The following is a 55799-nucleotide window of genomic DNA, read 5'->3' as shown; positions in this document are numbered from 1 at the left end:
ATTTGCGCTGCGATGGCGAGCCACGCTATCAGCGCGATGGCGGCGGCTGTCGCCAGCGATGCGGTACTGGGCGTATGAAGCGGCAAGGGGTGCTCGTGCCGCGGCGAGTTCATGGGTGGCTTGCGCATTCGCCCATTCTATCGGCGCATGAGGCACCGTGCCGGGCACGCCTTTCTAGATGCGCGGACGTTGCGCCGCTTCTTCGACGACGCCGAGAAAGCGCGAGCCGGCATCTGCAAGCAAGCCCGAATTGTCGATTCGAACGATGCGCGCTCCAGCGGGCACTTCCAGCGACGGCTTGCGCGCCAGCCGCGCTTCGATCTGCCGCGCGTCTTCACGTCCGCGCCGTGCAAGCCGTGCGGCCAGCACGGCAGGCGCGGCATCGATATGAACGAAGCGCGCATCGGGATAACGTGCGAGGGCCACGTGGGCATGTTGTCGTGAGCCGTTGACGACGACCGGCACGCCGCGCGCAAGCCACGCATCCAGCTCGATGCCGACGCCATAGCGCAAGCCGAGGCTTTCCCAATGCATCGCGAAGAGGCCATGTTCGACGCGCGATGCGAATTCGTCGTGCGTAAGCGCGATGTGGTTCTCGCCATCGCCGGATGCACGCGTGATATAGCGATGCGCGAACATCACGCTCGCACCGACGCGCTCGCGTGCGAATGCCAGCAACGCGTCCTTGCCCGCGCCGGACGGGCCCATTACGTAGATCAGTCTTGCGCTGTCGAGCTGGCTCATGCCTCGTCCTGTGCGATGTGGAAGGGAAGACGCTGCCATAGTGTGAACGGTGCGCCCGGTTCCGGCTCGATGAACAGCGCCGCGCCATGAACGGGGAGCGGCCCGAGTCGCGCGATGCGCGGCGCCCAGTGCGAGGCGATCGACGTGCGCGCGTTCGCGTCATCGAGTGAATCGGACAGCGTCATGTGGAAGCGGTACTCGTCGAACACGTAGGGATAGCCCCATTCACGCAGCAGCGCGATCTGGCGTGCACTCATGCCGGCGTGAATGCGCCGCTCGATGCTTTCGATCGAAGGCTTCCCCTGCAACGGTGCGATGGCCCGCAGCGCGCTCGCCGCAATGGTTCGCATGCGGGCGTCGTCATCGTCGTGCGCGGCGCGCAGTGCAACGAAGCCATTCATCTGCGCGATGCGCACCGGTATATCGACGCGGACGATTCCGTTCGCCCACGCGCGAGCCGCCGCCTGCACGTCCGCCAGGGTTACGCCCGGTGCGCATCGAAACGGCGCAACGATGGTCGCGTGCCAGCCATAGCGACGCGGCGACCCGGTCCACGCGGGCATGGCCGCATGTGTTTCGCGGCCGCTTTCCGCATCGCGGCCCAGCCATTCGCAGCCTTCCTGCCACCACGCGGACGACGCGGGCGGCGCATAGTACAGCGCCACACGCGGACTGCTATCCGCAGCGATCGCCTTTGCCGCTTTATCATTCGATTCAGATGGGGCTGTCATTCGCATCGCCTGAATATCACGGTTCGATTGTAATGCGCAGGCGACCGCCATCCACTCAGCCCGGACAACAATGCAAGCGCAACGGAACACTACGGACATGCTCATCAGGAACGCGCAAATCGTCACGCGCGATGAAACCTTCACCGGCGTCATGCGTATCGAAGACGGACGTATCGCCGACATCGCGGCGGGCAACACGGCGGCGCGCGACGCCATCGACTGGAACGGCGACTATCTGCTGCCGGGGCTGGTCGAACTGCATACGGACAACATTGAAAAGCATCTCGCGCCGCGCCCCGGCGTGCTATGGAATCACGAAGCGGCGATCATCGTGCATGACGCGCAAGTGGCGTCGGCGGGCATCACGACCGTATTCGACGCGCTCGGCGTGGGCTCGCGTCCCGATGACCCCCTGCGGGGCCGCGCGGTGCAGGTCGAATGCGCCCATGCCATCGGCAAGCTCGCCGAAAGCGGGCTGTTGCGCGCGGATCACCTTCTGCACTTTCGCTGCGAAGTCGGCACATCCGATGTCGTCGAGGTCTTCGATTCGCTCAGCGCGCATCCGCTGTTCAGGCTCGCCTCGGTGATGGATCACACGCCGGGCCAGCGTCAATGGCAAGACCACGGGAAGTGGCGCGCGTTTCAGGAACGTCATGGCAAGTGGAGCGACGCGCACGCGCAAGCCACGCTCGCGCAATGGTCCGAGCAACAGGCGCGTTATGCGGCGGAGCATCGCAAGGCAATCGTCGAGCGTTGCAAAGGCCAGAACATACCGCTCGCAAGCCACGACGACACGCTCGTCGAACACGTCGAAGAAGCCGCGCGTGACGGCATCGCGCTCGCCGAATTCCCGACGACACTGGACGCAGCGCGCGCCGCCCACGCGCACGGCATCGCGACGATCATGGGCGCGCCGAACATCGTGCGCGGAGGATCGCACTCGGGCAACGTATCGGCGATGGAACTCGCACGCGAAGGGCTGCTGGATATCCTTTCTTCCGACTACGTGCCGTCGAGCCTGCTCATCGCGGTCTTCGATCTCGTCGATGGCGCAGGCTGGAGCTTGCCGCGTGCGGTGTCGGCTGTTTCGTGGGCGCCGGCGCATGCAGCGGGGCTTCACGATCGTGGCGCGCTTGCCGTGGGCTTGCGGGCGGACTTCGTGCGGGTCGCGCGGGCGCAGGGGCTCGTCGTGCCGAGGGAAACCTATCGCGCGGGCCTGCGCGTCTGCTGACGATTAGCGCGATTTCCGGGTATCCCCGCGTTGCGAAGGCATCCGTTGTTGCGTACTCTCACGCGCATCGCATAGTTCGCTATGTGAATCGCTGTTCGCGTAACGAACATTTGGCGAACATCTGTTGCCTCTTACGTAAAGGGATTGAAGTGAGCAGAAGTCCTAGCGTGAACGTCCAGACGTTCATCAACGAGCATCCGTTCTCGCCGTTTCAGTGGCTCATCTTCGGGATGTGCTTTGTCATCGTCCTGCTGGATGGCTTCGATACCGCCGCGATCGGCTTCATCGCACCGTCGCTCGTGACGGAATGGCAAATCAGCCGGCCCGCGCTGGCACCCGTGCTGAGCGCGGCGCTGTTCGGCCTCGCGGCGGGCGCGCTGCTGTCCGGGCCGCTGTCGGACCGGCTCGGCCGCCGGTCGATGCTGCTTTCATCGGTGATTCTCTTCGGCGTCGCGTGCTTTGCATCGGCCTATTCGGCCGACATTACACAACTGACGACGCTGCGCTTCGTCACGGGCCTGGGCCTCGGTGCGGCGATGCCCAACGCCGTGACGATGATGAGCGAGTTCTGCCCCGACAGCCGCCGCGCGACGCTCATCAATCTGATGTTCTGCGGCTTTCCGCTGGGCGCGGCGTTCGGCGGCTTTCTCGCGGCCTGGATGATCCCGCATTTCGGCTGGCGCAGCGTGCTGTTCCTCGGCGGCGTTGCACCGCTCCTGTTGTCGGTGCTGCTGCTCATCGCGCTGCCTGAATCGGTGCGATACATGGTGGCGAAGGCGAAGCCCGTCGACAAGATCCGCGCGACGCTTGCGCGCATCTCGCAGGACGCCCGCAACGCCGGCTCGTTCTTCATGACTGAAACCGCGCCCACGGTGCAGGGGCAGAGCGGCATGAGCGTGGTGCTGTCGCGTTCCTACATCGTCGGTTCGATCATGCTGTGGCTCGCCTATTTCATGGGCCTCGTGATCTTCTATGCGTCCATCAACTGGATGCCGATCCTGCTCAAGGAATCCGGCCTCAGCCCGCAACGCGCGACGCTGATCTCCGCATTGTTCCCGCTGGGCGGCGTGGGCGCCGTGCTGCTCGGCGTGCTGATGGACAAGTTCAATGCGAACCGCATCATCGCGGCGTGCTACGCATTGACGGCGGTGAGCGTGTATTGCATCGGACAGGCGGCGGGCAACGTCGGACTGCTGGTGCTGGTCGTGTTCCTCGCGGGCGTGCTGATGAACACGGCGCAATCGTCGATGCCCGCGTTGGCCGCGGCGTTCTACCCGACGCAAGGCCGCGGCACGGGCGTCGCGTGGATGCTGGGCATCGGCCGCTTCGGCGGCATCGCTGGATCGTTCCTCGTCGCCGAACTGACGCGTCTGCACTTCACGTTCGGCGGGATTTTCGCGGTGATCGCGGTGGCGGGCGTCATTTCGGCTGTCGCGTTGCTGATCAAGCAGGCGGCGCATCCGCAGTCCAAAACGTCGGGCGATCTCAAGGCCACGGGGCCGGTCGGACACTGAGCGTTCGTTGTCGCAGATAATGTGACGTAGCCTCGCGTGGCTCTGCTGCGCGAGGCTTTTTGTTTTTTCGTCACCGATTCGTCAGACTGTGGCACGTCGCGTGCTCCTGACCGAATGCGACGCGCCGCCGTGCGTCACGCCGCGGCGCTCAGCATGTAGAACAATGCACGGATCGCATTCGCAACTGCTAACAGGAGTCTTTGGACATGAAACGTATCGCTCTCTTGTGCGCTGCTGGCGCATTCGCTCTCGTCTGTGCATCGGCATTTGCACAGGACAATCCGCCGAGTTCCGCTACGGGCCTGCAAGCCGGCGACAATGCGCAAACCACGACGCAAGGTTCAGGCACCTCGCACAAGTCGACGCACACGAAGAAGTCGCACGGCAGCCATTCGTCGTCGATGAAGACGGGTCCGTCGACCGCGCCCGGCGGCACCGCAACGCCGAGCGGCCCCGGCGCACCGGTCAGCGCAAGCGGCTCGGGTCAGTAAGCTTTAACTCGGCCGATGTAAAAACGGGACGCTCGCGAGCGTCCCGTTTCTGTATGCGCGCGTTCATGCAACGCGGCAAGCCTTCATTTCGCGAAGAGCGACGCCATGTCCGCAAACGCCTTGACCTCAACGGCATTGCCCGACGGATCGAGAAAGAACATCGTGGCTTGCTCGCCGACTTCGCCCTTGAAGCGAACATGCGGCTCGATGATGAAGCGCGTCCCCGCAGCCTTCAGCTTTTCGGCAAGCGCTTCCCACTGAGGAATCGACAGCACGACGCCGAAGTGGCGCACCGGAACGGCGTCGCCATCGACGGCGCTCGTCGTGCGATGTCCCGCTTCGTCGGGCGCAAGGTGCGCGACGATCTGATGACCAAAGAAATTGAAATCGACCCATTCGGTCGAACTGCGCCCTTCGGGGCAGCCGAGCAGATCGCCATAAAACTCGCGGGCGGCAGCGAGGCTATGGACGGGAAACGCGAGATGAAACGGCGGCATGGCGTCGTGCGGGGTGCTCATGTGACGGTCCTTTCCTGAAAGTGAGAGCAGCAGGGCTCCGATTGTATTGACAAAAATTCCTGCTGAATAACGATATATTCCGGGAGTCAGCTCAACGGAAATCGATCAATCGAACATGCTGCGCGAACTCATGACTTTCATCGCGGTGGCGCGCCACGGGACGTTTGCGGCGGCGGGCGCGCATATCGGACTCACGCAATCGGCGGTCAGCGCGCAAATGCAGCGGCTCGAAGCGCATCTTGGCTTTGCGCTTTTCGACCGCACCGGCCGGTCCGCCACGCTCAATGACGCGGGCCGCCGCACGCTTGAACTCGCCGATGAACTCATCGCACTCTATGCAAGGCTTGCGGAACCCGAAGGAAGCGATGAGCGCGGCGGGACGCTCAACGTTGGCGCAATTGCATCGGCACACGCGGTGCTTTTGCCCGATGCCATCGCCATGTTCCGGCGCACGTTGCCCGCGTGGCGCATTCGCATCGTGCCGGGGGTATCGCTCAATCTGCTCGCTCAAGTCGATGCCGGCGAAACGGACATGGCCGTCATCATTCGTCCGCCTTTCTCGATGCCGTCCGAGTTGCATTGGCGCACGCTCGTCGTGGAGCCGTTCGTCTTGCTCGCGCCTGCATCGTTGAAGCGAGGCGAATGGCGCGAGTTGATCGAAACGCAGCCGTTCATTCGCTACGATCGCCGTTCGTTCGGCGGGCGGCAAGTGGACGTTTTCCTGCGCAGGAAACGCATCGCCGTCCACGATGCAATCGAAGTCGATGAATTGCAGGGCATCGCGCAACTCGTGGCGCGCGGGACGGGCGTCGCGTTAGTGCCGAAGTCGGCGGGCATCGGTGCATGGCCACGCGGCGCGGTCGCGCTGGATCTCGGCGACGATACCTTCTATCGTGAGATCGGTCTCGTCGAGCGTGCGCGACGCGTTCCTCGCGACGCGGCGACGCTCCTTGCCGACTGCATCGTGAAAGCCGCGGCGCATGAGGACGGCGCTTCGCAGTCGACCGCAGGCAAGCGCACGACGCGAAGAAAGACCGCCTAGAATCCGTTGCAGGCCAGCTCGCATTCGAGGTGAATCGCGATGGACGACGGACAACCGGCACGCGCGCGCCGCATCACCGCGATGGTTGCATGGCTCGATCGTATCGACCCCGGTACGCATCGCCGCATCAAAGGCTTGCGGCTCGTGACGGCCTACGCTCTCGCGGCGGCGATCGGCGCTTTGCACGACGTGACGCGCGAGGCCCCGGCGAGTGTGTCCGTCGGCACGCTCGCAGCGACTTTCGCACTGTGGGCGAGCGTGTCCGAAGCGCGCACGACGCGTGCGGAATCGAGCCGCGATCTGGCGATACTCTGTGCCGCCGCCGCATTCGGCGCATTGACGCTCGCGCTGTTTGGACCGATGTTTCGCGAGTTCGGGCGCGGCGGTGCGGAGTTGATTCTCGTGGCCGGCGCGTTCTGCGTGGGCTATCTGAAGCGCTTCGGCGTGACGCGCGCGGGCGTCGGCTCGCAAGTCTATATCGGTCAGCTCGCGGCCTATGCAATAAACCTCACGCTCACGGATGCATGGGCGATCACGCTCGCATCGCTCATCGCGATGATCGCCGCTATCGTGCCGCGTGTTCTCAGCGGCCCGGCGGAGCGGCCGGTTGTATTGCCGGCGCTCGCTTCCGAAACGGCCTACGGCAATCGCAGCATATCGCCTGCATTCGCGATGGGATTGCAAGCTGCATGCGGCGCGCTCGTCGTGGTTCTGCTCAACGCGGCGGTCGGGCTCATCGAGTCCGCATGGGCGATTACCGCGTGCGTGTATGTCGTTGCGACATCGGCAGTGGGCACGGCGGAGCGCGTGCGGCGGCGCATCTATGGCACGCTGGTCGGCGTGCCCGTTGGCCTCGTTTGCCTGCCGCTTGCCGAGCACGCGCCGCTCGTCGTCTGGACGATGGCCGCGCTTGCGATGATCGTCTACGCGATGGCCTTGCCGGATCGCTATGACATCGCGTGCGGAGCGTTTGCATTCGCGCTCATCGTGACGCTTGTCGCAAGCGGTGTGCACTCGGTGCCGCTGCTCGCGGCGCGCGCCTGGGAAACGCTGCTTGGCGGCGCTCTGGGCATTGCTTCCGCGAGGCTCGTGTTTCCATTGAGGGCGGTGCAACCGCGCTAGCCAGATAAGCAAACGCATGTGCTGTTTCGTGCGCAACGACGCTCACGTTCCTTGACAGCGACAGGTCCGGTTTATAGCCTCAGAACAGATGCCGCATTCCAATGGAGGCTTTATGGACCGCCGCCGTTTCTTGTCTTTATCCGCGTTCTATACGGTTGCGGCGGCGTCGGGGACGCTCGTCGCCTGTCATCATTCGAGCGACGATGAAGGAAGCGGAAATGGCGGCACGCCACCGCCGCCGCCCACGGGCGCCTATGCCTTTCCGCAAGGCGTCGCGAGCGGCGATCCGCGCGATACGTCCGTCGTGTTCTGGACGCGATGCGTCGCTAAGGCAGGCGGCGCAGGGCAGCCCGTGCCCTTGACTTTGCAAGTGTCACCGCTTGCCGATTTCTCGCAACTCGCCGCGAGCGTGGCGTTGAGCGCAGTGGCCGATTACGACTATACCGTTCGCGCGAAAGTAACCGGACTGACGGAAAGGATGACTTACTATTATCGTTTCGTCGCGGGCGGCGATATCAGCGCGATGGGCGCTACACGCACCGCGCCTGCCGCTAACCAATCCATCGAACGGTTGCGCTTCGCGTGGTTCACCTGTCAGAACTGGAGCGCAAATCACTGGCAAGCGATGACGTTGATGGCGGCGGAAACCGATCTCGACTTCGTCGTGCATCTGGGCGACTACATCTACGAAACTGTGGGTTCGCCGAGAGACGCCGCCGAGCCCGCGCATCCGCTGATTACCTTGCCTGACGGCGTGCCGCATGCGGACGGCGGTTTCTACGCGAATTCACTCGCCGATTACCGGACGCTTTATCGCACGTATCGCGGCGATGCGCGCTTGCAGACAGTGCACGCGCGCTTTCCGATGATCGCGATCTGGGACGACCACGAGTTCTCCGACGACTGCTGGCAGGATCATCAAACCTATACGAACGCGAACGAGCGGCAGACCGCGCGCCGCCGCAATGCAAATCAGGCGTGGGCCGAATATCTGCCGGTGGATTGGGGCGACGTATCGTTCGACCTGAATAACGCGAGCTACGACAACATCCGCATCTATCGCGACTTCCGCTTCGGCGCTTTGCTCCATCTCATGATGACCGACGAGCGGCTCTATCGCGACGATCACGTCGTCAGCGAGGCGGCGATTGCACAAGGCCTCGGCCATGATGCGGTGAACGGCAATGACATCGTCGGCTCGCGTTACTTCGTGCCGCAACAAGTGCTCGCGCAATTCGAGGCGCTCGATACACAGCGCCTCGGCCGCGCGCCGTCGATACTCGGCCCCACGCAGACGCAGTGGTGGAAGGACACGCTGAAGGCGTCGACCGCGACGTGGAAGGTTTGGGGCAACGAGGTGATGATGAACCGCATGTGGCTCGACTTGCGGTCGATTGCGCCCGCGCCCGCGAACACGGTTTTCGTGCTCGACTGCGATGCATGGGATGGTTACCCGTCGCACAAGGCGGAACTGATGTCGTTCGTGAAGACACAGGGCATCGCGAACCTCGTCGCGATCACGGGCGACCTGCATGCGTTTCAGGCCGGCATCGTGCGAGACAATCCCGATCCCGCGACAGGCACGCCGGTCATGGTCGATCTGATGGCCGCCGGCATCAGCAGCCGGCCCTTCTTCAGAGACGTGGCGACATACTCGGCGGGCATGCCGCTCGCGTCGCTGATCAGTTCTTCCGGCGTGCTCGATACCTTCATCCAGCAGAACAACCCCGACATGCTCTATGCGGATCACGACGGCCTGGGCTATGCATCGGCAACGGTGACGGCGGGTCAGTTCATCGCGATCTTCAACAAGGTGAAGAGCTTGAATGCGGATGGCACTGCACCGCAAGATGCGCTCGCGAAGCGCACGCGTTTGACGATCAACGCGGGCGCGGTATCGATAGGCGTCGAGGACAACGTCTGAAGACGAAGGACTTCATACAGTAACGATCACCCGCCCATTCTTATCCGCGCTTCTGGGGGGATTTCAACGTAACGGCACGCACGTAGACTGCGTGCACATTTCGGAAGGTCGCTTGCTGAACCCGTGCAATGAGGCCGATGAAGTGGATACATGAAACCCTCAGGAGCACGATCATGATGAGCAAACTCAGTGGCGTCATCTTTGTTGCAGCTTCGCTTGCCGCGTCTTATGCGCTTGCAAGCGGCTATGGCCCCGCACCGCATTACACGCCTTCGACCGGCGCGCCCGCGTCGCAGCAAGGCATGAACACGCAAACCATTGCCGCCGATGAAGCCGCGACGCAACGCAGCAACGATGCGGCGGTGACGAAAGACAAGCAGGATAGTCCTCTGATTCAGGCGCAGGACTGAGCGCCTGCGCGCCGGAGGCATCGGCGCGAAAGCAATGAAGATAGTCAGGCCCATCGGCGCTATGCGTCGAACGTCATGGCATTCGATGGGCCGAACGCTGCGTTAGTGTATTGATCGATGCAAGTGCCGCCGTTCGGTCGCGCGGCTTGCCCGACTTTATTGACGCTGCGGAATGACATGATCAAATCGCTGAGGAACCAGTTGGTCGTCGCGCTCGGCTTGCTGGTGAGCGCAGTCGGCATCGTGCAGGGGGTGAGTTCGTATCACCTGAGCAAGGCCGGCATCAATGCGCTGCTCGATTTACGTCTCGAACAGGTGGCGGCGCGCATGCGAGACGGTTTCGCTGAAGGCATTCCGAAGAATCCGGCGCGCGGCTCGCAGGACGATCGCGATGTCGTCGTCGTGCTGTGGAAGCCTGGCTACCAAGCGCCGTTTCGCACGACCGATCCATCGCTGCGCTTCTCGCCCGATGCGCCGCCGGGCTTCTCGAACGCCACGTTCAACGGTGAAGAGTGGCGCGTCTTCACGCGGGACGAACCGACGATGACAATTCAGGTGGCGCAACGTTCTTCCGTGCGCCGGGCGCTGGCGGAAGAGAACGCCACCCGAACGCTATGGCCCATCGCCGTGCTGTTGCCGCTCATGTGGATCGCCGTGGTGCTCGTCGTGCAGCGCTCGCTGCGCACGCTCAACCGGCTGGGCAGCGAAGTGCAGGCCATCGACGCGGGCCATCTCAGGCCGCTGCCGAGCGTCGGCGTGCCTGCGGAACTCGCGCCATTCATTCGTTCCATCAATACGATGATCGAACGGCTCGCCAAATCCATAGAGAGCGAGCGCAAATTCATTGCCGACGCAGCGCGCGAATTGCGCACGCCGCTCACTGCGCTTCAGCTTCAGGCCGATAACCTCGCGCCGCATATCGCGCCCGGCAATCAGGAGCGATTTCACGAACTCAGGCGCGGTATCGCACGCAGCGGCAGTCTCATCACACAGTTGTTGAGACTGGCGCGCGCGGACGCGCCGTTAAGCGGCAGCGTGCTGGCGCGCGTGGATATGTCCGTCGTCATCAAGGACGCCATCGCCGATGTGCTGCCGATCGCATTCCAGCGCGGCCTCGATGTCGGCGCGGAAGAAGTGATGAGCGCGCACGTGCGCGCGGTGGAAGCGGACATCTGCATCGCGGTGATGAATCTTCTGTCCAATGCGGTGCGTTATACGCCCGATGGCGGGATCATCGATGTCCGCATGCGTCGCGACAAGGACAGGGTGTGGGTCGAGATCATCGACACGGGACCGGGCATCGACGAGGCATTGCTGCCGCGCGTATTCGAGCGCTTCTTCCGCGCAAACGCAGAGGTGGAAGGCAGCGGGCTTGGCTTATCGATAGTCAAGGCCATCGCGGTGCGTTACGGCGGCGAAGTGAGGTTGCGCAATCGCGGCGACGGGCGTTCCGGCATCGTCGCGGCCCTCGGCCTACCCGTCGATGAAAGCATGGACGATGCGCCCGCGCGAAGCAATGCTGCAACCGCCTGAGCGCCGACTACAATTCATTCGCCACGCGGCGCGATGAATCGCTCGAGACCGGTCGTGCTTTTGCAGCGCTTCGCGCTTTGACGTCTGCCCATTGCGATGAGCAAGGTGCAATATGCGAATTCTTCTGATCGAAGACGACGTGCAGATCGGCACGAGTCTGATGCGCGCACTGAAGGACGCGGATTACGCCGTCGACTGGGTGCGCGACGGCAACGCGGGCCGCAAGGCGATGGACGCCGCCGAATACACCGTGGTGCTGCTCGATCTCGGCTTGCCGGGCATGACCGGCATCGAACTGTTGCGACAGGCGCGCACGGCGGGCAACGCGACGCCCGTGCTGATCCTCACAGCACGCGACGACCTCGACACGCGCGTGCAAGGTCTCGATCTCGGCGCAGACGATTATCTTCTCAAGCCCTTCGACATGCCTGAGTTGCTGGCGCGGATTCGCGCGGTGCTGCGCAGAAAAGCGGGCTATGCGGTTTCGCGTCTCGGCGACGAGTCCATCAATCTCAATCTCGATCAGCGCACGCTGACATGCGGCGAGACTTCAGGCGTGCTATCGGCGCGCGAGTTCGCCTTGATGCACGCATTGATGGAACGCCCCGGCACGATATTCTCGCGCGATCAACTGGAAGACCGTCTTTACGGTTGGGGCAAGGAAGTCGAGAGCAACGCGGTCGACGTGCTCATTCATTCGGTGCGCAAGAAGTTCGGTGCAAGCGTCATTCGCAATGTGCGGGGTCTTGGCTGGACCGTGATGCTTGGCCAGCCCGGCCGCGACGATGCGAAATAGCGGCGCGCTGAAAGCGCTAAGGCGTTAAGAGCGGTTTGCATGGTCATGCGATCTCACTGAACCGCAAAAAGGCAGCGTATAGCTGGGCGCTTCCTGTTCAACGTGGTGCATGCGGAGCTCGAGGTCCGCGAGATCGGTCGACGAAGCGAAGTAGGCATCGGTCCCGGCGTCGCGCCGCGAGGAAATGAATTCGACGAGGGATTGAGAAAGGCGTTCGAACATGATGGGCTCCGTCATTAACAATTCACTGAGGAATCGACGGTCTCGCTTGCCGGGCCCTGGTAGCAGCCGTCGATGCAAAGCAGCTTGGGCTTCGTGAATTAGCGGTTAATGAGGCAGACGAAAGCGTTCGTCAGCGCACGATGTCGACTAATGCGAGCAGTGCCGCGCCGCACCATCACGTGCTACCGTGTTTCAATACGGAACGTAAGCGCGTGCTTCAGCGCTTCTCGTCGAAACGTCTTTCGTGAACTGCCGCCATGAACGATGTCCCTCGTACTCTCAGTACCCGCGATCGCGTCGAATTGCTTTGCTGGCTCACATGCGGCAGCCTTGGCGCGTTCTATCTGAATGGCGACTGGCCGGCGGCGTCGTTCCATGTGCAAGCGGCGCATAAATGGCTCGACCGGCATCAGCGGTTTGCGGACTGGCTGACCATCGCGAAACTGGCCGCCATTGCCCGCGATCTTGCGACGCGTCATTGCGCGATGCTCGAAGCCGACTGGGCGCGCGACGCCGTCGAAGAAATTCTCGATAGCGAAGACCTCAACTATCAATCCGACGTCGTTAGACAGGTATTCGACGACTGCCGCCGTGCGCTCGCGGAAAAACGCACGCCGGAGTAAGCATCGGGCGGCGCACTGGCAAAAATGACTGTATGAATGTACAGTAGGCCATTTTCTATCCAGCCTCGCCGCCTTTGAGTCTTTCCTCCGTCGATGAACGCGTCACCCTCGACACTCGCCACGCATAGCCCCGTTAAACGTATTGCGCATCTAGACATGGACGCATTCTTTGCGTCGGTCGAACTGCTGCGCTATCCAGAACTGCGCGGGCAGCCGGTCGTCGTGGGCGGAGGGCGCAACGCGATGCCTGAGACGCTTCCCGATGGCACACGCCGCTTCGCGCGCCTGCGCGATTACGCGGGCCGCGGCGTGGTGACGACCTCCACGTACGAAGCCCGCAAATTCGGCGTGTTTTCTGCAATGGGCATGATGAAGGCGGCGCAGCTTGCGCCCGACGCCATTCTGCTGCCGACTGACTTCGAGTCATACCGTCACTATTCGCGCCTTTTCAAAGCTGCAATCGCGAGTTTCACGACGCAAATAGAAAATCGCGGCATCGACGAGATCTATATCGACGTCAGCGATATGCCGGGAGAGTCCGCCGAGATCGGCAAGCGCATGAAGAACGCCGTGTACGAAGCAACCGGTCTGACGTGCTCCATCTGCATTGCGCCGAACAAGCTGCTGGCAAAGATCGGCTCCGAGCTGGACAAGCCCGACGGTCTCACCATTCTGACGATGGACGACCTGCCCACACGCATCTGGCCGCTGGCTGCGCGCAAGGTGAACGGCATCGGCCCGAAGGCGAACGAAAAGCTGGCGGCGCTTGGCCTCGTGACGGTAGGCGATATCGCGGCCGCCGACCTCGGTTTTCTACAGACGCATTTCGGCCCCACGTATGCGGCGTGGCTTGCGCGCATCGCTCAGGGGCAAGACGATCGTGACGTGGTCGTCAGTTCCACGCCGAAGTCGATGAGCCGCGAGACCACGTTCGAGCGCGATCTCCATCCGAAGCACGATCGCACGACCTTGTCGGCCAAATTCACTGACTTATGCAAGCGCGTCGCGGACGATCTTCAACGCAAGGGCTATGTCGGCCGAACAGTCGGCATCAAGCTGCGCTTCGACGACTTTCGCACCGTCACGCGCGATCTGACAATTCCCGTCGCAACCGCCGACGCCACCGACATTCGCCGCGCGGCGACGGAGTGTTTGAAACGTATTCCGCTCGATAGGCGGCTGCGCCTGCTCGGCGTGCGCGTCAGTGCGTTGAGCGTGCCGGGAGAAGCGGACGCGTTCGTCGCGCCGGTGCAGGTCGAATTGCCCTTCGATGCGCTCGATGATTCAGTGAGTCCTTAGCGTACCGGCGAATAACGAAATCGCGTATCGTTGTTTGCTCATGCGTCGCGTGCGGCGTAGATTGTTCGTCTATTCGCCGTTTAAAAAGCAACCGTGACGATTCTCTCTCCGACCCACGACGCTTCCGAAGAAGCCGTCGATCAACGCATCGTGATTCGTCCGTTCGATGGCCCGCTAGGCGCCGAGGTGATCGGTCTCGATCTGTCCAGGCCGCTCTCGCAGGCCGATTTTGCGCGCATCCATCGTGCGCATCTCGACTATCACGTGCTCGTGTTTCGCGATCAGCGCATCACACCCGGGCAGCAAGTGGCGTTCAGCAGGCGCTTCGGCCCCTTGCAGCGACACGTGCTGCATCAGTTCGCACTGAGCGGGCATCCTGAAGTGCTGATCGTGTCGAACATCGTCGAGAACGGCAAGCCGATCGGCCTGGGCGATGCCGGCCATTTCTGGCATTCGGATCTCTCATACAAGGAAAAGCCGAGCCTCGGCTCGATGCTGCATGCGCAAGAGTTGCCGGCCACTGGCGGCGATACGCTTTTCGCCAATCAGCATCTTGCATGGGACACGCTGCCTGCGCATCTCAGACAAGCAGTGGAGGGGCGCACGGCGGAGCACACGTACCTCGCCAAATATGCCGAGTTGCAAAAGCGCAGTCCGTGGCGGCCCAATCTCACTGCGGAACAGATCGCGGAAGTGAAGCCCGTCGTGCAACCGATGGTGCGCACGCATCCGGAAACCGGCCGCAAGGCGCTTTTCGTCAGCGAGCATTTCACGACGCGCATCATCGGCATGCCGGAGGACGAGAGCCGCGCGTTGCTGGATGCAATCTTCGCGCATAGCGTGCAGCCTGAGTTCGTCTATCGCCATGCCTGGCGCGAGCATGACATGGTGTTCTGGGATAACCGCTCGGTCATGCATCTCGCCGCCGGTACGCCGGACGATCAGCGCCGCAAGCTGTATCGCACGACGATCGAAGGCGACACGCCGTTCTGACGGCACACGAATAGTCCATAAAACACGGGGTTTCCGATGCATTCTCGACAAGGGAAGGGCGCATGGCGTGCGCTCGCCGCCGCGCTGGCGCTATCGATCGGCGCGGGCGTGCCGGCTGTCCACGCCGAAGGCACGCTGCGCATAGCCGAACAATATGGCGTGGTCTATCTGCTGCTTAACGTGGCGCGCGATCAGAAGTTCATCGAACAGGAAGGCAAGAAGCAGGGCATCGATATCAAGGTCGACTGGGCGAAGCTCTCGGGCGGCGCGAGCATCAACGATGCGCTGCTTTCCGGTTCCATCGACATTGCCGCGGCAGGCGTGGGGCCTTTGCTGACCATCTGGGACCGCACGCACGGCCGCCAGAACGTGAAGGGCGTCGCGTCGCTCGGCAATCTGCCGTATTACCTCGTGTCGAACGACCCGCGCGTGAAGACCATCGCCGATTTCAGCGAGAAAGACCGCATCGCGGTGCCGGCGGTAGGGGTATCGGTGCAATCGCGCGTTCTGCAATACGCAGCGGCGAAGCAATGGGGCGACAAGCAATACGACCGGCTCGACAAACTCACTCAGGCGGTGCCGCATCCCGATGCGGCAGCGGCCATCATCGCGGGCGGCACGGAGATCAACGCGCACTTCGGCAATCCGCCATTCCAGCAGCAAGAGCTGGCGGGAAATCCGAAGGCGCATATCGTGTTGAATTCGTACGATGTGCTCGGCGGCCCCAGTTCCGCCACCGTGCTTTATGCCACCGAGAAGTTCAGGAACGCGAACCCCAAGACGTATCGTGCTTTCGTCGATGGCCTCGCCGATGCCGCGCGCTTCGTCACGCAGCATCCCGAAGACGCCGCCGATATCTATCTGCGCGTGAATCAGGCGAAGATCGACCGCAATCTGCTCGTGAAGGTGATCAAGGACCCGGCGGTGCAATTCAAGGTCGCGCCTCAGAACACGTTCGCGCTTGCGCAATTCATGCACCGCGTGGGAGTAATCAAGAACGAGCTGAAGTCATGGCAGGACTATTTCTTCAGCGATCCCGCGACTAAGGACGGCAGCTAAAGCACTTATGCGCTTATCCATGCTCATGCATTGGATATGCGCAATGATTGTTTAGCGCACGAAGCACGCGCCGGTATCTTGATGGTTTGCCTTGATGCGTTGCTGACATGGCTGCAAATCCCCACTTGCTTTATCCGGTCGAAGGCGGCCGCGCCGCTGCCACGAGCGGAAAACTGCTATCCGCGCGTAACGTCACGCTCGAATACCGCACGCCGGAACGTCTCGTTCGCGCGACGCATGACGTGAGCTTCGACGTGTATGGCGCGGACCGCTTCGTATTGCTCGGCCCATCGGGTTGCGGCAAGTCGACGTTGCTCAAGGCGGTCGCGGGCTTCATTGAGCCGGTGGCGGGAAGCATCGAGATTGACGGCGAACGCGTGACGGGGCCGGGCGCGGATCGCATCGTCGTCTTCCAGGAATTCGATCAGCTGCCGCCGTGGAAGACGGTATTGCAGAACGTCGTGTTTCCCCTGCGCGTGGCGCGCAAACTAAGCCGCGCGGAAGCACGCGAGCGCGCCCTTCATTTCCTCGACAAAGTCGGTCTCTCGCGTTTTGCAGACGCTTATCCGCATACCCTATCGGGCGGCATGAAACAGCGCGTCGCCATCGCGCGTGCGCTCGCCATGCAGCCGCGCGTGCTGTTGATGGACGAACCTTTCGCCGCACTGGATGCGCTCACGCGCCGCCGGATGCAGGAAGAACTGCTGCGCCTCTGGAGCGATGAACGGTTCACGCTCTTGTTCGTCACGCATTCGATCGAAGAGGCGCTCATCGTCGGCAATCGCATTCTGCTTTTGACGCCGCATCCGGGCCGTGTGCGCGCCGAATTGAACAGTCATCAGTATTCGCAGGAAAGCGTGGGGCGCGGCGAGTTTCAGCAGAGTGTCGCGCGCATTCATCGCCTTCTGTTCGAAGAGGAGGCCGCGCGATGAGCACGCCGCAATTCATGGAGCCGCCCGTGCGGCCCGAGTTTGAAGCGATTCCGTCGACGCCGGATCAGGTCCGGCATGAAGCGCCTTTGCCGCTTGCAAAGCGTCTGACCGACCGCGCATGGCTGCGCAAGACGCTGATTGCGCTGGTGCTGATCGGCATATGGGAACTGGCGGCGCGCTTCGTGGATAACGACCTGCTGTTGCCGACCTTCAGCGCGACGTGCGCAGCGTTCGTGCAGGGCGTGCTGTCCGGCGAACTGATCGAGAAGGTCGCGATATCCATGTCGGTGTTGTTGCGCGGCTATTTTCTCGGCGCGGCCCTCGCATTTCTTCTGACATCGCTTGCGGTTTCGACGCGCATCGGTCGCGACATTCTTTCGATGCTCACCGCGATGTTCAATCCCTTGCCATCCATCGCGCTGTTGCCGCTTGCGTTGCTATGGTTCGGGCTTGGCACGGGCAGCCTGCTTTTCGTGCTCGTTCATTCGGTGTTGTGGCCGCTTGCGCTCAATACGTATGCGGGGTTTCAGGCGGTGCCATCGACCTTGCGCATGACAGGGCGTAATTACGGGCTCACCGGCTTGCGGCATGTCGTGCTCATTCTGGTGCCCGCCGCGTTGCCTTCGATTCTCGCCGGCTTGCGAGTGGGCTGGGCTTTCGCGTGGCGCACGCTGATCGCGGCGGAACTCGTGTTCGGCGCAAGCTCGGGCAAGGGCGGTCTCGGCTGGTACATCTTTCAGAATCGCAACGAGCTTTACACCGACCGCGTTTTCGCGGGGCTTGCGGCGGTCATCGTGATCGGGCTCGCGGTCGAGCATTTCGTGTTCGATACCGTCGAGCGGATAACGGTCCGGCGTTGGGGCGTTCAGTCGTAACCGCAGCGGTGTGACGAGACGCGCGGCACGCATCGTGCATCGCGCGTAGGATCGTCAAAAACACGCCATCGACAGATGGACACCGCCGAATGAAAATCGCGACCTTTAACATCAATGGCATTCGCTCGCGTATCGATGCCTTGCTGACATGGCTCGAGCGCGAAGCGCCGGACGTCGTGTGCCTTCAGGAACTGAAGGCCACGGATGCCCAGTTTCCGGCTGCGGCCATCGAAAAGGCGGGCTATGGCGCGCTTTGGCACGGACAGGCGTCGTGGAACGGCGTCGCCATTCTGGCGAAGGATACGCAGCCGATCCTGAGCCGGCGCGGTCTGCCGGGATTCGAAGACGATACCCATAGCCGCTATATCGAAGCGGCCGTGCACGGCGTGCTGATTGGCTGTCTCTATCTTCCTAACGGCAATCCACAGCCCGGCCCGAAGTTCGATTACAAGCTCGACTGGTTCGAGCGATTCAACGCCCATGCGGCGTCGTTGTTCGAGAGCGGACACCCGGTCGTGCTCGCGGGCGACTACAACGTCGTGCCGACCGACGAAGATATTTACAACACGCGCTCATGGCTGAAGGATGCGCTGCTGCAGCCCGAAAGCCGCGCCGCGTATGCCAGGCTGCTCGCGCAGGGCTGGACCGATGCCTTGCGCAAGAAGCACCCGGACGAGCGCATCTATACGTTCTGGGATTATTTTCGTCAGCACTGGCAGACGAATTCGGGGCTACGCATCGACCACATTCTGCTGAGCAAGGATCTCGCTTCGAAGCTGCAGGAGGCGGGCGTCGACAAATGGGTGCGTGGCGAACCGCACGCGAGCGATCACGCGCCCGCGTGGGTCGTGCTGAAGGAATCGCGCAGCAGAAAGAAAGCGGCTGCCTAGCTTTGACGTTTCGACGATGCGCGTGACGCCTTCGCAATCGGCGTCTCAACCGTTTCGCCGAGTTGCTTGGGTGCGCTCGCCGCTTCGCTGGCGATGTCGCCGCTCGCGTCGAGGATGACGCCGCCCGTCGCCTGAGCGGCTTGCGTGGCCGCTTGCGTTGCTTCGCTTGCGGTATCGGCGAGACTCGTAATGACCAGGCCAGTCTCTTGTGCAGCGGATTGCGCGCCTTGTTGCGCTTCGCTTGCGGCCGTGTCGAACAGGCCCTTCAGTGTGATGCCGTTGCGTTCGTACTGGCTGCGCACCTCGCCGAGAATGTCCGCTTCCGTCGACGTGATGATCGACCAGACGTTCTGTCCATACGAAGCCGCTTTCAACGGAAACTGCGCGAACAGCGCGGATTGCCAGCCGAGCACGCTTGCGCCCGCGTCTTCACCAGGCTTCAGCAGGTTGCTGCTTTCTTCGATCACCGTGCGCACCGTTTGCACGTTCAGTTCGGTGAGTTCCTGCAAACCGCTGGCGAAACGGCCGCTTGCGTTGAGAAACGCCTGCAGATTGGCGCGTGCGAGCGAAGGCATTTGATAAGCGATATTGCCGGGATACTGAAACATTGACCGCTCCTCTCAGGTATTGAATAAAAATCGGTAAATGGAGCGCGCCGGTCGGCGCATGGCTCACCGGATACGAGTTGATTCTGACGAAGCGCACTTGCAGCGGTTCCCATCCGGCGACTGAATTTTTAAAGCACGGTCGTCAGTCTGCGCCGTGAACCTCTTGTCTGTCGCGCGCCTTGAGCGATGCGAGAAATTGCATTACGTGCGTGCGTCCGCCTTTGTTCCAGACGTCGATATGATCCGCGCCTTCTATGAACGCGAGATGTTTGTCGCCTTTGGCGGCATCGAAAAGACGCTGGAAATGCGCGGGCGGAATCACGAAATCCCGCGTGCCGCCGTAAATCAGGAGCGGCGCGTGGGTGGAGCCGATCTTGGCGAGGTTGTCATAGCGGTCGCGTGCGAGATATCGCACGGGAAAGAGCCTGAAGCGCGCAGCGGCCACATCGACGATGCTGGTGAACGGCGCTTCGAGTATCAGCGCATCGATGCGGCATTCGCTTGCAAGCTGCACCGCGACGCCCGAGCCTAACGAATAGCCATGCAGGACGATGGAGCGCGAACGCTCCGCGGCATACGCATAAGCGGCGCGCGCATCGGCATAAAGGCCCGCTTCGTGCGGCTTGCCGGGATTGCCGCCATAACCGCGATATTCCGCAAGCAGGACGCCGTAACCGGCTTCGATCAATTCGAGCGCGATATGCGCCCGCTGTGTCAGGTCTTCGCCGTTGCCGTGAAATAGCAGGATGGTCGGCGAGGCTGCATCGGGCGGCGCTCTATAGCGCGCGATCAGATCGAGGCCGTCCTGCGTCCTGACGCTGATCAGTTGCGTATGAGCGTCGAGCGTGGCGTCGACGACCGTTTGCGTCTGCTCCAATGGATAGACGAGGCGGCCTTGCAGCCAGTAAAGCGCGCCCAGTGCAGCAAGGTACGCCAGTGCGATGGCGGCAAGCAGAAGCCCTAGCAGTTCCATCATCGAGCGCGGTGGATAGTGTGGGAATAGCCGCATGATAGAGCGTCATGCGTTGTCATCGCGCTGACGGAGGCTCAGGGGCATGTCCGCCGCGAGTTCGCGCTGGACGTCGTCCGTCGAATGGCCGCGATTGAACAGCGCATTCAAAAGGATCGCAACCACGGCGGTCAACGTGATGCCGCTGTGCGTGAGAGGCGCGGCCCACGCGGGCATCTGGCCGAAGAACGTCGGGGCCGTCAGCGGAATGACGCCGACGCCGAGACTGATCGCGACGATGAGCAAGTTGTTCTTGCTGTCGAAATCGACCTTGCTGAGTATCTTGACGCCGGTCGCGGCGACCATGCCGAACATCGCGATGCCCGCGCCGCCCAGCACGACCACCGGTATCGACGCAATCAGGTTCGACAGCTTCGGCAGGAGCCCGAGCAGCATCAGGATGACGCCCGACACCGCGACGACCCAGCGGCTCTTGACGCCCGTTATGCCCACGAGCCCGATGTTCTGCGAAAACGACGAGTGCGGGAACGTGTTGAAGATGCCGCCGATCACCGTGCCGAGTCCGTCCGTGCGCAGGCCGCGCGTGGCGTCGGCGCGCGAAACCGGACGCAGCGCAAGATCGCCGAGCGCGAGGAACATGCCGAGCGACTCCACCATGATGACGACCATCACGAGACACAGCGACGCGATCGCCGCGATATCGAAGGTGGGCATGCCGAACGCGAACGGCCGCACCGGCGCGAACCACGCAGCCCGCCCGATGCCGGAGAAGTCGATGAGGCCGAGCGGCAGCGCAATCGCGAAGCCGATCGCCATGCCGAGCAGCACGGAAATGTTCGCGATGAAGCCGCGCACATACTTGTTGATGAGCAGAATCACGAGCAGCACGATGCCCGCGATCATCAGGTTGCGCGGATCGCCGAAATGCGGTGCGCCGCGTCCGCCGCCGGCCCAGTTGATCGCGACCGGAAACAGCGTCATGCCGATCGTGAGGATGATCGTGCCGGTGACGATCGGCGGAAAGAAGCGCATCAGGCGTCCGAAGAACGGCGCGATCACGACGGCGAACACGCCCGCCGCGATCGTCGCGCCGAAGATCGCGGGCAGGCCGGCGCCCGATGTGGCCATCGCGACCATCGGACCGACGGGCGCGAAGCTCACGCCCATGATGACCGGCAGGCGGATGCCGAACTTCCATATGCCGATGCATTGCACGAGCGTCACGACGCCGCATGCGAAGAGGTCCGAACTGATGAGAAACGCCACCTGATCTTTCGGCAGCCTGAGCGCCGCGCCGATGATCAGCGGCACCGCAATCGCGCCCGCATACATGACCAGCACGTGCTGGATGCCGACGGCGAGCATCTGACCGAACGGCAGCACTTCGTCGACGGGATGAGTCGTGTGGGACATTGGCGCTCCGGCGTCGCGTTTTTGGGATGCCGTTTCAGTATTGCACCGCCGGAACGCCAGAAAATATTCGGGCTGCTATCTGCGGTATGGCGAACGACTGTCGGTAATTCCGGCTGATCGTCACGGAATATGTGACCGCATGAGCGAGCGCAGACGGAAGCATTTCCCGATTGCGCAGCCAGTCTCGAAGCGTCGCCGTAACAGTTGCCCGATCTCTTTCAAAACTGAGTCCTGCGCACTGTCGAATTTCGAGATGGCGTGCTACATTCCGAGCGCCTTCAGGTGCTCGACATCGGTGCGCGATCATTCGCTGCCTCCTTTTTCAGCAACGCTAAAGCATCTTCGTCGGGGCTTGTCGCCCGCAAAATCACTATTCGCACAGGGAACTCGGCATGGAAATGGTCGGCGGAGCACGGCTCGCCCAGGTATTCGGCAACAACCAGACGGAATTGCTGAACGAATGGATCACGAAGCAGCACGCCATCGCGTCGCGTCGCGGGCTCGTCGGCGAAGCGGAGCTGCGCAATCAGTTCTCGCAATTTGTTTCGCTGCTGCTGACGGTGCTCAGCGCTTCGGACCGGGTGGACTTCAAGGGAACCGAATGGCACGAAGTGCGCGCGTTTCTGGCGGATATGTCCGCTCAGCGTGCGCGTCAGGGCTTCTCGCCGGTTGAAACCGCGATGTTCGTGTTCTCGCTGAAGCAGCCGCTAGTGACACGCCTGCGCGCCGCTTTGGCGAACGAACCCGCCATGCTCGCCGATCTGACGTGGACCATCAGCGCACTGTTCGATGAACTCGGCCTGTACACCACCGAAGTGTTCCAGGCGAGCCGTGAGCAAGTGATCGTGCGCCAGCAACAAGAGTTGCTCGAACTGTCCACGCCTGTCGTGCAACTGTGGGACGGCATCCTCGCGCTGCCGCTGATCGGCACGCTTGACTCCGCGCGCACGCAGGTCGTGATGGAAAACCTGCTGCAAAAGATCGTCGAGACTGGCGCGGCCATTTCGATCATCGACATCACCGGCGTGCCGACCGTCGATACGCTCGTCGCGCAGCATTTGCTCAAGACGGTCGCCGCCGCGCGTCTGATGGGCGCGGACTGCATCATCAGCGGCATTCGTCCGCAAATCGCTCAGACCATCGTGCATCTCGGCGTGAACCTGTCGAACGTGACGACCAAGGCCACGCTCGCGGCGGCGTTCGTCGTCGCGTTGCAGCGCACCGGCAAGTCGGTGACGATGGCCGGCGCGCAGGAGCACGCAGCGCGCAACGGCGCGGCCGCCGGCATGCACGATTCGTCGTCGCCCGAATGACGGCGCGCGAGTTCTTCAACAGCATGCAACGCGACTGAACAGGGCCAGGCGATGGATCGCATTCCAATTCTCACGATGGGCAAGCTGTTGCTCGTCACCATTCAGGTGGACATGCACGACCGCCTCGCGCTCACGCTGCAGGACGATCTGACGAGCCGCATTGTCAAGGATGGTGCGAACGGCGTGCTGATCGACATTTCATCGCTCGATGTCGTCGATTCCTTCATCGGGCGCATGATCGGCAATACGGCGGCGATGGCGCGCGTGCTCGACGCGCAGACGGTCGTCGTCGGCATGCAGCCTTCGGTCGCGATCACGCTGGTCGAGCTCGGGCTCACGCTGTCGGGCGTGCGGACCGCGCTCAACGTCGAAAAGGGCATGGCGCTTCTCACCGGCGGCGGCGCAGCCTGACGGCCGCAAGTGAACCAGTCCATGATGACCTTCTATCCAACGGCCATGCCGGCCGCCTCGTCACCGCCCGATACGCTGCCGATCCGCTCCGACGAGCAGATCGTGCGCTTGCGCCAGTTCGTGCGCGAGAAGGCCGTGGCGCAGGGCTTGTCCCTCATCGATCAGACCAAGTTCGTGACGGCGGCGAGTGAGCTGGCACGTAACACGCTCATCTACGGCGGTGGCGGCGACGTGCATTGCACGCTCGTCGAACGCAATGGCCGCCGTGGCCTCAAGCTCGAATTCGTCGATAACGGGCCCGGCATTCCCGACATCGCCCGCGCGCTCTCGGACGGCTACACCTCGGGCAGCGGCCTGGGACTCGGCCTCGGCGGCGCGAAACGCCTGTGCGACGAGTTCGACATCCGCTCCGCGCCGGGTGAGGGCACGCACGTCTCGATCACCAAATGGAAACCGTTCTAAAGGAATCAATGGCGGCGCAGCAGCGGTACGAGATCGCCGAGGCGAGCCAGATCGCCTTTGCGCGACGCTCGATCGGCGAACTCGCACGCGGACTCGGTTTCAACGAGACGGTCGCGGGCCAGCTTGCGATCATCGTCACTGAATGCGGCACGAATCTGCTGAAGCACGCGGGCAGCGGCGAATTGCTCGTGCGCCCGCTGCTGGACGGCCCGCAGCGATACGGCATCGAAGTGCTGTGCATCGATCGCGGGCCGGGCATTCAGGATCTGTATCGTTCGTTCGAAGACGGCTATACGACAGCCGGCAGCCCCGGCAACGGCATGGGCGCGATCAGGCGTCTGTCGGGCGAGCTCGATATCTGGAGCATGCCGGGACACGGCACGGTGCTGCGCATCGTGTGCTGGAACGGCCCGAGCACGGCATCCCCGCACGATGCGCGCGTGAGCTACGGCGTCGTGAATCTGCCGCTTCACACGGAAACCGTAAGTGGCGATGCATGGTCCTGTCACGCCGGCGACGATGCATTCACCGTGCTCGTCGCGGACGGTCTCGGCCACGGGCCGCTCGCGAACGTCGCCGCGATCGAGGCGGCGCGCGTGCTCGGCGCGCACGGCGACGCGCCGCTCGAACGCATCATGGAGCTTGCCAACGAGGCGCTGCGCCCGACGCGCGGCGCGGCGGTCGGCATTGCGCGGATGCCGATGGGCCAATCGGCGGCGGGCGGGAAGGTTGCCTTCGCCGGCATCGGCAATATCTCGGCGAGCGTGTGGACGCACGATTCGCACCGGCATCTGGTGTCGCATAGCGGCATCGTCGGCCATTCGGCGCGGCGCGCGCAGCAGTTCGATGTGCCGTATCCGCCCGACTCGCTCGTCGTGCTGCATTCGGACGGGCTCGGATCGCGCTGGGATCTCGAACGTTATCCCGGCCTGGGCACGCGGCATCCGGCGCTCGCCGCCGCCGTGCTGTATCGCGATTTCTCGCGCGGCCGCGACGACGTGACCGTGTTCGTCGCACGGGCGACGGGAGCCGCATGATGGCGCTCGCGCTCTATTCGATGGAGATCGACGGCGAGCGCGATATCGTCGCGGCGCGTCGCAAGGCGCGCGATGCAAGCGCCGCGCTCGGCTTCTCGACGCAGGACCAGACGCGCATCTCCACGTCGGTGCTCGAAGCCGCGCGCACGGTGCTGGCGGCCGGCCCGCACGCGCGCGCGGAATTCCTGCTCGACAACGCGACCTATCCGCCGCGTTTCGTCGTGCGCTTTCGCGCCGGCGCGGGCGCGGGCGAGCGTCTTCGCGCGATGAGGAACGACGCGTCGCAAGCCGCGCTCGGCCTGCTCGCCGCGCAACGGCTGATGGAGCAATGCGCGATCGCCGACGATCCCGACGGCGGCACCTCGATCTCGCTCGCGAAGGCGCTGCCCGAGAGCGCATCGCCCGATGCGAACGCGGCGCACGCGGTCGCGGCGACGCTCGCGCGGCAGGACAACGAAGACTCGACCGCCGAACTCGCGCGCCAGAATCGCGAACTGATCGGCGCGCTCGCCGACTTGCGCGAGCGCCAGGAAGAGCTGACGCGCCTCACGCGCGAACTCGAAGACACGAACCGCGGCGTCGTCGCGCTGTATGCGGAACTCGATGCGCGCGCGGATCATCTGCGCCGCGCGGATGAATCGAAGTCGCGGTTTCTGTCGAACATGAGCCATGAATTCCGCACGCCGCTTTCGTCGATCCGCGCGCTCTCGAAGCTGCTGCTGGAACGCATCGACGGCGAACTGACGGAAGAGCAGGAAAAGCAGGTGCGCTTCATCCGCAAGGCGGCGGAGGATTTGTCCGAAACCGTCGACGATCTGCTGGACCTCGCGAAAATCGAAGCGGGCAAGATCGAAGTGCGCGCCGTCGAATTCGAAGTGGATACGCTCTTTTCCGCGCTGCGCGGCATGCTGCGGCCGCTCACGCCGGGCAATACGGTCGAGCTGATATTCGAGCCGTGCGAGGGCTTGCCGCCGATCCGCACCGACGAAGCCAAGGTCGCGCAGGTGCTGCGCAACTTCGTGTCGAATGCGCTCAAGTTCACCGAGCGCGGCGAAGTGCGCGTGTCCGCAAGCTACGACGCAGTGCGCCGTCTGATTACGTTTTCGGTGACGGATACGGGTATCGGCATCGCGCCGGAGCATCAGCAGGTCGTGTTCGAAGAGTTCGGCCAGGTCGAGAACCGGCTTCAGCAATACGTCAAAGGCACCGGGCTCGGGCTGCCGCTGTGCCGCAAGCTATGCAAGCTGCTCGGCGGCGATGTATCGCTCGAAAGCGAACTCGGGCGCGGATCGACCTTCAGCGCGACGATTCCCGCTTTCTATGGTGAGTCCGAAGCCGCGCAAAGCGCGACACACGGGGAAACGGGACCGGCGGTGCTGCTCGTCGCGAGCAATCCGATCGAGCGGCTCGACTGCGAAGCCGTGCTGCGGCAATCGCCGTATCGCACGACGAGCGCAGCGACGCTCGATGAAGCGAGCCGCGCGCTCGCCCGCACGCCGCCCGCCGCGCTGCTGCTGGCCGTGCGGCCCGCGCCGTCGGAGGCGTGGATCTGGCTTGCGGCGCTACGCGCGCAGGCGGCCACGCGCAACATTCCTGTCGTCGTGCTCGGAGAACCGGAAGATCGCGATGAAGCGGGCGCGCTCGGCGCGGCAGCGTTCGTGCAGAAGCCGATCTCGGGCGGCGAACTGGCGAGCGTGCTGGATAGGGTGTCGGGCAGAGTGAACGGGGCGCTTCGCGGGGAAACGACATTATGAAGAGCGACTGGAGCGAGGTCCTGATCCTCAACGTCGACGATAACGACGGCGCGCGGTACGCGAAGACGCGCATCCTGTCGCGGGCGGGCTTCAACGTGATCGAAGCGGGGACCGGCACGGCGGCACTGGAACGCGTGCGCGCCGAATCGCCTGATCTCGTGCTCCTCGATGTCAAGCTGCCCGATATCAACGGCCTCGAAGTGTGCCGCCAGATCAAGGCGTCGCCGGAAACCGCGGGGACGCTGGTGCTGCAGACATCGGCGGCGGCCGTGCATAGCCTCGATCGCATTCGCGGTCTCGAAGGCGGCGCGGACAGCTATCTGACCGAACCCGTCGAGCCGGCCGAACTCATCGCGCACGTGCGCGCGCTGCTGCGCGTGCGGCTCGCGGAAAGCGCGCTGCGCGAGAGCGAAGAACGCTTCCGGCAGCTTGCGGACAATATCGACGATGTCTTTTGGATGCTCGATCCCGCCGCCAATCAATTGCTCTACGTCAGTCCCGCCTACGCGCGGCTGTGGGATTCGGGCGAAGGCGCGCCGGCGCCGCACCCCGGCCCGGATCACTGGTCCGGCGACGTGCACTTGCTGGACCGCGAACACGTGGCGGCGGCGTATCGGCAATTGCTGACGAGCGGCGCGCCGTATCACGTCGAATATCGCATCGCGCGGGCGCACGGCGCGCCGCGCTGGGTGGCCGAGCGTGCGTCGCAGGTGCGCGGCGCGGATGGGCGGCCCGTGCGTATCGCGGGCATCGTCAACGATATTTCCGAGCGCAAGGCCGCCGAAATGCTGTTGCGCGATGCGGACCGCCGCAAGGACGAATTTCTCGCGATGCTCGCGCACGAGTTGCGCAATCCGCTCGCGCCGATCCGCAATGCCGTCGATCTGCTCGATCCGCAGCGCACGCCGTCCGTGCAGCACTTCGCGACCGTGCGAACGATCATCGACCGGCAGGTGCGGCACTTGAGCCGCCTCGTCGACGACTTGCTCGATGTCGCGCGGATCACGCAGGGCAAGATCACGCTGCGTCAGGAAACGGTGGATATCGCGGCAGCGGTGGAAGCGGCGATCGAGACCGCGCAGCCTGCGCTTCAGCGCAAGCGTCACAAGCTCACGACGCGCCTCGCCGATGCGCCGCTCTACATCGTCGGCGACAGCGTGCGCATCGCGCAGGTGTTCGGCAACCTGCTCTCGAATGCGTCGAAGTACAGCCTCGAGGAAGGCGAAATCGCCATCGAAACCGCGCAATTCGGCGATGAAGTGCGCATTGCAGTGCGTGACAAGGGCATCGGCATCGCGGCGGACATCCTGCCGCATATCTTCGATCTGTTCGTGCAGTCGGAGACCTCGCTCGAACGCTCGGAGGGCGGCCTCGGCATCGGCTTGCCGCTCGCGAAGACGCTGGTCGAATTGCAGGGCGGGCGTATCGAGGCGTATTCGGCGGGGCCGCAGCAGGGCAGCGAGTTCGTCGTCTGGCTGCCGCTCGCGAAGGCGCCGCCGCTGGCGGAGCATCCCGCCGATGAAGCGCCGCAGATCATCGGCGGCAAGCGCGTGCTGCTCGTCGATGACAGCGTGGATGCCGCGACCGCCATGTCGCTCTTGCTCGAAGCGGACGGCTTCGATGTACGCACGGCGCACGACGGGGCCGAGGCGCTGAAGATCGCGGAAGTGTTCTTGCCGCAGATCGTGCTGCTCGACATCGGCTTGCCGGGCATGGACGGTTTCAGGCTCGCTGCGGAGATGCGCAAGCGTCCCGCCACCGCCGATGCGTTGCTGATCGCCGTGACGGGATACGGCCAGGCGCATGACCGCCAGCGATCGAAGGAAGCGGGCTTCGATCATCATCTCGTGAAGCCGGTGGCGTTCGCGGAGATTCGGCGGGCGGTGCAGGCGAAGTTCGGGGAGTAGCGCGGGCTTGCCGTTTCGGTCTGCATGGCGAAAGGCAGCATGGCCCCGATGCGGGGAAGAGTCCTGGCGCCGACCCGGGCGTGCTTTTATCCTGCAGTTACCCATACGGAATCGGGATCACGCAGATCGCCCTGCGTGAGCGCGAGCTTCTTCTGCGCGATCAACTGCGCGAAGCACCTTTTGCAGAACAGATCGCTGCGCCCCGATCGATTCATCGCCGCGCCGATGCGCGTGACGCCAGCGTCTCGCTTTCGATACCGCCAAGCGCCTGAAAGAGCGCAGCCGTATCGCTCAGACGGCTGGCATCGGCAAGCGTGCGATCGAGTTGCGTTTGCAGCGCTTGCCTCTGTGTATCGAGCAAGTCGAAGCGGCTCACGCCGCCCGCAGTAAAACGTGCATGGGTCGTGTCGAGATTCGCTTGCGCTTCGTTCGCCGCGATATCGCGGGCGCGCAGGGCGTCCGCATCGTTCTGCAATGCGCTCAAGGTATCCGCGACTTGCTGGAGCGCACCCAGCACGGTTTCGCGATACGCGCTCGCTGCGGCATCGTAGGCGGCTTCAGCCGAGCGCTTCTTCGCTCGCAACTCACCGCCGCGAAAGAGCGGCTGCGACAGGTTGAGGCCGATGTTCCAAACGTTGAGCTTGTCGAGCATGTCGTGGATGCTGGTGCGCTGCGAGCCCACGCCCGCCGATAGTGAGAACTTCGGATACAGGTCCGCTGTCGCAACGCCTACATTCGCGCTCGCCTGATGCAGCAGCGCTTCTGACGCGCGAATGTCGGGACGTTCACGCGCGAGCGTCGAAGGCAGCGTGAGCGGAATGTCATCGGGTGCGCGTAGGGTGTCAAACGTGAGGGCGTCGAAATCCGCGCGGGATGGCTCGACGCCCAGCAAAATCGCGAGCCGGTGATCGGCTGCATCGCGCTGAGCAAGAAGTGCGGGCACGCTCGCGCGCGTTTGTTCGAGGAGCGTGCGCTGGCTGCGCACATCGAAGCGTGAAACGCCGCCCGCCGCCATGCGCGCTTCCATGATGGATAGCTGCTGCGTCTGCGCATCCGCCATGCCTTTCGTCAGCGTAATTCGAGCCTGCAACGATGCACGGCGAATGGCGGTCGATACGACATTGCCCGCGATCGACAGCCGTGCCGCATCGAGTTCGAACGCCTGATAGTCGACCTGCGCGCGCAGTGCTTCGAGCGCACGACGGTCGCCGCCGAAGATATCGAGCGAATACGACACGTTCACCGAGGCGTCGTATAGCGTGAATGGGCCGGGACTCGGCACCGGCACGCCGAACGCGGCGGGGTCTACTTTCTGCCGCGAACCGGAGAGCGATGCGTCGATGGCGGGGTAGTACGTGGCGCCCGCTTGCGCCTGATAGTCCTCGCGCGCTTGCGTCAGCCGTGCGCGTGCCTGCGCGAGCGTGGGGCTGTTTCGCAATGCTTCATCGACGAGGCGGTTCAGGGCATCGGAGCCGAACTGCTTCCACCACTGCGGCAACGCGTGATCGGCTGTCGAGAAAGCGGGCGATGCGCTTCGCGTATAGCTTTGCGTATCGGGCGCGGCGGGCGCGTGGAAGTCGGGGCCAACGGTGCAGCCGCCAAGCATGAGCAGGCAAACGGCGAGCGTGGATTTCATCGGCGTGTCTCCTAGTCGAGCGTGCGTCTGTAGAACCGCAGCGCGATGCCCATGACGATCAGCGTGAAAAGCGCCAGCGGCCACACGGACGGCCACAAATCTGCCCAGCCGTTGCCCTTGAGAAGAATGCCGCGAATGAGACGGTTGAAATACGTGAGCGGCAGCAGATTGCCGATGAATTGCGCCCACTTCGGCATGCCCGAGAACGGGAACATGAAGCCGGACAGCAGGATATTCGGCAAAAAATAGAAGACGGTGAGCTGCATCGCCTGAAGCTGGTTCTGCGCGAGCGACGACAGCGTGATGCCGACCGTCAGGTTCGCGGCGATGAAAAGCAACGCGGCCAGATAGATCGCGACGGGATTGCCAATCAAGGGAACGCCGAAGACGAAGCGGGTCGCCACGAGAATGATCGTTGCCTGTATCAGTCCGATGAACACGTAAGGCACGATCTTTCCCGTCATGACTTCGATAGGGCGCACGGGCGTCGCGAGGAGGTTCTCCATCGTGCCGCGTTCGCGTTCGCGGGTGATGGCGAGGCCGGTCATCATCACGAGGGTCATCGTCAGGATCACGCCCATGAGCCCCGGCACGACGTTGTATTGCGTAATGCCTTCGGGGTTGTACAGGTTGTGGACCTGCACGTCGAATGCGGCGGGCGTGCCATTGAGCGACGCGAGCGGGCCGGTGATGTCCTTCGATGCAACCGAACGAACGAGGCCGTTGAGCGCACTCGTTGCCCTGCTGACCGCGTTGGGATCGGTCGCATCGGCTTCGACGAGCAGGGCCGGACGCTCGCCGCGCAAGAGCTTGCGCGAGAAATCGGCCGGGATGTTAAGCACGAAGAGCACGCGGCCCTGTGCGAGCGCGCGCCTGCCGGCTTCGTCATCGGGGAGTGTTTCGATGATATCGAAGTACTCCGAATGACTCATCGCCGCGATGAAGCTCCGCGTGAACGGGCTGGATTCGCCGGCAATTACCGCTGTCGGCAAGTGCTTCGGGTCGGTGTTGATCGCATAGCCGAAGAGCGCAAGCTGAACGATCGGCAAGCCGACGATCATGCCGAACGTTATGCGATCGCGCCGCAATTGCAAAAATTCCTTGAGCACGATGCTCCACCAGCGCATCAGCGAGAAACCGTTGCGCGCGGTCATGACTGCGCCTTGAAGTTATCGGTGGAGCGGCTCATCAAGTAGATGAACACGTCCTCGAGTCCCGTGTCGATCTGCTCGGCGCGCAGTGCGGTGCCTTTAACCGCATCGGAGATCGCGCGCTCCAGCGCCGCGTGATCGCTGCCGCTTGCGTGCAGCGTGGAGCCGAATACGACGGTCTGTTCGATGCCCGGTGTCTTGCGCAGCCGCTCGGATAACGCGCTCAACTGGTCGCCATGAATGCGCCACGTTGCGAGCCCTTGCGATGCAATCACTTCGTTCGCGGTGCCTCGCGCAAGCAGTTTTCCATAGGCGATATACGCGAGCTTGTGACAGCGCTCGGCTTCGTCCATGTAGTGCGTGCTGACCAGCACCGAGATGCCGTTCGCGGCCAGCCGATGCAGTTCTTCCCAGAAGTCGCGGCGCGCGGTGGGATCGACGCCGGCGGTGGGTTCATCGAGCAAGAGAAGTTTCGGTTCGTGCAGCATGCATGCAGCCAGCGCGAGACGTTGCTTCCACCCGCCCGAAAGCGATCCGGTCAACTGATTTGCGCGGCTTTGCAGGCCGAGCGATTCCAGCGAACGGTCCACCACTTCGCGGCGATTGTTCATCTGATAGATGCGCGCGATGAAGTCGAGGTTCTCGCGGATCGTCAGGTCTTCCCAGAATGAAAAGCGCTGGGTCATATAGCCGACGTTGCGCTTGATCTGCTCGCTCTCGCGCACGATGTCATACCCGAGACACGTGCCGCTGCCTGAATCGGGCGTAAGCAGGCCGCACATCAGGCGTATGGACGTGGTCTTGCCGCTTCCGTTCGGTCCCAGAAAGCCGAAGATTTCGCCGCGCGCGACTTGCAGCGAGACATCGTTGACGACGTGCTTGTCGCCAAAGCGCTTGTTGAGCTTGTGCACGTCGATGACGTATTGCGCTTTAGGCTTCCGGGCGGGCTCGCTCATTGCAACCTCACTGCGACAGGTTGGCCGGGATGCAGCTTGCTCGCATCCGACGCGTTCGCATGCGCTTCGATCATGAAGACGAGCTTCGCGCGGCTTTCGTTGCTGTAGATGACGGGCGGCGTGTACTCGGCCTGATTCGAGACATAGGTGATCTTTGCCGCGATGTCGGCGGCGCAGCCATCGCAATGAACCGATACGGCGCGTCCCGCCGCGAGCGCGCCGACCGCGCTTTCCGGCACGAAGAAGCGCACCTTGATGTTCCCGGGCGGCAACATCTGCACGATGGGACTGCCGGCTTGCACCCACTCGCCACGACGATAGAGCGTGTCGTACACGAGGCCATCGGCGGGCGCCGCGACACGCTTCTGATCGAGCTTCCACTGCGCCTGCGCGACGACTGCCTGTGCGGCCGCGACTTGCGCACGTTGCGCGGCGATTTGCTGCGGGCGGCCCGGCAAGCGCGCGATATCCACCTGTTCGCTCAGGTCGCGTACCTGCGCAGCGGTGGCGTCGGCGTTGGCGCGCGAGTCGTCGAGTTGCCCCTTGGAAATGCCGCCTGCGTCGAACTGCGCTTCATCGCGGCGCAGTTGCAGCGCGGCCTTGCGCGCGTTCGCACGCGCCAGCGCGAGTTGCGCCCGCACGGATGCGACCTCGGGCGCGCGCTTGCCGGTGAGTATGTCTTCGAGTTGCGATTGCGTCGCAACGAGTTGCCGCTTCGCCTGGTCGAGGGCGGCGGTCTCGTCGACGGATTCGAGCGCGAACAGGGGCGTCCCGGTCGTTATCGTCTGTCCGCGCGTGATGGACAAATCGACGAGCTTGCCGGATTGCGACGATGCAACGTAGACGAACTCGCCTTCGACATAGCCCTGGTACGAATTGGAGTCTTCACGCGAGCACGCCGCGAGCAGCGTCGCGGCAACCACGCTTGAAAAGAGTCGAACGCGAAAGATGCGGGGCATTGCTCGCTCCCTTGATGATGCCTGCCCATATTGGTTGGTCTACCAAACAATACGCGACCCGGTTCTCGACTGTCAAGCGACGTGCACGGGAATAGATCGGAGCGTGCGTGGGTTAACCAAGCGAAACCTCATTGCTTGAATCCCGGGTCGAGCGAATCGGACGCAGCGGACACCGTCTTCTGCGCTCGATGGGGTTTGCGAATCGCGCGCGATCTCACTCAACCTTATCGTCGGAGTCTGTTCATCATGAATACCATCGCCAAAGTCGTCGTGTCGGTTGCCGCGGTTGTCGCACCGGCCTTAGCGTTCGCGCAAAGCAATAACGCGCCGCTCACTCGTGCGCAAGTGCGCGCCGAGTTGACGCAACTCCAGGGGGCCGGGTACTCGACGGCGTCCGGAGAAAATGCCACTTATCCCGCGGACATTCAGGCTGCCGAGGCCAGGGTCGCCGCGCAGCAGAGCGGGGCCACGCAATCCTACGGGGGCATGCAGTCGGGCGGAGCGGCGTCGGGAACGATGCAGCGAGGCGCGGAGGCTGCGTCGACGTGCGTGGGACCGGCCGGCTTTTGTGTGCCGTTCTTCGGGAGCTGAGAGAGCGTTTTCTTTCAGCTTAGAGTGCGCAGCGGCGGTCGGTCGTAGTTGACCAATTGCCGCACGCCCATTTATTAAGCAGCGGGCACGAGAAGAAAAGAAAATGCGAAAAGGGGGTTGACCTGTTATCGCTGCCCAGACATAATCTCGTTTCTCTGCTGCTGATGCAGCGACGCAAGACGGAAGCAAGACGGTCTTAGCGGAAATGTTCTTTAAAAACTAACAGCCGATAAGTGTGGGCGCTTGATGGCGAGTGCGGCTTCGGTCTTCGGACTGGGGCAATAGCAAAAGTAATCAAGAGTCTCACACGAAGTATTAAGAGGAAGGTTTTTCATCTTAGGATGAACAATCATCGTCAGTACGTTGAGTGAGCGACCGGTTTCTAACGGAACCGAAAAACAGTAACAGGTTTGAACTGAAGAGTTTGATCCTGGCTCAGATTGAACGCTGGCGGCATGCCTTACACATGCAAGTCGAACGGCAGCACGGGGGCAACCCTGGTGGCGAGTGGCGAACGGGTGAGTAATACATCGGAACGTGTCCTGTAGTGGGGGATAGCCCGGCGAAAGCCGGATTAATACCGCATACGATCTACGGAGGAAAGCGGGGGATCTTCGGACCTCGCGCTATAGGGGCGGCCGATGGCAGATTAGCTAGTTGGTGGGGTAAAGGCCTACCAAGGCGACGATCTGTAGCTGGTCTGAGAGGACGACCAGCCACACTGGGACTGAGACACGGCCCAGACTCCTACGGGAGGCAGCAGTGGGGAATTTTGGACAATGGGGGCAACCCTGATCCAGCAATGCCGCGTGTGTGAAGAAGGCCTTCGGGTTGTAAAGCACTTTTGTCCGGAAAGAAAACTTCGTCCCTAATATGGATGGAGGATGACGGTACCGGAAGAATAAGCACCGGCTAACTACGTGCCAGCAGCCGCGGTAATACGTAGGGTGCGAGCGTTAATCGGAATTACTGGGCGTAAAGCGTGCGCAGGCGGTCTGTTAAGACCGATGTGAAATCCCCGGGCTTAACCTGGGAACTGCATTGGTGACTGGCAGGCTTTGAGTGTGGCAGAGGGGGGTAGAATTCCACGTGTAGCAGTGAAATGCGTAGAGATGTGGAGGAATACCGATGGCGAAGGCAGCCCCCTGGGCCAACACTGACGCTCATGCACGAAAGCGTGGGGAGCAAACAGGATTAGATACCCTGGTAGTCCACGCCCTAAACGATGTCAACTAGTTGTTGGGGATTCATTTCCTTAGTAACGTAGCTAACGCGTGAAGTTGACCGCCTGGGGAGTACGGTCGCAAGATTAAAACTCAAAGGAATTGACGGGGACCCGCACAAGCGGTGGATGATGTGGATTAATTCGATGCAACGCGAAAAACCTTACCTACCCTTGACATGGTCGGAATCCTGCTGAGAGGCGGGAGTGCTCGAAAGAGAACCGGCGCACAGGTGCTGCATGGCTGTCGTCAGCTCGTGTCGTGAGATGTTGGGTTAAGTCCCGCAACGAGCGCAACCCTTGTCCTTAGTTGCTACGCAAGAGCACTCTAAGGAGACTGCCGGTGACAAACCGGAGGAAGGTGGGGATGACGTCAAGTCCTCATGGCCCTTATGGGTAGGGCTTCACACGTCATACAATGGTCGGAACAGAGGGTTGCCAAGCCGCGAGGTGGAGCCAATCCCAGAAAACCGATCGTAGTCCGGATCGCAGTCTGCAACTCGACTGCGTGAAGCTGGAATCGCTAGTAATCGCGGATCAGCATGCCGCGGTGAATACGTTCCCGGGTCTTGTACACACCGCCCGTCACACCATGGGAGTGGGTTTCACCAGAAGTAGGTAGCCTAACCGCAAGGAGGGCGCTTACCACGGTGGGATTCATGACTGGGGTGAAGTCGTAACAAGGTAGCCGTATCGGAAGGTGCGGCTGGATCACCTCCTTTCTCGAGCTTCGCACACTAAGTTAAGCGCTCACGCTTATCGGCTGTCAGAAAGACAGGCTAAGGGTCTGTAGCTCAGTCGGTTAGAGCACCGTCTTGATAAGGCGGGGGTCGTTGGTTCGAATCCAACCAGACCCACCAACGGTCGAGACGGGTTGAACAGGCCCTGCACACGGGGGATTAGCTCAGCTGGGAGAGCACCTGCTTTGCAAGCAGGGGGTCGTCGGTTCGATCCCGTCATCCTCCACCAAGTCCTCAATGCACAGCGCTCGGATGAGTGCTGCGCATTGGCGACTATAGCCAGTTGATGTCGCAAGTAGTGAATTACGCTTGTCGGCTAAACGTTCTTTAACAATCTGGAAGAAGTAGTAAAGAGAGTAGCGAAAGCGCTTAGAGATGGGCGTGAGTAGGTACTCAGGGTAGTGATTGTATCAAGTATGAAAAGTGATCTTAATGATGACTTGGAATACGGCACAACGCGAATACTCAGCCTATGGCGGGTGCGCTCGAGAGAGACACACTCGTTATAGGGTCAAGCGAACAAGTGCATGTGGTGGATGCCTTGGCGATCACAGGCGATGAAGGACGCGGTAGCCTGCGAAAAGCTCCGGGGAGCTGGCAAACAAGCTTTGATCCGGAGATGTCCGAATGGGGAAACCCGGCCCGTATGGGTCATCCGTGACTGAATACATAGGTCACGAGAAGCGAACGCGGTGAACTGAAACATCTAAGTAACCGCAGGAAAAGAAATCAACCGAGATTCCCAAAGTAGTGGCGAGCGAAATGGGAAGAGCCTGTACTCTTTATCTGCATTGTTAGCTGAACGCTCTGGAAAGTGCGGCCATAGCAGGTGATAGCCCTGTAAGCGAAAGCAGCGTGGAAGAACTAGGGGTACGACAAGTAGGGCGGGACACGTGAAATCCTGTCTGAAGATGGGGGGACCATCCTCCAAGGCTAAATACTCGTGATCGACCGATAGTGAACCAGTACCGTGAGGGAAAGGCGAAAAGAACCCCGGGAGGGGAGTGAAATAGATCCTGAAACCGCATGCATACAAACAGTCGGAGCCTCGCAAGGGGTGACGGCGTACCTTTTGTATAATGGGTCAGCGACTTACGTTCAGTAGCGAGCTTAACTGATTAAGGCAGGCGTAGCGAAAGCGAGTCCGAATAGGGCGATCAGTTGCTGGGCGTAGACCCGAAACCAAGTGATCTATCCATGGCCAGGTTGAAGGTGCGGTAACACGTACTGGAGGACCGAACCCACTAACGTTGAAAAGTTAGGGGATGAGCTGTGGATAGGGGTGAAAGGCTAAACAAACTTGGAAATAGCTGGTTCTCTCCGAAAACTATTTAGGTAGTGCCTCGTGTATCACCTTCGGGGGTAGAGCACTGTCATGGTTGTGGGGTCCATTGCGGATTACTACGCCATAGCAAACTCCGAATACCGAAGAGTGCAATCACGGGAGACAGACATCGGGTGCTAACGTCCGGTGTCAAGAGGGAAACAACCCAGACCGCCAGCTAAGGTCCCAAAGATTGGCTAAGTGGGAAACGAAGTGGGAAGGCTAAAACAGTCAGGAGGTTGGCTTAGAAGCAGCCACCCTTTAAAGAAAGCGTAATAGCTCACTGATCGAGTCGTCCTGCGCGGAAGATGTAACGGGGCTCAAGCCAGTCACCGAAGCTGCGGATACGTACGCAAGTACGTGTGGTAGGAGAGCGTTCCGTAAGCCTGCGAAGGTGCGTTGAAAAGCGTGCTGGAGGTATCGGAAGTGCGAATGCTGACATGAGTAGCGATAAAGGGGGTGAAAAGCCCCCTCGCCGTAAGCCCAAGGTTTCCTACGCAACGTTCATCGGCGTAGGGTGAGTCGGCCCCTAAGGCGAGGCAGAAATGCGTAGCTGATGGGAAGCAGGTCAATATTCCTGCACCATTGTTAGATGCGATGGGGGGACGGATCGCGGAAGGTTGTCCGGGTGTTGGAAGTCCCGGTCGCTGCGTTGGAGAAGGCACTTAGGCAAATCCGGGTGCGTAATTCAAGGGCGTGGCGCGAGCTTCTTCGGAAGCGAAGCAATTGGAAGTGGTTCCAAGAAAAGCCTCTAAGCTTCAGTCTAATAGTGACCGTACCGCAAACCGACACAGGTGGGCGAGATGAGTATTCTAAGGCGCTTGAGAGAACTCGGGAGAAGGAACTCGGCAAATTGGTACCGTAACTTCGGGATAAGGTACGCCTCTGTAGCTTGACTGGCCTGCGCCAGGAGGGTGAAGAGGTTGCAATAAACTGGTGGCTGCGACTGTTTAATAAAAACACAGCACTCTGCAAACACGAAAGTGGACGTATAGGGTGTGACGCCTGCCCGGTGCCGGAAGATTAAATGATGGGGTGCAAGCTCTTGATTGAAGTCCCGGTAAACGGCGGCCGTAACTATAACGGTCCTAAGGTAGCGAAATTCCTTGTCGGGTAAGTTCCGACCTGCACGAATGGCGTAACGATGGCCACACTGTCTCCTCCCGAGACTCAGCGAAGTTGAAGTGTTTGTGATGATGCAATCTCCCCGCGGCTAGACGGAAAGACCCCATGAACCTTTACTGTAGCTTTGCATTGGACTTTGAACCGATCTGTGTAGGATAGGTGGGAGGCTATGAAGCGGGAACGCCAGTTTCCGTGGAGCCGTCCTTGAAATACCACCCTGGTTTGTTTGAGGTTCTAACCTTGGTCCGTGATCCGGATCGGGGACAGTGCATGGTAGGCAGTTTGACTGGGGCGGTCTCCTCCCAAAGTGTAACGGAGGAGTACGAAGGTACGCTAGGTACGGTCGGAAATCGTGCTGATAGTGCAATGGCATAAGCGTGCTTAACTGCGAGACCGACAAGTCGAGCAGGTGCGAAAGCAGGTCATAGTGATCCGGTGGTTCTGTATGGAAGGGCCATCGCTCAACGGATAAAAGGTACTCTGGGGATAACAGGCTGATACCGCCCAAGAGTTCATATCGACGGCGGTGTTTGGCACCTCGATGTCGGCTCATCTCATCCTGGGGCTGTAGCCGGTCCCAAGGGTATGGCTGTTCGCCATTTAAAGAGGTACGTGAGCTGGGTTTAAAACGTCGTGAGACAGTTTGGTCCCTATCTGCCGTGGGCGTTGGATATTTGAAGGGGGCTGCTCCTAGTACGAGAGGACCGGAGTGGACGAACCTCTGGTGTACCGGTTGTCACGCCAGTGGCATCGCCGGGTAGCTATGTTCGGAAGAGATAACCGCTGAAAGCATCTAAGCGGGAAACTCGCCTTAAGATGAGATATCCCCGGGGCTTCGAGCCCCTTGAAGGGTCGTTCCAGACCAGGACGTTGATAGGTCAGGTGTGTAAGTGCAGTAATGCATTGAGCTAACTGATACTAATTGCCCGTAAGGCTTGATCCTATAACCAGTGTGTTTCGCAGTGAGTTAGTGCTTCAGCACTTACTCAATGCACCCCCCGCAGGGGGCACGCCACTGGCTCAGTGTTTCGTTGTGCAACGATCACCACCCGAATTCATTACTGCTTCTTCCCAGATTGGTTGTACGCCCCAAAAGGCGCGCAACAACAAGTCATGCCTGATGACCATAGCGAGTCGGTACCACCCCTTCCCATCCCGAACAGGACCGTGAAACGACTCCACGCCGATGATAGTGCGGATTGCCCGTGTGAAAGTAGGTAATCGTCAGGCTCCTCATGCCGCAAACAAAAACCCCACCCCGCAAAGGTGGGGTTTTTGCGTTGGGGCGCCGCATTCTGCATGCGATCCAACGCTGCAAGAGCGGAACCAGGCAAATCTGTCGGTAAAATGGCGCGACGAGGACCCCATCGGAGCGCCTATGAGAATGAGTCTGGTAATTGCCGCCGTTAGCGTCGCGATGTTGACGACGGCGTGTGGCAAGAAAAACGATGCGAGCGAGTCCAGCCTGGGCGACGCGATCACCGCCGACATGAAAACCAACCGCGGGCTCCTCTGCCTTAACCGCAGCGGGCGCGGTCCTTTCACTTTTCCGTCGACCTATTCAGCGCGCGACCTCAACGAATATTCTGCCGCTGCATTGCGCGAACAGCTGGCTGCGCTCGAAAAGAGCGGCCTGATCGCTCGCTCGACCACCACGCCGAGCAACGCGACTCCCAGCACGCAGCGAAACGCCGTTTCCTACAGCCTCACGGGCGAGGGTCAAAAGTACGCGGTCGAAACCGTCAGGCAAGCCGGTGACCCCAACGCGACTCCCGATAACCGTGCATGGATGCTCTGCTACGCACGCGTGAAGCTCGACAAAGTCGTCGCCTGGACGGAACCCGACCCTAACGTGCATCGTACAGACGTCACTTATACCTACAAGCTCGACAATGTCGCTCCGTGGGCAGACGATCGCGATATCAAGCGCGCGTTCGCTGATCTCGTCGCCGCCGATCGCGAAGCGGGCGAAACCAAACTCCATCTGACGCTGGAGCAGCGGGCGGACGGCTGGGCACGGGTGGACTGAGGAACGTGTCGGCGACTATTGATGAACTTCCCATCGGTCCACCGCGCATGTCGGACGTCGCGCGGCTCGCGGGTGTGTCGAAGATGACCGTGTCGCGCGTGCTCGCCGGCCATAGCGTCGCCCTTGCGACGCGCGAGCGCGTGCAAAAAGCGATCGACGATCTCGGCTATGTGGCGGATGCCGCCGCCGGCGCGCTCTCGTCCGGGCGCTCGGAATTCGTCGCGGTGCTGGTGCCGTCGCTGGCAAGCTCGAATTTCTCCGATACCGTCCGCGGCCTCTCCGCCGCATTGGAGCCTCACGGCCTGCAGTTGCTGATCGGTGACACCGACTATCACCTCGACCGCGAAGAGAATCTCGTGCGCTCGATGCTGCGCCATCAGCCGCGCTGCATCGCGCTGACCGGCTCGCGTCACACTGACGCGACGCGCACACTCTTGCGCCGCTCGGGGGTGCCTGTCGTTGAGATGTGGGACTTCCCGTCCGATCCGATCGATGCCGCCGTCGGCTTTTCCAACGTCAACGCTGCGCGTGAGATGGTGCGCTATCTTGCGGAGCGTGGCCACGAGCGCATCGGCTTCGTTGGCGGCGCAAGCGAACTGGACCGGCGCGGCCTCGATCGTTTGAAGGGCTTTCGTATGGAGATGAAGGCGCGTGGCCTCGACGCAGGGCGCGTCGTCCGTCTGGGCGATTCACCGATCACCATGAGTCACGGCGGTCCCGCGATGGCCGCGCTCCTCGATGCATGGCCCGATACGCAAGCCGTGATGTGCGTGAGCGACATGTCCGCGTTCGGCGCGATAATGGAAAGCCATCGGCGCGGGCTTTCGGTGCCTGACGATATCGCCGTCGCTGGCTTCGGCAATTTCGAAGTGGCCGCGTGCTGCGCGCCATCGATCACCACGGTCTCCGTCGACGCATATGGCATCGGCACGCGCACCGGCGCCGCGCTACTGGCCGCACTCGAAGCCTACGAGCAGGGCGTCGTGAGACGCGCTGGCAAGCGCATTCGCGTCGACTATCACGTGATCCCGCGCGAGAGCGCGTAAGCCCACGGAATCGCGAACATTGCAAGTTAATATCGACGAGATGTTACCGGTAACAACGCACAAAAACGCCCCACGGAGAGAGACATGTCCCAGCAAACACCCCGCCGCCTGCGCAGCCAGGAATGGTTCGATGATCCTTCGCATGCCGACATGACCGCGCTCTATGTCGAGCGATTCATGAACTACGGACTCACGCGCGAAGAACTGCAGTCGGGCCGGCCGATCATCGGCATCGCGCAAACGGGCAGCGATCTCGCGCCGTGCAATCGCCATCACATCGAGCTGGCCGCGCGCACCAAAGCCGGAATCCGCGACGCTGGCGGCATTCCCATGGAATTTCCCGTGCATCCGCTTGCGGAACAGAGCCGCCGCCCGACCGCCGCGCTCGACCGCAATCTCGCGTATCTCGGCCTCGTTGAGATACTGCATGGCTTTCCGCTCGATGGCGTCGTCCTGACGACCGGCTGTGACAAGACCACGCCCGCCTGTCTGATGGCCGCCGCTACCGTCGACATGCCGGCGATCGTGCTGTCGGGCGGTCCGATGCTCGACGGCTGGCATGAAGGCAAGCGCGTCGGCTCCGGCACGGTCATCTGGCATGCGCGCAACCTGCTCGCGGCGGGCGATATCGATTACGAAGGCTTCATGCGCCTGACGACGGCATCGTCGCCGTCGATCGGCCATTGCAACACGATGGGCACCGCGCTCTCGATGAACAGCCTCGCCGAAGCGCTCGGCATGTCCTTGCCGACGTGCGCGAGCATTCCGGCTGCGTATCGCGAGCGCGGGCAGATGGCGTACGCGACCGGCAAGCGCATCGTCGACATGGTGCGCGAGGACTTGCGCCCGTCGAAGATCATGACGCGCGATGCGTTCCGCAATGCGATCGTCGTAGCGTCGGCGCTGGGTGCGTCGACCAACTGCCCGCCGCATCTAATCGCGATTGCGCGGCATATGGGCATCGACCTGAGTCTCGAAGACTGGCAGCGGGACGGCGAGCAGGTCCCGCTCATCGTCAATTGCATGCCGGCCGGCGAATATCTTGGCGAGAGCTTTCATCGTGCGGGCGGGGTCCCGGCCGTGCTGCGTCAGCTCGATGCCGCGGGCCTGTTGCATCGCGACTGTCACACGGTCTCCGGCCGCACGATCGGCGAGATTGCCGACGAAGCGCCCGCTGCCGATCGCGATGTCATCCGCACGGCGGACGACCCGCTGAAACACGGTGCGGGCTTCATGGTGCTGTCGGGCAATTTCTTCGATAGCGCGATCATGAAGATGTCGGTTGTCGGCGAAGCGTTCACCAAGACCTATCTCAGCGAGCCGGGCGCCGAGAACATGTTCGAAGCGCGGGCGATCGTGTTCGATGGCCCCGAGGATTACCACGACCGCATCAACGATCCCGCGCTCGAGATCGACGAGCATTGCATCCTCGTGATTCGCGGTTGCGGCACCGTGGGTTATCCGGGCAGCGCGGAAGTGGTCAACATGGCGCCGCCGGCGGAACTGATCAAGCGCGGCGTCGATTCGCTGCCCTGCATGGGCGATGGCCGGCAAAGCGGCACGTCGGCGAGCCCGTCGATTCTGAACATGTCGCCGGAAGCGGCCGTGGGCGGCGGCCTCGCGCTGTTGCGCACGAATGACCGCATTCGTGTCGATCTGAACGCGCGCTCGGTCAACGTGCTGCTCGACGAAGCCGAACTCGAAAGCCGCCGCGACGAGGCCGCGTTCGCCGCGCCCGTCGCGCAGACGCCGTGGCAGGAACTGTATCGACAAACGGTGGGTCAGCTATCGACGGGCGGCTGCCTCGAACCCGCGACGCTCTATCTCAAGGTCATCGAGACGCGCGGCAATCCGCGGCATTCGCACTGAGCGTCACACACGCGCATCGCGGCGTCGCGCGATGCGCGGCTCCGGCTTGAGCGTCGGCATCGTGCCGCTTTCGATGTAATGCTGCACGGCATCGGCGGCGTCGAAGTATCGACGCTCGTCGAGCCAATGCCAGACGGCAGCGAGAAAAAGGCCGAGTCCCGCGTGACCGCAATGGGCGACGACATCCGCGATGCCTTCAGCGAGGCTTTGATCGCGTCCGTACGAGGTGAATGCGCTCGCGACATGCGATGCGGTGCGCGATACGAGCATCGCGTGCATCGAATGCAATTGCGGATTGAACGTGCGCGATGCGTGACTTCTCAAGCTGCTGCCCATACGGCCCCCGTGGTCCATGCTGGCGTGCTGCGTCTTTTTCTCCGACGCGCGCCGCCGTTGTCTGTTCGATGCGCCGGTTTACGGCGTCGCGTGGTTATTGCAAGAAGCGGGCCGACGGTTCGAAACTTGCTGGCTCGCTTGACTAGCGAGTGTCTGCGGACGCCGGGCGAATCAGAGCCGGTACGCGCATGGCGCCATTTCTACATTACGTATGAACGAACGCCTATGCGCCGACGCATTGCTCGTGTGTTCGAGTTCCCTTTGCGATATCCACGGATGTCGATTTGCGCGCTCGCCTTGCTGGCGGGGTGCTCCTCGCGCAGTGAGGAACCGCATCGTCCGACCGCGAACCAGCCGCAACCGCTGCATCACGCGAGGCACACATCAGCGGGGTTCGAAAACAATTATGGGGATCTGCCTCGCGAATCTTTTCTGAAGTGGCAGTGGGAGCGCATCACGCAAGGGCTGCCGAAGCCGCCGGCGAACGGCTATCGCTTCCCGATGGCGCATCCCGATGTCGCGTTCCTGAAGGCGAATCGCAGCGTCAATACATTGACGTGGATCGGTCACGCGAGTGCGCTCGTGCAGATCGACGGCGTCAACGTTCTCACCGATCCGGTCTTTTCCGAGCGCGCGTCGCCGTTCTCTTTCGCGGGGCCGAAGCGCAAGACGCCACCCGCGCTGACGCTGGGCGAGCTTCCGCACATCGACGTCGTGCTCATCTCGCACAATCATTACGATCATCTCGACAAGCCGAGCATCGAAGCGTTGAACCGGCAAGCAGGCGGGCCGCCGCGCTTTCTCGTGCCGCTGGGCGTGAAAGCATGGATGGCGCGCATCGGCGTGACGAACGTCGAGGAACTCGACTGGGGCGATGAAACGCACGCCGCCGGACTCGATATCTGGTTCGCGCCGGCGCAGCACTGGTCGGCACGCACGCCGTTCGACCGCGCGGAAACGTTGTGGGGCAGTTGGGTCGTGAAGACGCCGCAGGGCGCGGCGCGTCCGTATTCCTTCTTCTTCGCGGGCGATACCGGATACTCGCCCGATTTCCGCGATATCGGCGCCCGCTTCGGCGGCTTCGACCTCGCGCTGATTCCGATCGGCGCTTACGATCCTCGCTGGTTCATGCACGCGCAGCATGTGAATCCGGAGGAAGGGGTGCGCATCTTCGAGGACATTCACGCGAAAAGAGCCATCGGCATTCATTGGGGGGCCTTCGAACTGACCGATGAGCCGCTCGATGAACCGCCGCGTCGCCTTGCCGATGCCGTGCGCAACGCGGGCCTTCCCGCCGATGCGTTCACCGTACTCGAGCACGGTCAGACGCTCCGTCTTAATACCGCGTCTCAGGCTCGCTAAACAGCAGGCCCATGAAAAAACGCGCGGGCGTCGAAGCCCGCGCGTGAGTCAATGCAGCACTGGCGTTGCTATCGGCGTCATCGCCTGAATACGCCGAGCAGCAAAGTCGCAAGGAAGATCACGATGAAGATGAAGAACAGGATCTTGGCGATTTCCGCCGCGCCCGTCGCGATCCCGCCGAAGCCGAAAAAGGCCGCGATGAGCGCAATGATGAAGAATATGACAGCGTAACGGAGCATGAAGCCTCCCACGGGGATCGGTTGGTGATTCGATTCGCATGCGGACTGGACACCGTCGCCGCCTTCGCTCATCGGTCGTGCCGCGCTTTTGTTCAAGGTGGCGCGGTACGGAGCGTCAAAGCAACGCGCGTGCCCAAGCGGGGCATCGCGTACTCGCCGGTCAAAGCAAAAACGCCGCAGACCCGTGGAAACAAGGTAATTGCGGCGTCGGATGCGCGTTGCGTGAACGCGCGGAGAAGGTGTGGGGCTAACGGCCTAGCGTGCGATCGGAGTCGGTTTCGTCGTCCTCGTCTTCGTCGTCCTCGACGCTGTTTTGTGCATCCAGATGACTCTTTAGTTCATCGCGCTCGATCTGATCGGCTAGGTCGAGGGATTTGCGCGTGGCGGGACCGGACGGGCGGTTGGCTCCAGACATGGCGTACTCCTTGAACAGATTTCACGGCCGCGCCGAAACCGGCGCGAACCAGGGAACAACGAGGCATGTACACGCCGGGCGTTGAAACCGCCTCGGAGGATCATCCGGGGCGGCGGACGTTGCGATCGTTCATGACGGCAGCGTTCAACGCACAAAACGCTGGATGGGTGATCAAACCGCCGTCCCATTCTTGCAAGCGGAACGGCATATTTTGCGTGGCCGGCGCGTAAGCCAAGTATGCACGGGTCCGGCAGCGAGGCAAAGTGCTTTATCGGATAACGATCGCTCGCGACGTTACTCAAAGTAATGCGCAACGATCGGATAGAGCGACAGCACGAGCAGCGCGGCCATCGTGATGTTGAATGCGCGGAGCAGGCGCGGACGCGCGAGAAAACGCCGCAGCGACATCCCGAACGCCGCCCACGCGACGATGCACGGCAGCCCGACCAGCACGAACATCACCGCCAACAACGCGGCATTGAGCGAAAGGCTCGCGTGCAGATGGATGGTCGTCGCGGCGGTGAGCACCATCATCCACGCTTTGGGATTGACCCATTGAAACGCGAGGGCTTCGTGAAACCGCATCGGGCGGCGCTCGCCGTCGCGCATCTGCACCGACGACGACGTGCCAATCTTCCATGCGAGATACAGCAGATAGACCACGCTCGCCGTTTCGAGCACGGAATACAGCCACGGCAAGCGATCGAACGCTTGCGCGAGCCCAAAACCGACCGCGAGCATCAGCACCGCGACGCCCGCGCTGATGCCGAGCACATGCGGCACTGTGCGCTTCAGTCCGAAATTGACGCCCGACGCGAGCAGCATCGTATTGTTCGGGCCGGGCGTGATGCTCGTCACGAGCACGAAAAGCGCGGCGGCGGGCAGGGCGTGGAGAAAATCGGAAGACATGGCGCATCTCGCAGATGAATCGATTGCAGCCAGTTTAAGCGCTCGCATCTGTACAGTACCGGTACAGCTCGACACGAGGTGTCCGGTACGGCACGAGGCTCAAGTCACACCGCGAATCACACCGGGAAAGGATTGCGCTCCGCGAAACCTTCCTGATGCCAGTACGGATACGCCGGCCGCACCTTGCTCGCTTCATCGAGCCTTTTGACCTGATCCGTGGTCAGGTTCCAGCCGACAGCGCCCAGGTTCTGCCGCAACTGTTCCTCGTTACGCGCGCCGATCAGCACGGTGGCGACAGTCGGACGCTGCAGCAGCCAGTTCAACGCGATCTGCGGCACGGTCTTGCCGGTTTCCTCGGCGATCGCATCGAGCGCATCGACCACGCGATAAAGATGCTCGTCGGGCACCGGCGGCCCCATGTCGGCAGTTTTATGCAGGCGGCTCGAATCGGGCAGCGGCTGGCCGCGCCGGATCTTGCCCGTGAGACGTCCCCATCCGAGCGGACTCCATACGACAGCACCGACGCCCTGATCGAGTCCGAGCGGCATCAGTTCCCATTCGTAGTCGCGGCCAATCAGCGAGTAATACGTTTGGTTGGCGACATATCGCGGATAGCCGTAGCGATCCGCCACGTCGAGCGATTTCTGCAGATGCCATCCCGAGAAATTCGATACCCCGGTATAGCGGATCTTGCCCGCGCGCACGAGATCGTCGAGCGTGGACAGCGTCTCTTCGACGGGCGTTTTCGCATCGAAGCCATGCAACTGGAAGAGATCGATGTAGTCTGTCTGCAGGCGCTTCAACGCATCGTTGACGGCGTTGATGAGATGAAAGCGCGATGAGCCGACGCTGTTAGGCTCGTCCGAATCGAAACGAAAGGTGGCTTTCGTCGAGATAATGGCCTTGTCGCGCCGGCCCTTGAGCGCCTCGCCCAGAATGGACTCCGACGCGCCGCGCGAATAGATGTCGGCGGTGTCGAACATGGTGACGCCTGCATCGAGACAGATGTCGATGAGCTGGCGGGCTTCGCTTACATCCGTTTGTCCCCAGGCCTGGAAGAACTCGCCTTTGCCGCCGAACGTGCCGGTGCCGAAGCTCAGCACGGGCACCTTGAAGCCCGAAGCGCCTAGATGTCGATATTCCATGGTGTGTCCTCTGAACGTTGGTCGCTGTACGTTGTGTTCGATTGACGAGACTAACCCAATGGCCGGACGCGTGCAGAACCCGCATCGGCGCACGGGCACGCTGCTTGCAAACTCCTGACGGACATGTCGCGGCGCGCTGCGGCATGCAGGCCCACACACGGAGAACGCTTGAACGACGCCCCGATGCGCGATGCTCGCGCGAACGCAATAACCGCAGAGAAACGCGGCGAATCCTTCTTCGAGCCGGGACGCAACTGCGCGAGCGTGCGTCATGCGGATCGCTTCAGCCTGCTCATCGACGGTTCCGATTATTTTCGCGTGCTGCGCGAGGCCATCACGCGTGCGGAGCGGACGGTGTTCATCCTCGGCTGGGATATCGACAGCCGCATGAAGCTCACGCCGGAAGGCTCGAACGATGGCTATCCGGAAGCGCTCGGCGACTTCCTGCATGCGATCGCAGCGGAGAAGCGCCGCCTGCGCATCTATATTCTCGCGTGGGATTTCGCGATGCTTTACGCGTTCGAACGCGAATGGCTGCCGGTCTACAAGATGGGCTGGCGCACGCATCGGCGCATCGCGTTTCAGATGGACGGCAAGCATCCGCTCGGCGGCTCGCAGCATCAGAAGCTCGTCGTGATCGACGACCGCCTCGCGTTCGTCGGCGGTCTCGATCTCACGCGCTCGCGCTGGGACACGCCGTCGCATGACCCCGACGATCCGCATCGCCGTGATGCGAACGGTGCGAAGTATCAGCCGTTCCATGACGTCCACACGATGTTCGATGGCGACGCCGCCCGCGAGATCGGCCAGCTTGCACGCGAACGCTGGTCGCGCGCATGCGGCCGGCGCCTCGCGATCCGCGCGCATCGCGCGGCGCTGCAAAACGATCCGTGGCCGCCTTCGCGCGCCGTCGATGTCGAAGACGTGCAACTCGCAATCTCACTCACGGAGCCTGCGTATCTCGGCCGTCCCGCCGTGCAGCAGATCCGCACGCAGTATCTCGATGCGATTGCGCGCGCCCGCCGCAGCATCTACATAGAGAATCAGTACTTCACGTCGGGGACCATCGGCGCGGCGCTTTCGGATTCGCTCGAGCGCGAAGACGGACCCGATCTCGCGATCGTCGTGCCGCGCAATCAAAGCGGCTGGCTGCAGGAAGTGACGATGGGCGTGCTGCGCGCGCGTCTGCACAAGCTCCTGAAGCAGGCGGACCGTCATGGCCGCTATCGGCTGATGTGCCCGACCGTCCCCAATCTCGGCGAAGAGATTGTCAACGTGCATAGCAAGCTGATGATCGTCGATGACGAACTGCTGATGGTCGGTTCCGCGAATCTGAACAATCGCTCGATGGTGCTCGACAGCGAGTGCAACATATCGATCGATGCCGGCGCGGACGCGCGTTTGCGACGCGCCATCGCGACGATGCGCGACACGCTGCTCGCCGAACATCTCGGCTGCGAAGTGGCGGACATCGTGCGCGAGCGTGATGCGCGTGGCGGCCTGAACGCCGCGATTCAGGCGCTTTCACGCGACCGCGACGAACATCGCACGCTGGTGCCGCTCGATCCCGAAGTGTCGCGCGAGCTCGATCAGCTCATTCCGCCCGAGGCGCTCGTCGACCCTGAAACGCCGATTGCCGCCGATGAACTCGTCGATCAGTTCGTCCCTGCGGAAAGGACACGGCCGCTCATCGGGCGCTTTGCGCTGCTCGGCGTGCTTGCGCTTCTCGTCGTCGGGGTGGCGGCCGTATGGCACTGGACACCGCTCGGCGAATACATCAACCTGAAGTCGCTGACCCAGGCGACGCGGCGCATCGACGCTCTGCCGCTCGCGCCGCTTCTCATCCTGTGCTGCTATGTCACTGCCGCCGTGATTTCCGTGCCGATCACGCTGCTGATCGCGACGACGGGTCTCGTGTTCGGCGCGGGATGGGGCAGCGCCTATGCCTTCGCCGGCACGATGATCGCCGCTTCCATTTCGTACATGCTCGGACAGTGGCTCGGCCGGGATGCGGTGCGCAAGGTCGCCGGGGCGCGCGTGAACCGGCTGTCGGAACGCGTGGCGCAGCGCGGCATCGTCGCGGTCGTCGTCCTGCGCCTGTTGCCCGTTGCGCCGTTTGCAATCGTGAATCTGGTTGCCGGCGCATCGCACATTCGCATGCGCGATTTCCTCATCGGCACGCTGCTCGGCATGGGCCCCGGCATTCTGTTGACGGTCGCGTTCGCGCATCAGCTGGTCGCTTCGCTGCGTCATCCGACGGTCGGCTCGTTTGCCGTGCTCATCGGCATCGGCGTGGTGCTGATCGGCGTATCGATACTGCTGCAGCGCTTCCTGGGACGTCGCGGTGATCGCAACGAGAAGGTGGCGGAAGGCGCCCCGAGCGATGCCGACAAGGCGCGCGCCAGCGACGAAGCGCAACGCGCGAGCCGCCTGCGCGAACGCGGCGTGATGCCGCGCGACCGCGCCTCGAACGCCGCCCCCCACGCCGCCGACGATGCGTCGTCGCGCAATCACGACGAGGTCAGCTCATGACGTTGATGCACGAAGCCGGAATCGACATCGAAACGATGAGTGCGACGCGCGTGAAGGAACTGCGCATCGCGACGTACAACGTGCATGGCGCAGTGGGTATCGACGGCAAGTTCGCGCCGGAACGCATCGCCGGCGTGCTGGCGGAAATGGATGCGGATATCTTTGCGCTGCAGGAAGTGCCGCTCGGCGGCAACGGTCATCCCGATGTCCTCGACGGCCTGCAACGCATGACGGGTCTGCATGCGGTTGCGGGTCCGACGCTCGATACGCCGGAGCGCCGCTATGGCAACGCGGTGCTGACGCGTTATCCAGTGCGCGCGGTGCGCACGCTCGATCTGTCGTTTCGAAGCCGCGAGCCGCGCGGAGCGCTCGATGCGGATATCGACTGCAACGGCGAACTATGGCGCGTCGTCGCGACACATCTCGGGCTTGCATCGAGCGAACGCCGCGCGCAAGTCGAGCAGGTGCTGCAGAGCTTCGATACGCCCGCACTCCCCGTGATCCTGCTCGGCGATCTGAACGAGTGGTTCGTCTATGGCCGCACGCTTCGGCGGCTCGTCACGCACTTTCATCGCGCACGTGCTCTGCGCACGTTTCCGACGCGCTACCCGCTCTTCGCGCTCGATCGAATCTGGGTGCATCCGGGCGAACGGCTGATGCGAGTGGACGTGCATCGCTCGCGGCTTGCGCGCATCGCATCCGATCACTATCCGCTGATTGCGCACATTGCGCGTCGCGCATCGCGTCACGGATAAGCTGCATTGCAGTGCATCGAAAGCGATGCGATGCGTGACGAGCGGCGTGTGTGTCAGTGCTACACCACGAAAAACCCCTGAAAAAACGATATAAAAACGCAAAAGACTCGCACGAACACGTCTGCGCTATGTAGAATCCGGCGTTGATACGAACGCATCGGTGCTGACGTATTCCGATATCACTGACCAAAACAGGTAGGAGAAACATGCCGACTTCCGCAAAAACCGCTGCCAAGAAAGCCACGGCCAAGAAGGCCACGGTGAAGACTGCTGCACCGGCAAAGAAAGCAGCATCGAAGGTTGCCGCGAAGAAAGTACCCACCAAGAGCGTCGCCGTGAAGAAGACCGCGGGTGCGCTGTCGCCGATCAAGGACACCTTCACGAAGGCATCGCTCGCTGCGCATCTGGCGGATCGCGCCGAAGTCGACGTCAAGGCGGTCAAGGCCGTGCTGGTCGCGCTGGAAGACACCATCCTCGGCTCGGTTCACAAGAAGGGTTCCGGCGAGTTCACGCTGTCGGGTCTGTTGAAGATTTCGGCGCAAACTGTCCCGGCGAAGAAAAAGCGTTTCGGCAAAGACCCGTTCACCGGTGAAGAGCGCTGGTTCCCGGCCAAGCCGGCAAGCGTGCGTATCAAGGCGCGTGCGCTCAAGAAGCTGAAGGACGCGGCGGCTTAAGGCTCGTTTGGCGTTCGATGGATGAAGAGGCCAGCTTCCCTTACGGGGAAGCTGGCCTTTTTGCTTTTGTCGTCGCGAAGGTCACGGCTTGTATGGTGTTGATACGCCCTTGCGATTGCCTTGCGTCGGAGGAAGATCTCGTTGTTGCAGCCTTTGGCGCACACGGATAGCCGAGAAACCGAAGCAGGTAAGGAACCCTGACGAAGTTCGCTGGACGCGGGCAAGTGAGAAAGACAGCGTGAGCGGGCGGCTCGAATGAACAGTCATTCGTTTGCCGGCAAGCACGCCCGCCGCTCTGCCCGCAAACTCACTTCGTGTTAACCTCTGGTTTTCGCGGCCTCCAACGCCGCGCCTTGCCGCGCGACTCACGCGCTCCCTGCATCGAAACTTTCGCCCCGCCATGCGCGGGCGCTGACATCGCTTACCCGACGCCCGATACGAACATGACGTACAGAAGTCCGCAAGTCGCCGAGTTAATGGCGCAAAGAGAATCGCTCGAAAAGGAACTTGCCGAAGCACGGCGCAAAGAAGAGCGGCTCGCGCTAATTGAAATCGTGGAGAAGATGCGCGAATACGGCATCACGCTAAACGAACTGTTGGGCCGCAAGCCCGAGACGCCGGTTGCCGCGTCCGAGGTCGCCATCAAGTACCGCGACCCGGCGAGCGGCGCAACATGGAGCGGGCGCGGTCGCGCACCGCAGTGGATCGCCGGCAAGGATCGCGATGCGTTCCTCGCCAGCCGGCCCGCGAGCGGCGCATCGGCGCGCGCATCGCAGGCATCGCTGTTCGCGGACGAGGACTGACCGGCAGTCGCGCGATGCCGGCCTAACGCACCGCGCCATTCGGTCTCGCCGCTTACTGCGACAACACCACCTGCGCGATCAGGCCGGTGCCGACCGCCACGAGCAGATAATCCGCGCCTACGCCGACCCACTGATATCCGCGCGGCGGTTGATGCAGGCCGTGGCCGTGCCAGTCATCGACGACATACTGGCGATTGCGATAATCCGCCGACAGACGGTCGCCCTTGCGCCAGTCGGGATGCCCGCGATCGTGGTCCGCATGCTCGTGCGGGCGCGGCGCATCGTGGCCGACCATCACCGGTGCGCGTCCGGGTGCGTGATCGGGACGATGAGCGTCGCCGTGGTCATTGCCATGATCGCTGCCACGATCCGGTCCATCATGCGACGGCTGCGCGAAAGTCGCGCTCGCACCGAGACCTAAGGTTGCGCACAAAAGCGCCGCGATAATTCGATTCTTTTTCATCAAACACTTTCCTCGATAGCTGAGTTGCTGATCGCGGCCCGGCTTGCAACGCCGATAACGACCCGGTGCCACTCTACGTGCTGGCAGTGGGCGCTGCCGTGAGAATGTGTAAGTAACGCTTACTCCGTATTACCGGTGCAATAAAGCAGCCGTTTCAGCGGTCCATACATTCAGGTGAATGCGAACAATAAAAATGTTTTGCTATCGTGAATGGTCTTTCTGGCTCACCATGAAACGATTCGATAAAGCAGGGAGACGGAGATGGAAAGCACTGCGGACCTGAAGCGTTACGAGCTATTGATCGGCGGGGAGTTTGTCGCGCCGAGCGGCGGCGACTATTCGACGAACCTCGATCCCGCGACCGAAAACGCCATCGCCTACGTGGCGCAAGGCACTTCGGCGGACGTCGATCGCGCGGTGCAGGCGGCGCGCGCCGCACTGAAACCGTGGAACGCGATCCGCGCCGCCGAGCGCGGACGCATCCTGATGCGGCTCGCCGAACTATTGCGTGAGAACCAGGAAGAGCTAGCCGCGCTGGAAAGTCTCGATGCGGGCAAGCCGATCGCGGGCGTGCAGCGTCAGGACGTGCCCGCCGCCATCGATACGCTCGCCTATTACGCCGGCTGGTGCGACAAGATCAACGGTCAAGTGGTGCCCGCGCGGCCCGATGCGCTGACTTATACGGTGCGCGAACCAGTCGGCGTCGTCGGGGCCATCGTGCCGTGGAATTTTCCGTTGATGATCGGCATGTGGAAGATCGCGCCTGCGCTCGCATGCGGCTGCACGCTGATCGTGAAGCCCGCGGAAATTACGCCGCTTTCCGCGCTGATGGTTGGCCGGCTCGCGCTCGAAGCAGGCTTGCCGCCGGGCGTGCTCAACATCGTGACAGGGAAAGGCTCCGTCGTCGGCGATGCGCTCGTTGCGCATCCTGGCGTCGACAAGATCACGTTCACCGGCTCGCCGTCTGTCGGGCGCGGCATTCTGCAGGGCGCGGCGGGCAATTTCAAGCGCGTGACGCTGGAGCTTGGCGGCAAATCGGCGAACGTGATTTTCGCCGATGCCAACATCGACAGCGCCGTACGCGCCACGGCGTCCGGCATCTTTTTCAACGCGGGGCAGGTGTGTTCGGCGGGATCGCGCGTGCTGGTGCAGCGCGCCGTTTATGACGAGGTCGTCGAACGTCTCGGGCGGCGGGCGCGAAGCATCAAGCTCGGCGACCCGTCGCAACGCGAAACCAACATGGGCCCGCTCATTTCGGCGAAGCAGATGAAGACCGTGCTCGATTACGTGGACATCGGCAAGGGCGAGGGCGCGTCGCTCGTGGCGGGCGGCAAGCGGTCAGGCGAACGCGGCTACTTCGTCGAGCCGACCGTGTTCGCGAACGTCGAGCACGAGATGCGGATTTCGCAGGAAGAGATCTTCGGGCCGGTCGCGAGCGTGATCCCGTTCGACGACGAAGCCGACGCGCTGCGCATCGCCAACGGCACCGCGTACAGCCTCGCGGCGGGCGTGTGGAGCGCGGATATCGGCCGGGTGCATCGCATGGCGGCGGAGTTGAAGGCGGGCACCGTCTGGGTCAATACCTACGGTTACACCGACGTGCGCCTGCCTTGGGGCGGCTCCGGCGATTCGGGCTTTGGCCGCGAGCACGGCGACGTGGCCATCGAGAACTTTACCGAGCCGAAGGCGGTGTGGGTGGCGTTGACGTCATGAAGAAAGGACGTGGTCTCTCACGGCATGTGTCGTGAGAGACCGCAATCGACTGGAGCGTCTTGCGGGAATTAATTGCGAGCGCAAGCTCGCGAGGGCTGACACCCAGAAGCAAACGCACAAAAGGGGCAGCAACCGCTGCCCCTTTTGTGCGACCTTCCCAGCGCGATATGGAATCAGACTCCCACGCGCTGACCTTCCTCGTTACGCGCACGCCAAAGCCGCGCGCGCTGTGTGCTGTCCTCGTACTGCACGGTATTTTGCCGGCAAGCCTCGATCGTCGAATTTTTCCGCTCGATGATCGCCTGGCAAAGAAACTCCGCGCTGTAAGCCGTCAGCAGATGCGGGCAATGCGTGCCGATGTATTGCGCGAGCTTGCCATAGTCGCTGTCCGCCGATGCCAGCGAGCGATAGGTTTGCGCATCCCACCGGAACATCAGGTCGAGTTCTTCGAAAGCGGTATTGAAGGCGCAGACTTGCGCCTGAATCTCGCGCTCATCGCCAAGCGTTGAATGGATCATGATCGTCTCCTGTATGGCCGTGGGGCATGCATGGAGAATAGGCAACCTGATCCATAGAGGACAGTTAAACTTTCTTCTGCTTCCTATTTGCGATCGCTTATAGGTCAGGCGTGCCGGTCTTGGCGACGATTTGCGTAATGGCTTCGATCTGCGCCGCACCTTCTTCGACAAGAAACTCTTTGAAAGCAAGTGCGACGGGCGGCAAGCGTTTATTGTTCCGATGCACGACGAACCAGTTGAGCATCACGGGAAAACCCTCGATGTCCAGCACGGCGAGCTTGCCGACCTGCAATTCCATGCTGATCGTATGCGCCGATAAAAAACTCACGCCCATTCCCGCAATTACGGCTTGCTTGATCGTCTCCGTACTCGTGATTTCCATCGCGACATTGAGATTGGCGAGCCGCCCCGCAAAGCCTTCTTCCATTGAGTTCCAGGTATCCGAGCCGCGCTCGCGAACGAT

Annotated in this window: 53 protein-coding genes, 2 tRNA genes and 3 rRNA genes (2 of these 58 only partly in view); 37 read left to right on the top strand and 21 right to left on the bottom strand. The window is 62.1% G+C overall.

Features of this window, described 5'->3' with window-relative positions:
* The 3 genes in view from LDZ21_RS18675 to LDZ21_RS18665 are tightly spaced (at most 46 nt apart) and all read right to left on the bottom strand, a layout consistent with a single transcriptional unit that may run on beyond the window.
* Positions 1–128, bottom strand: partial view of a Pr6Pr family membrane protein gene (locus LDZ21_RS18675; RefSeq protein ID WP_244795225.1) — the beginning only. Its footprint begins 619 nt before the window's first position; the window shows 128 of its 747 coding nt (coding positions 1–128); it begins with the start codon at positions 126–128; its stop codon lies beyond the left edge, outside the window.
* A 46-nt stretch (positions 129–174) separates the two neighbouring features.
* A complete protein-coding gene (phnN, locus tag LDZ21_RS18670; protein WP_244795224.1) occupies positions 175–744 on the bottom strand; it encodes a phosphonate metabolism protein/1,5-bisphosphokinase (PRPP-forming) PhnN in 570 nt (189 codons plus the stop codon).
* Positions 741–1475, bottom strand: coding sequence for a DUF1045 domain-containing protein (locus tag LDZ21_RS18665; protein ID WP_244795222.1), 735 nt, complete (start codon positions 1473–1475; stop codon positions 741–743). The genes phnN and LDZ21_RS18665 overlap by 4 nt, the downstream gene beginning before the upstream one ends.
* A 97-nt stretch (positions 1476–1572) precedes the next feature.
* Between LDZ21_RS18665 and LDZ21_RS18660 the strand changes: the two genes are divergently transcribed.
* The 3 genes from LDZ21_RS18660 to LDZ21_RS18650 all read left to right on the top strand — a co-directional run bounded on the left by LDZ21_RS18660 (position 1573) and on the right by LDZ21_RS18650 (position 4711).
* Positions 1573–2706 (top strand): alpha-D-ribose 1-methylphosphonate 5-triphosphate diphosphatase, encoded by a 1134-nt coding sequence (locus LDZ21_RS18660; protein WP_244795221.1) that lies wholly within the window; start codon positions 1573–1575, stop codon positions 2704–2706.
* A gap of 149 nt (positions 2707–2855) precedes the next feature.
* Complete coding sequence (locus tag LDZ21_RS18655) at positions 2856–4220, top strand: MFS transporter (RefSeq protein ID WP_244795220.1); 1365 nt, start codon at positions 2856–2858, stop codon at positions 4218–4220.
* A 206-nt stretch (positions 4221–4426) separates the two neighbouring features.
* Complete coding sequence (locus LDZ21_RS18650) at positions 4427–4711, top strand: hypothetical protein (protein WP_244795219.1); 285 nt, start codon at positions 4427–4429, stop codon at positions 4709–4711.
* Positions 4712–4794: 83 nt separating this feature from the next.
* Here the strand turns inward: LDZ21_RS18650 and LDZ21_RS18645 are convergent, their stop codons facing one another.
* Complete coding sequence (locus LDZ21_RS18645) at positions 4795–5229, bottom strand: VOC family protein (RefSeq protein WP_244795218.1); 435 nt, start codon at positions 5227–5229, stop codon at positions 4795–4797.
* A gap of 115 nt (positions 5230–5344) precedes the next feature.
* Here LDZ21_RS18645 and LDZ21_RS18640 point away from each other — a divergent pair, with 115 nt between their 5' ends.
* From LDZ21_RS18640 to LDZ21_RS18615, 6 genes are all read left to right on the top strand, one after another.
* A complete protein-coding gene (locus LDZ21_RS18640) occupies positions 5345–6271 on the top strand; it encodes a LysR family transcriptional regulator (RefSeq protein WP_244795217.1) in 927 nt (308 codons plus the stop codon).
* A gap of 39 nt (positions 6272–6310) precedes the next feature.
* Positions 6311–7393 carry an FUSC family protein gene (locus LDZ21_RS18635; protein ID WP_244795216.1) on the top strand — a complete coding sequence of 361 codons (1083 nt, stop codon included), beginning with the start codon at positions 6311–6313 and terminating at the stop codon, positions 7391–7393.
* Between the two features lie 112 nt (positions 7394–7505).
* Entirely contained in the window at positions 7506–9317 is a 1812-nt protein-coding gene (locus tag LDZ21_RS18630; RefSeq protein WP_244795215.1) for an alkaline phosphatase D family protein, read from the top strand.
* Positions 9318–9490: 173 nt separating this feature from the next.
* Entirely contained in the window at positions 9491–9727 is a 237-nt protein-coding gene (locus tag LDZ21_RS18625) for a hypothetical protein (protein WP_052006090.1), read from the top strand.
* A 177-nt stretch (positions 9728–9904) separates the two neighbouring features.
* Positions 9905–11260, top strand: coding sequence for a sensor histidine kinase (locus tag LDZ21_RS18620; RefSeq protein ID WP_244795214.1), 1356 nt, complete (start codon positions 9905–9907; stop codon positions 11258–11260).
* A gap of 112 nt (positions 11261–11372) precedes the next feature.
* Positions 11373–12056: a response regulator transcription factor gene (locus LDZ21_RS18615; protein ID WP_244795213.1), complete on the top strand. Its 684-nt coding sequence runs from the start codon at positions 11373–11375 to the stop codon at positions 12054–12056.
* A gap of 24 nt (positions 12057–12080) precedes the next feature.
* Here LDZ21_RS18615 and LDZ21_RS18610 read toward each other — a convergent pair whose 3' ends face one another.
* Positions 12081–12278, bottom strand: a complete 198-nt coding sequence (locus LDZ21_RS18610; protein ID WP_244795212.1) for a DUF3563 family protein — start codon at positions 12276–12278, stop codon at positions 12081–12083.
* A gap of 257 nt (positions 12279–12535) precedes the next feature.
* On the opposite strand from LDZ21_RS18610, the gene LDZ21_RS18605 reads away from it, so the two are divergent.
* The 7 genes from LDZ21_RS18605 to LDZ21_RS18575 all read left to right on the top strand — a co-directional run bounded on the left by LDZ21_RS18605 (position 12536) and on the right by LDZ21_RS18575 (position 18949).
* Complete coding sequence (locus LDZ21_RS18605; protein WP_244795211.1) at positions 12536–12901, top strand: hypothetical protein; 366 nt, start codon at positions 12536–12538, stop codon at positions 12899–12901.
* A gap of 156 nt (positions 12902–13057) precedes the next feature.
* A complete protein-coding gene (gene dinB, locus LDZ21_RS18600; RefSeq protein ID WP_244795210.1) occupies positions 13058–14200 on the top strand; it encodes a DNA polymerase IV in 1143 nt (380 codons plus the stop codon).
* Between the two features lie 93 nt (positions 14201–14293).
* The gene (locus LDZ21_RS18595) at positions 14294–15193 is read left to right on the top strand and encodes a TauD/TfdA dioxygenase family protein (RefSeq protein WP_404980793.1); all 900 of its coding nucleotides are present in this window, start codon (positions 14294–14296) and stop codon (positions 15191–15193) included.
* 36 nt (positions 15194–15229) lie between these two features.
* Positions 15230–16252 (top strand): ABC transporter substrate-binding protein, encoded by a 1023-nt coding sequence (locus tag LDZ21_RS18590; RefSeq protein WP_244795209.1) that lies wholly within the window; start codon positions 15230–15232, stop codon positions 16250–16252.
* 107 nt (positions 16253–16359) lie between these two features.
* Entirely contained in the window at positions 16360–17184 is an 825-nt protein-coding gene (locus tag LDZ21_RS18585) for an ABC transporter ATP-binding protein (RefSeq protein ID WP_244795208.1), read from the top strand.
* Positions 17181–18059: an ABC transporter permease gene (locus LDZ21_RS18580; RefSeq protein ID WP_244795207.1), complete on the top strand. Its 879-nt coding sequence runs from the start codon at positions 17181–17183 to the stop codon at positions 18057–18059. Before LDZ21_RS18585 ends, LDZ21_RS18580 begins: the two co-directional genes overlap by 4 nt.
* An 89-nt stretch (positions 18060–18148) precedes the next feature.
* Complete coding sequence (locus LDZ21_RS18575) at positions 18149–18949, top strand: exodeoxyribonuclease III (RefSeq protein WP_244795206.1); 801 nt, start codon at positions 18149–18151, stop codon at positions 18947–18949.
* Here the strand turns inward: LDZ21_RS18575 and LDZ21_RS18570 are convergent.
* The 3 genes from LDZ21_RS18570 to LDZ21_RS18560 form a co-directional block, all read right to left on the bottom strand.
* Positions 18946–19557: a phasin family protein gene (locus tag LDZ21_RS18570; protein ID WP_244795205.1), complete on the bottom strand. Its 612-nt coding sequence runs from the start codon at positions 19555–19557 to the stop codon at positions 18946–18948. The two genes, LDZ21_RS18575 and LDZ21_RS18570, sit on opposite strands and share 4 nt — an antisense overlap.
* Before the next feature lie 142 nt (positions 19558–19699).
* A complete protein-coding gene (locus LDZ21_RS18565) occupies positions 19700–20566 on the bottom strand; it encodes an alpha/beta hydrolase (protein WP_244795204.1) in 867 nt (288 codons plus the stop codon).
* A 9-nt stretch (positions 20567–20575) separates the two neighbouring features.
* Complete coding sequence (locus tag LDZ21_RS18560) at positions 20576–21940, bottom strand: nucleobase:cation symporter-2 family protein (RefSeq protein ID WP_244795203.1); 1365 nt, start codon at positions 21938–21940, stop codon at positions 20576–20578.
* A gap of 392 nt (positions 21941–22332) precedes the next feature.
* Between LDZ21_RS18560 and LDZ21_RS18555 the strand changes: the two genes are divergently transcribed.
* From LDZ21_RS18555 to LDZ21_RS18530, 6 genes are read left to right on the top strand one after another with little or no spacing between them, the layout of a single operon-like run.
* A complete protein-coding gene (locus tag LDZ21_RS18555) occupies positions 22333–23253 on the top strand; it encodes an STAS domain-containing protein (RefSeq protein ID WP_035970762.1) in 921 nt (306 codons plus the stop codon).
* A 51-nt stretch (positions 23254–23304) separates the two neighbouring features.
* Complete coding sequence (locus tag LDZ21_RS18550) at positions 23305–23664, top strand: STAS domain-containing protein (RefSeq protein ID WP_035970761.1); 360 nt, start codon at positions 23305–23307, stop codon at positions 23662–23664.
* Between the two features lie 21 nt (positions 23665–23685).
* Positions 23686–24126: an anti-sigma regulatory factor gene (locus LDZ21_RS18545; protein ID WP_035970774.1), complete on the top strand. Its 441-nt coding sequence runs from the start codon at positions 23686–23688 to the stop codon at positions 24124–24126.
* Complete coding sequence (locus LDZ21_RS18540) at positions 24111–25163, top strand: ATP-binding SpoIIE family protein phosphatase (RefSeq protein WP_244795202.1); 1053 nt, start codon at positions 24111–24113, stop codon at positions 25161–25163. Before LDZ21_RS18545 ends, LDZ21_RS18540 begins: the two co-directional genes overlap by 16 nt.
* Entirely contained in the window at positions 25160–26917 is a 1758-nt protein-coding gene (locus LDZ21_RS18535) for an ATP-binding response regulator (protein ID WP_244795201.1), read from the top strand. The genes LDZ21_RS18540 and LDZ21_RS18535 overlap by 4 nt, the downstream gene beginning before the upstream one ends.
* Entirely contained in the window at positions 26914–28824 is a 1911-nt protein-coding gene (locus LDZ21_RS18530) for a hybrid sensor histidine kinase/response regulator (RefSeq protein WP_244795200.1), read from the top strand. The genes LDZ21_RS18535 and LDZ21_RS18530 overlap by 4 nt, the downstream gene beginning before the upstream one ends.
* 86 nt (positions 28825–28910) lie before the next feature.
* Here LDZ21_RS18530 and LDZ21_RS31190 read toward each other — a convergent pair whose 3' ends face one another.
* The 5 genes from LDZ21_RS31190 to LDZ21_RS18510 are packed head-to-tail and all read right to left on the bottom strand — an operon-like array spanning position 28911 to position 33526.
* Positions 28911–29039 carry a hypothetical protein gene (locus LDZ21_RS31190; RefSeq protein WP_280519421.1) on the bottom strand — a complete coding sequence of 43 codons (129 nt, stop codon included), beginning with the start codon at positions 29037–29039 and terminating at the stop codon, positions 28911–28913.
* The gene (locus LDZ21_RS18525) at positions 29036–30460 is read right to left on the bottom strand and encodes an efflux transporter outer membrane subunit (RefSeq protein WP_244795199.1); all 1425 of its coding nucleotides are present in this window, start codon (positions 30458–30460) and stop codon (positions 29036–29038) included. Before LDZ21_RS18525 ends, LDZ21_RS31190 begins: the two co-directional genes overlap by 4 nt.
* An 11-nt stretch (positions 30461–30471) precedes the next feature.
* Positions 30472–31614, bottom strand: a complete 1143-nt coding sequence (locus LDZ21_RS18520; protein ID WP_244795198.1) for an ABC transporter permease — start codon at positions 31612–31614, stop codon at positions 30472–30474.
* Positions 31611–32567 carry an ABC transporter ATP-binding protein gene (locus LDZ21_RS18515; RefSeq protein WP_244795197.1) on the bottom strand — a complete coding sequence of 319 codons (957 nt, stop codon included), beginning with the start codon at positions 32565–32567 and terminating at the stop codon, positions 31611–31613. Before LDZ21_RS18515 ends, LDZ21_RS18520 begins: the two co-directional genes overlap by 4 nt.
* Positions 32564–33526: an HlyD family secretion protein gene (locus LDZ21_RS18510; RefSeq protein ID WP_244795196.1), complete on the bottom strand. Its 963-nt coding sequence runs from the start codon at positions 33524–33526 to the stop codon at positions 32564–32566. The genes LDZ21_RS18515 and LDZ21_RS18510 overlap by 4 nt, the downstream gene beginning before the upstream one ends.
* Before the next feature lie 246 nt (positions 33527–33772).
* On the opposite strand from LDZ21_RS18510, the gene LDZ21_RS18505 reads away from it, so the two are divergent.
* The 9 genes from LDZ21_RS18505 (at position 33773) to LDZ21_RS18465 (ending at position 43472) form a co-directional block, all read left to right on the top strand.
* Entirely contained in the window at positions 33773–34117 is a 345-nt protein-coding gene (locus LDZ21_RS18505) for a DUF4148 domain-containing protein (RefSeq protein ID WP_244795195.1), read from the top strand.
* A gap of 412 nt (positions 34118–34529) precedes the next feature.
* Positions 34530–36061, top strand: a 16S ribosomal RNA gene (locus tag LDZ21_RS18500).
* 61 nt (positions 36062–36122) lie between these two features.
* Positions 36123–36199: transfer RNA gene (locus tag LDZ21_RS18495), tRNA-Ile, on the top strand.
* Between the two features lie 33 nt (positions 36200–36232).
* Positions 36233–36308 (top strand) — tRNA-Ala (locus LDZ21_RS18490).
* Positions 36309–36588: 280 nt separating this feature from the next.
* A 23S ribosomal RNA gene (locus LDZ21_RS18485) occupies positions 36589–39471 on the top strand.
* Positions 39472–39644: 173 nt separating this feature from the next.
* Positions 39645–39758, top strand: a 5S ribosomal RNA gene (rrf, locus tag LDZ21_RS18480).
* The 16S, 23S and 5S rRNA genes sit together here with 2 tRNA genes alongside, the layout of an rRNA operon.
* A gap of 154 nt (positions 39759–39912) precedes the next feature.
* A complete protein-coding gene (locus tag LDZ21_RS18475; RefSeq protein WP_244795194.1) occupies positions 39913–40557 on the top strand; it encodes an SEN1982 family lipoprotein in 645 nt (214 codons plus the stop codon).
* Between the two features lie 47 nt (positions 40558–40604).
* Positions 40605–41603 carry a LacI family DNA-binding transcriptional regulator gene (locus LDZ21_RS18470; protein WP_035967492.1) on the top strand — a complete coding sequence of 333 codons (999 nt, stop codon included), beginning with the start codon at positions 40605–40607 and terminating at the stop codon, positions 41601–41603.
* An 84-nt stretch (positions 41604–41687) separates the two neighbouring features.
* Positions 41688–43472, top strand: coding sequence for an IlvD/Edd family dehydratase (locus LDZ21_RS18465; RefSeq protein ID WP_244795193.1), 1785 nt, complete (start codon positions 41688–41690; stop codon positions 43470–43472).
* Positions 43473–43475: 3 nt separating this feature from the next.
* On the opposite strand, the gene LDZ21_RS18460 is transcribed toward LDZ21_RS18465, so the two are convergent.
* Complete coding sequence (locus LDZ21_RS18460; protein ID WP_244795192.1) at positions 43476–43796, bottom strand: hypothetical protein; 321 nt, start codon at positions 43794–43796, stop codon at positions 43476–43478.
* A 237-nt stretch (positions 43797–44033) separates the two neighbouring features.
* Between LDZ21_RS18460 and LDZ21_RS18455 the strand changes: the two genes are divergently transcribed.
* A complete protein-coding gene (locus LDZ21_RS18455) occupies positions 44034–45170 on the top strand; it encodes an MBL fold metallo-hydrolase (protein WP_244795191.1) in 1137 nt (378 codons plus the stop codon).
* 77 nt (positions 45171–45247) lie between these two features.
* On the opposite strand, the gene LDZ21_RS18450 is transcribed toward LDZ21_RS18455, so the two are convergent.
* The 4 genes from LDZ21_RS18450 to LDZ21_RS18435 form a co-directional block, all read right to left on the bottom strand.
* Entirely contained in the window at positions 45248–45409 is a 162-nt protein-coding gene (locus tag LDZ21_RS18450) for a DUF1328 domain-containing protein (RefSeq protein WP_035967564.1), read from the bottom strand.
* 247 nt (positions 45410–45656) lie between these two features.
* On the bottom strand, positions 45657–45824 hold the full coding sequence (locus tag LDZ21_RS18445; RefSeq protein WP_160174740.1) for a hypothetical protein: 168 nt from the start codon (positions 45822–45824) through the stop codon (positions 45657–45659).
* Positions 45825–46118: 294 nt separating this feature from the next.
* Complete coding sequence (locus LDZ21_RS18440) at positions 46119–46733, bottom strand: LysE family translocator (RefSeq protein ID WP_244795190.1); 615 nt, start codon at positions 46731–46733, stop codon at positions 46119–46121.
* Between the two features lie 116 nt (positions 46734–46849).
* Positions 46850–47878, bottom strand: a complete 1029-nt coding sequence (locus tag LDZ21_RS18435; protein WP_244795189.1) for an aldo/keto reductase — start codon at positions 47876–47878, stop codon at positions 46850–46852.
* 183 nt (positions 47879–48061) lie between these two features.
* Between LDZ21_RS18435 and LDZ21_RS18430 the strand changes: the two genes are divergently transcribed.
* The 4 genes from LDZ21_RS18430 (at position 48062) to LDZ21_RS18415 (ending at position 52642) form a co-directional block, all read left to right on the top strand.
* Positions 48062–50410: a VTT domain-containing protein gene (locus tag LDZ21_RS18430; RefSeq protein ID WP_244795901.1), complete on the top strand. Its 2349-nt coding sequence runs from the start codon at positions 48062–48064 to the stop codon at positions 50408–50410.
* A complete protein-coding gene (locus tag LDZ21_RS18425) occupies positions 50407–51165 on the top strand; it encodes an endonuclease/exonuclease/phosphatase family protein (protein ID WP_244795188.1) in 759 nt (252 codons plus the stop codon). The genes LDZ21_RS18430 and LDZ21_RS18425 overlap by 4 nt, the downstream gene beginning before the upstream one ends.
* Positions 51166–51371: 206 nt before the next feature.
* On the top strand, positions 51372–51839 hold the full coding sequence (locus LDZ21_RS18420; RefSeq protein ID WP_035967501.1) for an HU family DNA-binding protein: 468 nt from the start codon (positions 51372–51374) through the stop codon (positions 51837–51839).
* A 443-nt stretch (positions 51840–52282) separates the two neighbouring features.
* Positions 52283–52642 (top strand): H-NS histone family protein, encoded by a 360-nt coding sequence (locus LDZ21_RS18415; protein WP_035967565.1) that lies wholly within the window; start codon positions 52283–52285, stop codon positions 52640–52642.
* A 52-nt stretch (positions 52643–52694) separates the two neighbouring features.
* Here LDZ21_RS18415 and LDZ21_RS18410 read toward each other — a convergent pair whose 3' ends face one another.
* Positions 52695–53105, bottom strand: a complete 411-nt coding sequence (locus tag LDZ21_RS18410; protein ID WP_244795187.1) for an RcnB family protein — start codon at positions 53103–53105, stop codon at positions 52695–52697.
* A gap of 261 nt (positions 53106–53366) precedes the next feature.
* Here LDZ21_RS18410 and LDZ21_RS18405 point away from each other — a divergent pair, with 261 nt between their 5' ends.
* Positions 53367–54818 (top strand): aldehyde dehydrogenase family protein, encoded by a 1452-nt coding sequence (locus LDZ21_RS18405; RefSeq protein ID WP_244795186.1) that lies wholly within the window; start codon positions 53367–53369, stop codon positions 54816–54818.
* Between the two features lie 173 nt (positions 54819–54991).
* Here LDZ21_RS18405 and LDZ21_RS18400 read toward each other — a convergent pair whose 3' ends face one another.
* Together LDZ21_RS18400 and LDZ21_RS18395 are read right to left on the bottom strand one after the other, a co-directional pair.
* Positions 54992–55336, bottom strand: a complete 345-nt coding sequence (locus LDZ21_RS18400) for a hypothetical protein (protein ID WP_244795185.1) — start codon at positions 55334–55336, stop codon at positions 54992–54994.
* Between the two features lie 97 nt (positions 55337–55433).
* A protein-coding gene (locus LDZ21_RS18395; RefSeq protein ID WP_244795900.1) for a LysR family transcriptional regulator crosses the window boundary here: on the bottom strand, positions 55434–55799 show its 3' portion. 579 nt of this gene lie beyond the right edge of the window; the window shows 366 of its 945 coding nt (coding positions 580–945); its start codon lies beyond the right edge, outside the window; the stop codon is at positions 55434–55436.

Origin of the sequence: Caballeronia grimmiae, assembly GCF_022879615.1 — a bacterium.
GTDB classification, from domain to species: Bacteria; Pseudomonadota; Gammaproteobacteria; order Burkholderiales; family Burkholderiaceae; genus Caballeronia; species Caballeronia grimmiae.
Note: the sequence above shows the minus strand (reverse complement) of the source record. Positions and strands in the feature narration are given on the sequence as shown.

Coding starts and splice junctions, on each gene's coding strand:
- phnN (WP_244795224.1), bottom strand. CDS start 744: ATGAGCCAGCTCGACAGCGCAAGACTGATCTACGTAATGGGCCCGTCC.
- LDZ21_RS18665 (WP_244795222.1), bottom strand. CDS start 1,475: ATGACAGCCCCATCTGAATCGAATGATAAAGCGGCAAAGGCGATCGCT.
- LDZ21_RS18660 (WP_244795221.1), top strand. CDS start 1,573: ATGCTCATCAGGAACGCGCAAATCGTCACGCGCGATGAAACCTTCACC.
- LDZ21_RS18650 (WP_244795219.1), top strand. CDS start 4,427: ATGAAACGTATCGCTCTCTTGTGCGCTGCTGGCGCATTCGCTCTCGTC.
- LDZ21_RS18645 (WP_244795218.1), bottom strand. CDS start 5,229: ATGAGCACCCCGCACGACGCCATGCCGCCGTTTCATCTCGCGTTTCCC.
- LDZ21_RS18640 (WP_244795217.1), top strand. CDS start 5,345: ATGCTGCGCGAACTCATGACTTTCATCGCGGTGGCGCGCCACGGGACG.
- LDZ21_RS18635 (WP_244795216.1), top strand. CDS start 6,311: ATGGACGACGGACAACCGGCACGCGCGCGCCGCATCACCGCGATGGTT.
- LDZ21_RS18630 (WP_244795215.1), top strand. CDS start 7,506: ATGGACCGCCGCCGTTTCTTGTCTTTATCCGCGTTCTATACGGTTGCG.
- LDZ21_RS18625 (WP_052006090.1), top strand. CDS start 9,491: ATGATGAGCAAACTCAGTGGCGTCATCTTTGTTGCAGCTTCGCTTGCC.
- LDZ21_RS18620 (WP_244795214.1), top strand. CDS start 9,905: ATGATCAAATCGCTGAGGAACCAGTTGGTCGTCGCGCTCGGCTTGCTG.
- LDZ21_RS18615 (WP_244795213.1), top strand. CDS start 11,373: ATGCGAATTCTTCTGATCGAAGACGACGTGCAGATCGGCACGAGTCTG.
- LDZ21_RS18610 (WP_244795212.1), bottom strand. CDS start 12,278: ATGTTCGAACGCCTTTCTCAATCCCTCGTCGAATTCATTTCCTCGCGG.
- LDZ21_RS18605 (WP_244795211.1), top strand. CDS start 12,536: ATGAACGATGTCCCTCGTACTCTCAGTACCCGCGATCGCGTCGAATTG.
- dinB (WP_244795210.1), top strand. CDS start 13,058: ATGGACGCATTCTTTGCGTCGGTCGAACTGCTGCGCTATCCAGAACTG.
- LDZ21_RS18590 (WP_244795209.1), top strand. CDS start 15,230: ATGCATTCTCGACAAGGGAAGGGCGCATGGCGTGCGCTCGCCGCCGCG.
- LDZ21_RS18585 (WP_244795208.1), top strand. CDS start 16,360: ATGGCTGCAAATCCCCACTTGCTTTATCCGGTCGAAGGCGGCCGCGCC.
- LDZ21_RS18580 (WP_244795207.1), top strand. CDS start 17,181: ATGAGCACGCCGCAATTCATGGAGCCGCCCGTGCGGCCCGAGTTTGAA.
- LDZ21_RS18575 (WP_244795206.1), top strand. CDS start 18,149: ATGAAAATCGCGACCTTTAACATCAATGGCATTCGCTCGCGTATCGAT.
- LDZ21_RS18570 (WP_244795205.1), bottom strand. CDS start 19,557: ATGTTTCAGTATCCCGGCAATATCGCTTATCAAATGCCTTCGCTCGCA.
- LDZ21_RS18565 (WP_244795204.1), bottom strand. CDS start 20,566: ATGCGGCTATTCCCACACTATCCACCGCGCTCGATGATGGAACTGCTA.
- LDZ21_RS18560 (WP_244795203.1), bottom strand. CDS start 21,940: ATGTCCCACACGACTCATCCCGTCGACGAAGTGCTGCCGTTCGGTCAG.
- LDZ21_RS18555 (WP_035970762.1), top strand. CDS start 22,333: ATGGAAATGGTCGGCGGAGCACGGCTCGCCCAGGTATTCGGCAACAAC.
- LDZ21_RS18550 (WP_035970761.1), top strand. CDS start 23,305: ATGGATCGCATTCCAATTCTCACGATGGGCAAGCTGTTGCTCGTCACC.
- LDZ21_RS18545 (WP_035970774.1), top strand. CDS start 23,686: ATGATGACCTTCTATCCAACGGCCATGCCGGCCGCCTCGTCACCGCCC.
- LDZ21_RS18540 (WP_244795202.1), top strand. CDS start 24,111: ATGGAAACCGTTCTAAAGGAATCAATGGCGGCGCAGCAGCGGTACGAG.
- LDZ21_RS18535 (WP_244795201.1), top strand. CDS start 25,160: ATGATGGCGCTCGCGCTCTATTCGATGGAGATCGACGGCGAGCGCGAT.
- LDZ21_RS18530 (WP_244795200.1), top strand. CDS start 26,914: ATGAAGAGCGACTGGAGCGAGGTCCTGATCCTCAACGTCGACGATAAC.
- LDZ21_RS31190 (WP_280519421.1), bottom strand. CDS start 29,039: ATGAATCGATCGGGGCGCAGCGATCTGTTCTGCAAAAGGTGCTTCGCG.
- LDZ21_RS18525 (WP_244795199.1), bottom strand. CDS start 30,460: ATGAAATCCACGCTCGCCGTTTGCCTGCTCATGCTTGGCGGCTGCACC.
- LDZ21_RS18520 (WP_244795198.1), bottom strand. CDS start 31,614: ATGACCGCGCGCAACGGTTTCTCGCTGATGCGCTGGTGGAGCATCGTG.
- LDZ21_RS18515 (WP_244795197.1), bottom strand. CDS start 32,567: ATGAGCGAGCCCGCCCGGAAGCCTAAAGCGCAATACGTCATCGACGTG.
- LDZ21_RS18510 (WP_244795196.1), bottom strand. CDS start 33,526: ATGCCCCGCATCTTTCGCGTTCGACTCTTTTCAAGCGTGGTTGCCGCG.
- LDZ21_RS18505 (WP_244795195.1), top strand. CDS start 33,773: ATGAATACCATCGCCAAAGTCGTCGTGTCGGTTGCCGCGGTTGTCGCA.
- LDZ21_RS18475 (WP_244795194.1), top strand. CDS start 39,913: ATGAGTCTGGTAATTGCCGCCGTTAGCGTCGCGATGTTGACGACGGCG.
- LDZ21_RS18470 (WP_035967492.1), top strand. CDS start 40,605: ATGTCGGACGTCGCGCGGCTCGCGGGTGTGTCGAAGATGACCGTGTCG.
- LDZ21_RS18465 (WP_244795193.1), top strand. CDS start 41,688: ATGTCCCAGCAAACACCCCGCCGCCTGCGCAGCCAGGAATGGTTCGAT.
- LDZ21_RS18455 (WP_244795191.1), top strand. CDS start 44,034: ATGCGCCGACGCATTGCTCGTGTGTTCGAGTTCCCTTTGCGATATCCA.
- LDZ21_RS18450 (WP_035967564.1), bottom strand. CDS start 45,409: ATGCTCCGTTACGCTGTCATATTCTTCATCATTGCGCTCATCGCGGCC.
- LDZ21_RS18445 (WP_160174740.1), bottom strand. CDS start 45,824: ATGTCTGGAGCCAACCGCCCGTCCGGTCCCGCCACGCGCAAATCCCTC.
- LDZ21_RS18440 (WP_244795190.1), bottom strand. CDS start 46,733: ATGTCTTCCGATTTTCTCCACGCCCTGCCCGCCGCCGCGCTTTTCGTG.
- LDZ21_RS18435 (WP_244795189.1), bottom strand. CDS start 47,878: ATGGAATATCGACATCTAGGCGCTTCGGGCTTCAAGGTGCCCGTGCTG.
- LDZ21_RS18430 (WP_244795901.1), top strand. CDS start 48,062: ATGCGCGATGCTCGCGCGAACGCAATAACCGCAGAGAAACGCGGCGAA.
- LDZ21_RS18425 (WP_244795188.1), top strand. CDS start 50,407: ATGACGTTGATGCACGAAGCCGGAATCGACATCGAAACGATGAGTGCG.
- LDZ21_RS18420 (WP_035967501.1), top strand. CDS start 51,372: ATGCCGACTTCCGCAAAAACCGCTGCCAAGAAAGCCACGGCCAAGAAG.
- LDZ21_RS18415 (WP_035967565.1), top strand. CDS start 52,283: ATGACGTACAGAAGTCCGCAAGTCGCCGAGTTAATGGCGCAAAGAGAA.
- LDZ21_RS18410 (WP_244795187.1), bottom strand. CDS start 53,105: ATGAAAAAGAATCGAATTATCGCGGCGCTTTTGTGCGCAACCTTAGGT.
- LDZ21_RS18405 (WP_244795186.1), top strand. CDS start 53,367: ATGGAAAGCACTGCGGACCTGAAGCGTTACGAGCTATTGATCGGCGGG.
- LDZ21_RS18400 (WP_244795185.1), bottom strand. CDS start 55,336: ATGATCCATTCAACGCTTGGCGATGAGCGCGAGATTCAGGCGCAAGTC.